This window comes from Methylobacterium sp. P1-11 (assembly GCF_008329595.1).
Taxonomy (GTDB): Bacteria; Pseudomonadota; Alphaproteobacteria; order Rhizobiales; family Beijerinckiaceae; genus Methylobacterium.
This window is the reverse complement of the sequence record NZ_NPKS01000001.1, coordinates 278,259-333,653: the sequence shown is the minus strand read 5'-3', so window position 1 is coordinate 333,653 and position 55,395 is coordinate 278,259. Positions and strand designations below refer to the sequence as shown.

At 69.3% G+C, this 55,395-nt stretch carries 54 protein-coding genes (2 of these 54 running past the window's edge); 22 read left to right on the top strand and 32 right to left on the bottom strand.

The genetic code is table 11. The annotated features are described in order from the left end of the window. Both CIW48_RS01580 and CIW48_RS01575 read right to left on the bottom strand, forming a co-directional pair. Positions 1–1,133, bottom strand: partial view of a 2-isopropylmalate synthase gene (locus tag CIW48_RS01580; protein WP_091779008.1) — the 5' portion only. It extends 433 nt beyond the left edge of the window; the window shows 1,133 of its 1,566 coding nt (coding positions 1–1,133); the start codon lies at positions 1,131–1,133; the stop codon falls past the left edge of the window. 339 nt (positions 1,134–1,472) lie between these two features. Continuing rightward, complete coding sequence (locus CIW48_RS01575; RefSeq protein WP_246695086.1) at positions 1,473–2,198, bottom strand: hypothetical protein; 726 nt, start codon at positions 2,196–2,198, stop codon at positions 1,473–1,475. Positions 2,199–2,553: 355 nt separating this feature from the next. On the opposite strand from CIW48_RS01575, the gene CIW48_RS01570 reads away from it, so the two are divergent. The 4 genes from CIW48_RS01570 (at position 2,554) to ubiB (ending at position 6,975) form a co-directional block, all read left to right on the top strand. Then, on the top strand, positions 2,554–3,270 hold the full coding sequence (locus CIW48_RS01570) for a carbonic anhydrase (RefSeq protein WP_246695085.1): 717 nt from the start codon (positions 2,554–2,556) through the stop codon (positions 3,268–3,270). A 103-nt stretch (positions 3,271–3,373) separates the two neighbouring features. Continuing rightward, positions 3,374–4,483, top strand: coding sequence for a 3-isopropylmalate dehydrogenase (gene leuB, locus CIW48_RS01565; RefSeq protein WP_149308428.1), 1,110 nt, complete (start codon positions 3,374–3,376; stop codon positions 4,481–4,483). A 112-nt stretch (positions 4,484–4,595) separates the two neighbouring features. Then, positions 4,596–5,381 carry a bifunctional demethylmenaquinone methyltransferase/2-methoxy-6-polyprenyl-1,4-benzoquinol methylase UbiE gene (ubiE, locus tag CIW48_RS01560; RefSeq protein ID WP_149308426.1) on the top strand — a complete coding sequence of 262 codons (786 nt, stop codon included), beginning with the start codon at positions 4,596–4,598 and terminating at the stop codon, positions 5,379–5,381. A gap of 31 nt (positions 5,382–5,412) precedes the next feature. Further along, positions 5,413–6,975, top strand: coding sequence for a 2-polyprenylphenol 6-hydroxylase (gene ubiB, locus CIW48_RS01555; protein WP_149308424.1), 1,563 nt, complete (start codon positions 5,413–5,415; stop codon positions 6,973–6,975). A 137-nt stretch (positions 6,976–7,112) separates the two neighbouring features. Here the strand turns inward: ubiB and CIW48_RS01550 are convergent, their stop codons facing one another. Together CIW48_RS01550 and zapE are read right to left on the bottom strand one after the other, a co-directional pair. Beyond that, entirely contained in the window at positions 7,113–10,067 is a 2,955-nt protein-coding gene (locus tag CIW48_RS01550; RefSeq protein WP_173009148.1) for a response regulator, read from the bottom strand. Continuing rightward, complete coding sequence (gene zapE, locus CIW48_RS01545) at positions 10,064–11,296, bottom strand: cell division protein ZapE (RefSeq protein ID WP_149308422.1); 1,233 nt, start codon at positions 11,294–11,296, stop codon at positions 10,064–10,066. The genes CIW48_RS01550 and zapE overlap by 4 nt, the downstream gene beginning before the upstream one ends. Before the next feature lie 295 nt (positions 11,297–11,591). Here zapE and CIW48_RS01540 point away from each other — a divergent pair, with 295 nt between their 5' ends. Then, positions 11,592–12,185: a GNAT family N-acetyltransferase gene (locus CIW48_RS01540; protein ID WP_149308420.1), complete on the top strand. Its 594-nt coding sequence runs from the start codon at positions 11,592–11,594 to the stop codon at positions 12,183–12,185. A gap of 34 nt (positions 12,186–12,219) precedes the next feature. Here the strand turns inward: CIW48_RS01540 and CIW48_RS01535 are convergent, their stop codons facing one another. After that, positions 12,220–12,981, bottom strand: coding sequence for a ComF family protein (locus CIW48_RS01535; RefSeq protein ID WP_149308418.1), 762 nt, complete (start codon positions 12,979–12,981; stop codon positions 12,220–12,222). Positions 12,982–13,012: 31 nt separating this feature from the next. Next, positions 13,013–13,243: a hypothetical protein gene (locus CIW48_RS01530; RefSeq protein WP_149308416.1), complete on the bottom strand. Its 231-nt coding sequence runs from the start codon at positions 13,241–13,243 to the stop codon at positions 13,013–13,015. Positions 13,244–13,393: 150 nt separating this feature from the next. Between CIW48_RS01530 and CIW48_RS01525 the strand changes: the two genes are divergently transcribed. After that, positions 13,394–14,284: a methyltransferase domain-containing protein gene (locus CIW48_RS01525; protein ID WP_149308414.1), complete on the top strand. Its 891-nt coding sequence runs from the start codon at positions 13,394–13,396 to the stop codon at positions 14,282–14,284. After that, positions 14,281–14,643 carry a DUF427 domain-containing protein gene (locus tag CIW48_RS01520; protein WP_149308412.1) on the top strand — a complete coding sequence of 121 codons (363 nt, stop codon included), beginning with the start codon at positions 14,281–14,283 and terminating at the stop codon, positions 14,641–14,643. Before CIW48_RS01525 ends, CIW48_RS01520 begins: the two co-directional genes overlap by 4 nt. 16 nt (positions 14,644–14,659) lie before the next feature. Here the strand turns inward: CIW48_RS01520 and CIW48_RS01515 are convergent, their stop codons facing one another. Continuing rightward, positions 14,660–16,174, bottom strand: a complete 1,515-nt coding sequence (locus CIW48_RS01515; protein ID WP_149308410.1) for a DUF6880 family protein — start codon at positions 16,172–16,174, stop codon at positions 14,660–14,662. A 52-nt stretch (positions 16,175–16,226) separates the two neighbouring features. Further along, on the bottom strand, positions 16,227–16,466 hold the full coding sequence (locus CIW48_RS01510) for a DUF2188 domain-containing protein (RefSeq protein WP_091779030.1): 240 nt from the start codon (positions 16,464–16,466) through the stop codon (positions 16,227–16,229). A 123-nt stretch (positions 16,467–16,589) separates the two neighbouring features. Here CIW48_RS01510 and CIW48_RS01505 point away from each other — a divergent pair, with 123 nt between their 5' ends. After that, entirely contained in the window at positions 16,590–16,856 is a 267-nt protein-coding gene (locus CIW48_RS01505; RefSeq protein WP_246695084.1) for a hypothetical protein, read from the top strand. Positions 16,857–16,862: 6 nt separating this feature from the next. Here CIW48_RS01505 and fabI read toward each other — a convergent pair whose 3' ends face one another. The 3 genes from fabI to fabA form a co-directional block, all read right to left on the bottom strand. Beyond that, entirely contained in the window at positions 16,863–17,693 is an 831-nt protein-coding gene (fabI, locus tag CIW48_RS01500) for an enoyl-ACP reductase FabI (RefSeq protein ID WP_149308408.1), read from the bottom strand. A gap of 366 nt (positions 17,694–18,059) precedes the next feature. Beyond that, positions 18,060–19,286, bottom strand: a complete 1,227-nt coding sequence (gene fabB / locus CIW48_RS01495) for a beta-ketoacyl-ACP synthase I (protein ID WP_149308406.1) — start codon at positions 19,284–19,286, stop codon at positions 18,060–18,062. 139 nt (positions 19,287–19,425) lie between these two features. After that, on the bottom strand, positions 19,426–19,962 hold the full coding sequence (gene fabA / locus CIW48_RS01490) for a 3-hydroxyacyl-[acyl-carrier-protein] dehydratase FabA (RefSeq protein WP_149308404.1): 537 nt from the start codon (positions 19,960–19,962) through the stop codon (positions 19,426–19,428). Positions 19,963–20,177: 215 nt separating this feature from the next. On the opposite strand from fabA, the gene irr reads away from it, so the two are divergent. Continuing rightward, positions 20,178–20,693: a Fur family transcriptional regulator Irr gene (gene irr, locus CIW48_RS01485; protein WP_012319639.1), complete on the top strand. Its 516-nt coding sequence runs from the start codon at positions 20,178–20,180 to the stop codon at positions 20,691–20,693. 216 nt (positions 20,694–20,909) lie between these two features. On the opposite strand, the gene CIW48_RS01480 is transcribed toward irr, so the two are convergent. After that, complete coding sequence (locus tag CIW48_RS01480) at positions 20,910–21,473, bottom strand: SH3 domain-containing protein (RefSeq protein WP_091779041.1); 564 nt, start codon at positions 21,471–21,473, stop codon at positions 20,910–20,912. Positions 21,474–21,727: 254 nt separating this feature from the next. Here CIW48_RS01480 and CIW48_RS01475 point away from each other — a divergent pair, with 254 nt between their 5' ends. Next, positions 21,728–22,726 carry a D-glycerate dehydrogenase gene (locus tag CIW48_RS01475; RefSeq protein ID WP_149308402.1) on the top strand — a complete coding sequence of 333 codons (999 nt, stop codon included), beginning with the start codon at positions 21,728–21,730 and terminating at the stop codon, positions 22,724–22,726. 31 nt (positions 22,727–22,757) lie between these two features. Here the strand turns inward: CIW48_RS01475 and CIW48_RS01470 are convergent, their stop codons facing one another. Together CIW48_RS01470 and CIW48_RS01465 are read right to left on the bottom strand one after the other, a co-directional pair. After that, complete coding sequence (locus CIW48_RS01470) at positions 22,758–23,384, bottom strand: cyclic nucleotide-binding domain-containing protein (RefSeq protein ID WP_149308400.1); 627 nt, start codon at positions 23,382–23,384, stop codon at positions 22,758–22,760. Positions 23,385–23,471: 87 nt separating this feature from the next. Continuing rightward, positions 23,472–24,821 carry an NAD(P)/FAD-dependent oxidoreductase gene (locus tag CIW48_RS01465; protein ID WP_149308398.1) on the bottom strand — a complete coding sequence of 450 codons (1,350 nt, stop codon included), beginning with the start codon at positions 24,819–24,821 and terminating at the stop codon, positions 23,472–23,474. A 140-nt stretch (positions 24,822–24,961) separates the two neighbouring features. Between CIW48_RS01465 and CIW48_RS01460 the strand changes: the two genes are divergently transcribed. From CIW48_RS01460 to CIW48_RS01450, 3 genes are all read left to right on the top strand, one after another. Then, on the top strand, positions 24,962–25,678 hold the full coding sequence (locus CIW48_RS01460) for a sulfate transporter family protein (protein WP_149308396.1): 717 nt from the start codon (positions 24,962–24,964) through the stop codon (positions 25,676–25,678). 130 nt (positions 25,679–25,808) lie between these two features. Next, complete coding sequence (locus CIW48_RS01455; protein WP_149308394.1) at positions 25,809–27,083, top strand: efflux RND transporter periplasmic adaptor subunit; 1,275 nt, start codon at positions 25,809–25,811, stop codon at positions 27,081–27,083. A 459-nt stretch (positions 27,084–27,542) separates the two neighbouring features. Continuing rightward, positions 27,543–30,278, top strand: coding sequence for an EAL domain-containing protein (locus tag CIW48_RS01450; protein WP_246695083.1), 2,736 nt, complete (start codon positions 27,543–27,545; stop codon positions 30,276–30,278). Between the two features lie 67 nt (positions 30,279–30,345). On the opposite strand, the gene CIW48_RS01445 is transcribed toward CIW48_RS01450, so the two are convergent. The 7 genes from CIW48_RS01445 to CIW48_RS01415 all read right to left on the bottom strand — a co-directional run bounded on the left by CIW48_RS01445 (position 30,346) and on the right by CIW48_RS01415 (position 36,790). After that, positions 30,346–31,728: a 3-deoxy-7-phosphoheptulonate synthase class II gene (locus CIW48_RS01445; RefSeq protein ID WP_149308390.1), complete on the bottom strand. Its 1,383-nt coding sequence runs from the start codon at positions 31,726–31,728 to the stop codon at positions 30,346–30,348. A gap of 115 nt (positions 31,729–31,843) precedes the next feature. Further along, entirely contained in the window at positions 31,844–32,161 is a 318-nt protein-coding gene (locus CIW48_RS01440) for an RNA polymerase sigma factor region1.1 domain-containing protein (protein WP_091779057.1), read from the bottom strand. A 55-nt stretch (positions 32,162–32,216) separates the two neighbouring features. Continuing rightward, positions 32,217–33,599 carry a glutathione-disulfide reductase gene (gene gor, locus CIW48_RS01435; protein WP_149308388.1) on the bottom strand — a complete coding sequence of 461 codons (1,383 nt, stop codon included), beginning with the start codon at positions 33,597–33,599 and terminating at the stop codon, positions 32,217–32,219. Then, positions 33,596–34,816 (bottom strand): O-antigen ligase family protein, encoded by a 1,221-nt coding sequence (locus tag CIW48_RS01430; protein ID WP_149308386.1) that lies wholly within the window; start codon positions 34,814–34,816, stop codon positions 33,596–33,598. Before CIW48_RS01430 ends, gor begins: the two co-directional genes overlap by 4 nt. 42 nt (positions 34,817–34,858) lie before the next feature. Then, positions 34,859–35,437 (bottom strand): DUF2059 domain-containing protein, encoded by a 579-nt coding sequence (locus CIW48_RS01425; RefSeq protein ID WP_149308384.1) that lies wholly within the window; start codon positions 35,435–35,437, stop codon positions 34,859–34,861. A gap of 44 nt (positions 35,438–35,481) precedes the next feature. Next, positions 35,482–36,195, bottom strand: coding sequence for a ribose-5-phosphate isomerase RpiA (gene rpiA, locus CIW48_RS01420; RefSeq protein ID WP_149308382.1), 714 nt, complete (start codon positions 36,193–36,195; stop codon positions 35,482–35,484). 130 nt (positions 36,196–36,325) lie between these two features. Further along, complete coding sequence (locus tag CIW48_RS01415) at positions 36,326–36,790, bottom strand: hypothetical protein (protein ID WP_091779067.1); 465 nt, start codon at positions 36,788–36,790, stop codon at positions 36,326–36,328. Between the two features lie 172 nt (positions 36,791–36,962). Here CIW48_RS01415 and CIW48_RS01410 point away from each other — a divergent pair, with 172 nt between their 5' ends. Next, entirely contained in the window at positions 36,963–37,655 is a 693-nt protein-coding gene (locus CIW48_RS01410) for a phosphoglycolate phosphatase (protein ID WP_149308380.1), read from the top strand. Positions 37,656–37,658: 3 nt separating this feature from the next. Here CIW48_RS01410 and CIW48_RS01405 read toward each other — a convergent pair whose 3' ends face one another. Beyond that, entirely contained in the window at positions 37,659–38,813 is a 1,155-nt protein-coding gene (locus tag CIW48_RS01405; RefSeq protein ID WP_149308378.1) for an aminotransferase class I/II-fold pyridoxal phosphate-dependent enzyme, read from the bottom strand. Positions 38,814–39,272: 459 nt separating this feature from the next. On the opposite strand from CIW48_RS01405, the gene CIW48_RS01400 reads away from it, so the two are divergent. From CIW48_RS01400 to aat, 4 genes are all read left to right on the top strand, one after another. Beyond that, complete coding sequence (locus CIW48_RS01400) at positions 39,273–40,055, top strand: DsbA family protein (protein ID WP_091779072.1); 783 nt, start codon at positions 39,273–39,275, stop codon at positions 40,053–40,055. A gap of 157 nt (positions 40,056–40,212) precedes the next feature. Next, a complete protein-coding gene (gene accB, locus CIW48_RS01395) occupies positions 40,213–40,680 on the top strand; it encodes an acetyl-CoA carboxylase biotin carboxyl carrier protein (protein WP_149308376.1) in 468 nt (155 codons plus the stop codon). A 103-nt stretch (positions 40,681–40,783) separates the two neighbouring features. Continuing rightward, on the top strand, positions 40,784–42,136 hold the full coding sequence (accC, locus tag CIW48_RS01390; protein WP_149308374.1) for an acetyl-CoA carboxylase biotin carboxylase subunit: 1,353 nt from the start codon (positions 40,784–40,786) through the stop codon (positions 42,134–42,136). 79 nt (positions 42,137–42,215) lie between these two features. After that, the gene (gene aat / locus CIW48_RS01385; RefSeq protein WP_149308372.1) at positions 42,216–42,899 is read left to right on the top strand and encodes a leucyl/phenylalanyl-tRNA--protein transferase; all 684 of its coding nucleotides are present in this window, start codon (positions 42,216–42,218) and stop codon (positions 42,897–42,899) included. A 44-nt stretch (positions 42,900–42,943) separates the two neighbouring features. On the opposite strand, the gene CIW48_RS01380 is transcribed toward aat, so the two are convergent. Both CIW48_RS01380 and CIW48_RS01375 read right to left on the bottom strand, forming a co-directional pair. Next, on the bottom strand, positions 42,944–43,309 hold the full coding sequence (locus CIW48_RS01380; RefSeq protein WP_091779080.1) for a hypothetical protein: 366 nt from the start codon (positions 43,307–43,309) through the stop codon (positions 42,944–42,946). A 68-nt stretch (positions 43,310–43,377) separates the two neighbouring features. After that, entirely contained in the window at positions 43,378–43,584 is a 207-nt protein-coding gene (locus CIW48_RS01375) for a DUF2842 domain-containing protein (protein WP_091779082.1), read from the bottom strand. 186 nt (positions 43,585–43,770) lie between these two features. On the opposite strand from CIW48_RS01375, the gene CIW48_RS01370 reads away from it, so the two are divergent. The 4 genes from CIW48_RS01370 to CIW48_RS01355 all read left to right on the top strand — a co-directional run bounded on the left by CIW48_RS01370 (position 43,771) and on the right by CIW48_RS01355 (position 48,709). Continuing rightward, positions 43,771–44,874, top strand: a complete 1,104-nt coding sequence (locus CIW48_RS01370; RefSeq protein WP_149308370.1) for a COX15/CtaA family protein — start codon at positions 43,771–43,773, stop codon at positions 44,872–44,874. Positions 44,875–45,024: 150 nt separating this feature from the next. Next, positions 45,025–45,708, top strand: coding sequence for a hemolysin III family protein (locus CIW48_RS01365; RefSeq protein WP_149308368.1), 684 nt, complete (start codon positions 45,025–45,027; stop codon positions 45,706–45,708). A 140-nt stretch (positions 45,709–45,848) separates the two neighbouring features. Beyond that, positions 45,849–47,048, top strand: a complete 1,200-nt coding sequence (locus CIW48_RS01360; RefSeq protein WP_149308366.1) for a glycosyltransferase family 4 protein — start codon at positions 45,849–45,851, stop codon at positions 47,046–47,048. Positions 47,049–47,191: 143 nt separating this feature from the next. Beyond that, the gene (locus CIW48_RS01355; RefSeq protein WP_149308364.1) at positions 47,192–48,709 is read left to right on the top strand and encodes an undecaprenyl-phosphate glucose phosphotransferase; all 1,518 of its coding nucleotides are present in this window, start codon (positions 47,192–47,194) and stop codon (positions 48,707–48,709) included. A gap of 42 nt (positions 48,710–48,751) precedes the next feature. Here CIW48_RS01355 and CIW48_RS01350 read toward each other — a convergent pair whose 3' ends face one another. The 8 genes from CIW48_RS01350 to CIW48_RS01315 all read right to left on the bottom strand — a co-directional run. Then, positions 48,752–49,105 (bottom strand): hypothetical protein, encoded by a 354-nt coding sequence (locus tag CIW48_RS01350; RefSeq protein ID WP_149308362.1) that lies wholly within the window; start codon positions 49,103–49,105, stop codon positions 48,752–48,754. Between the two features lie 212 nt (positions 49,106–49,317). Continuing rightward, the gene (locus tag CIW48_RS01345; protein WP_149308360.1) at positions 49,318–51,888 is read right to left on the bottom strand and encodes a TonB-dependent receptor; all 2,571 of its coding nucleotides are present in this window, start codon (positions 51,886–51,888) and stop codon (positions 49,318–49,320) included. Positions 51,889–52,135: 247 nt separating this feature from the next. After that, on the bottom strand, positions 52,136–52,774 hold the full coding sequence (locus CIW48_RS01340; protein WP_149308358.1) for a hypothetical protein: 639 nt from the start codon (positions 52,772–52,774) through the stop codon (positions 52,136–52,138). A 13-nt stretch (positions 52,775–52,787) separates the two neighbouring features. Continuing rightward, a complete protein-coding gene (locus CIW48_RS01335; RefSeq protein ID WP_246695082.1) occupies positions 52,788–53,681 on the bottom strand; it encodes an ABC transporter permease in 894 nt (297 codons plus the stop codon). Beyond that, a complete protein-coding gene (locus CIW48_RS01330) occupies positions 53,678–54,427 on the bottom strand; it encodes an ABC transporter ATP-binding protein (protein WP_149308356.1) in 750 nt (249 codons plus the stop codon). The genes CIW48_RS01335 and CIW48_RS01330 overlap by 4 nt, the downstream gene beginning before the upstream one ends. Further along, positions 54,424–54,666 carry a hypothetical protein gene (locus tag CIW48_RS01325; RefSeq protein ID WP_149308354.1) on the bottom strand — a complete coding sequence of 81 codons (243 nt, stop codon included), beginning with the start codon at positions 54,664–54,666 and terminating at the stop codon, positions 54,424–54,426. Before CIW48_RS01325 ends, CIW48_RS01330 begins: the two co-directional genes overlap by 4 nt. Further along, positions 54,666–55,100 (bottom strand): hypothetical protein, encoded by a 435-nt coding sequence (locus CIW48_RS01320; RefSeq protein WP_149308352.1) that lies wholly within the window; start codon positions 55,098–55,100, stop codon positions 54,666–54,668. Before CIW48_RS01320 ends, CIW48_RS01325 begins: the two co-directional genes overlap by 1 nt. A gap of 67 nt (positions 55,101–55,167) precedes the next feature. Further along, positions 55,168–55,395, bottom strand: the end of a protein-coding gene (locus CIW48_RS01315; protein WP_149308350.1) for a YVTN family beta-propeller repeat protein. Its footprint extends 756 nt past the window's final position; only the last 228 of its 984 coding nucleotides appear in the window; its start codon lies beyond the right edge, outside the window; the stop codon is at positions 55,168–55,170.

Below are 55,395 nucleotides of genomic sequence, written 5' to 3'. Positions count from 1 at the left end.
ACATGCTTCTTGCGGTCGGCGAGCGCCTTGAACCGCTCGAACGCGTCCTGGAACTGGTTGTCCGACAGGTGCAGGCCGAGATCCTCCAGCTTCGAGCGAAACGCCGCCCGGCCGGAATGCTTGCCCATCACCAGTGAGGTCTTGGTCAAGCCGACCGAGGCCGGGGTCATGATCTCGTAGGTCTCCGAATTCTTCAGCATGCCGTCCTGGTGGATGCCGCTCTCGTGCGCGAAGGCGTTGCGGCCGACGATCGCCTTGTTGAATTGGACCGGGAAATTCGTGGCGTGGCTCACGAGCTTCGAGGCGCGGGTGAGCATGGTCGACTCGACGCCGGTCTCGTAGGGCAACACGTCCGCGCGGGTGCGCAATGCCATCACGATCTCCTCGAGCGCCGCATTGCCGGCCCGCTCGCCGATGCCGTTGATCGTGCACTCGACCTGCCGGGCGCCACCTTCGATACCCGCCAGGGAGTTCGCGATCGCGAGACCCAGGTCGTTGTGGCAATGGACCGAGAACACGGCCTTGTCGGCGTTCGGCACGCGCTCGCGGACGTTCGCGAACATGTCACGGTATTCGGACGGCGTGGCGTAGCCGACCGTGTCGGGGAGATTGATCGTCGTGGCACCGGCCTTGATCGCCGCTTCGACGCAGCGGCACAGATAGTCGAGGGGCGTGCGGGTCGCGTCCATCGCAGACCATTCCACGTCCTCGACGAGGTCGCGGGCTTGGGCCACGGTCTTCAGGATGATCTCGACCACTTCATCCTGACTCTTGCGCATCTGGTGCGCGAGGTGGATCGGTGAGGTCGATACGAAGGTGTGGATCCGCGCGCGCTTGGCATGGCGCACGGCCTCGCCCGCCCGGGCGATGTCGGCCGGGATGGCGCGGGCGAGGCCCGCGATGGTCGCGCGCTTGGTCCGGCGGGCGATCTCCGAGACCGCCTCGAAATCGCCGTTCGAGGCGATGGGGAATCCAGCCTCGATGATGTCGACGCCCATCGTGTCGAGCAACTCGGCCACCGCGAGCTTCTCGTCGAAGGTCATGGTGGCGCCGGGGCATTGCTCGCCGTCGCGCAGCGTCGTGTCGAAGATGAGGATCCGGTCGCGGGCGGAGGGGGTGTTGGTCGTGGTCATGGCATTACCCTGTCGCGGGCCGCCCGGCTCGAGATGGCGCGGCGCGGCGTGGTGCCCTCACGGGCGGATTCGCGAATGCAAGAACTCCCCTGAAGGCCCAGGCGCGCGCCCGGACGGCCCTCAGGGGCGGGTAAGCAGAAGCGGAAGAGCAAGCCCGACGCGGCGCGCGCGCGACCGCAGCGCCGTCTGGGCGGCGCGGGCGATCTCGGGCGCTGAGCCGGCTCTGGCCAAGGCTCGTCTCTCCTGTCGGCGACCGGCGCGGGCTGGTCTCACGGCGCGGTGCCGTCCGTAGGTATCCCCGCCGCGGCCGGAACACAAGCGAGACCCGCGCCCGGCACGTCAGGAGGCACAGGCGTATCTCGGAGTGGCCGGGTCGGGCTTCGGCTCCGCGAGGATTGCCGCTGCGAGATCGTCGTAGAACAGCATCTGCCCCGCGGCCCAATCCTCGAACTCCGTCAGAAGCGTCGGATCGAGTGCGGTCAGGCGGCTGTCGGCGATCCGGATCCATCCTGCCGCCTCCGCTTCCCCCAGCAAGTTGCCGATATGGGCGCGGGACACGTTCAACCGCTCAGCGAGGCCGCGCAGCTTCAGCGGCAATGCCGCGGGCGCGCCGGGGACGGTCGCGGCGTAGTGGGCTCCGATGAGCGCGGTGAGCAGCGGGTACCCGCAGTCGCGGCTGGCGAAATGAAGAACCCGCGTGAACGGCGCGATGAGCGTGCCGTACCGCAGGACATGCGCTGCCGCTCCGTGGACGAGTTCCCCGAGCCTGTCGGGATCATCGAGCCGGGCCGCGCGGCCCGGATCGCGCCGGGCGACGGCATCCATGGCGGCGACGAACAGGCGCCCGGACCGCCCGATCTCGATCACCAGCGCCGGCGAAGCCTGCAGGCATTTTACACGCCCATCGTCCCGATCCGCCACCGCGGTCACGAAACGCCCCGCCTTGAGCGCCGACACGAAGCCGGCCGTTTGCCGGCGGCTCGATCCGACCATCGCCTGGAGGGCCGTCAGGGTCGGGCGGGGGCCGCCATGGTGACGCCAGGCGTAATCGTTGTGGATCAGCATGAACGAAACCACGTAGCGCCCAATCTGATTGAGCAGCTTTCGGGTTGGCCAAACAATCTGCGACGGCTCGATCATGCCCCGGCAATAACCGGCGACAGCCGGACGGAACTCGCGTTCGGATCGAAGCAGAGCGATCCGGGCCCGAAAATGATCGTCCAACATTCGCGCCCCGCGCAAGCCGGACCCATGCCTCGCAATGCCCTGCGCAGGGGCTTCGGTCCAGTAATTCCTGCAAAGTTTGGACTCGGCGGTGAAGAACCGGTGAAGATACAGATTGGTCTGCTCGAATCCGCCCCGCCGGGACGAGCGGTGCGCCGGGCCTTGCCGGCTTCAAATGCGAAGGGGACCGTCACGCGTGTGCGATCTGCATCGACCCTCCCTGTCACGGCGCAGCCTTCTGACGGCCGTCGCCGTCGGCACCCTGGCCGGCGCCTCTGCCCGGCCGCTGCGCGCTGAGGCGGCCGCTGAGGAAGCGCGGCCGAACGCCATCAAGCCCGAGGAAGCCCTGGCGCGGCTGCTCGACGGCAATGGCCGCTACGCGGCCAATACCCCCGTCAACAGGGATTTCTCGGCCGGTCGCGCCGCGCGGGCCGCCGCGCAGTATCCGATCGCCTGCATCGTCGGCTGTGCCGACGCCCGGGTCGCCCCCGATTTCATCTTCGATCAGGGACCGGGCGATCTGTTCGTCGTCCGCGTCGCCGGCAACTTCGTCAACACAGACGGCCTTGCCAGCCTCGAATACGGCGTCTCGGTTCTGGGCGCGCCGCTGATCCTCGTCCTCGGCCATTCCGAATGCGGGGCCGTGAAGGCGACGATCGACGTCATGAAGACCAAGGCCGTGCTGCCCGGCCACCTACCGGCGCTCATCGATGCGATTCGCCCTGCGGTCGATCTGGCCGAGAAGGCGCGGGCGCAGGATCCCCTCGCCGAGGCCATTGCCCAGAATGTCCGGCACACCGTGCGACGGTTGGAGCAGGCCGGGCCGATCATCGCGGAGGCCGTCGCCGACAAGCGGGTGAAGGTCGCGGGCGGCTTCTACGACATCGCTACCGGCAAGGTCGCGCTTATCTGACAGGATCGCGCCGCGCCCCGACGTTCGAGCGAGCGCCTTGCCAATGACGGTCCCGCCTCGATAAAGCCCGCCGGCACGTCGAGACCAAACCCGCGAGACCGTCATGGCCAGCTACAAGCTCCTGCTCCTCCCCGGCGACGGGATCGGTCCGGAAGTCGCGGGCGGCATGCAGGTCGTGCTGGACGCGCTCAAGGAGACCGGTCTCGCCACCTTCGAGACCGAGACGGATCTCGTCGGCGGCTGCGCCCTCGATGCCCATGGCCGCCCGCTCGCGGACGCGACCCTGGAGCGCGCCAAGGTCGCGGATGCGATCCTGCTCGGCGCGGTCGGGGGGCCGAAATGGGCCGGTGTCGCTTATGAGAACCGCCCGGAGGCCGGTCTTCTGCGACTGCGCAAGGAACTCGACCTCTTCGCCAACCTGCGCCCGGCGATCTGCTACCCGGCGCTGGCCGAGGCCTCCGCGCTCAAGCGCGAGCTGGTCGAGGGTCTCGACATCATGATCGTCCGGGAGCTGACCGGCGGCGTCTATTTCGGTGAGCCGAAGGAGATCACCACGCTGGAGGACGGCTCCAAGCGGGCGGTTGACACCCAGGTCTACACGACGGCCGAGATCGAGCGGATCGCTCATGTGGCCTTCGACCTCTCGGGCAAGCGCTCGGGTCGGGTCGCCTCCGCCGAGAAGCACAACGTGATGAAGTCGGGCGTCCTCTGGAAGGAGGTCGTCACCCAGGTACATGCCGAGCACTATGCCGACCTGCAGCTTGAGCACATCCTGGCCGACAATTGCGCCATGCAGCTGGTGCGCCGGCCCAAGCAGTTCGACGTGCTGGTGACCGACAACCTGTTCGGCGACGTGCTCTCCGACATCGCCGCCATGCTCACCGGCTCCCTCGGCATGCTGCCCTCGGCCTCGCTCGGCGCGGTCGACGAAAGCGGCCTGCGCCGCGCGCTCTACGAGCCGGTCCACGGTTCGGCTCCCGACATCGCTGGCCAGGACAAGGCCAACCCGATCGCCATGATCGGATCGCTCGCCATGTGCCTGCGCTATTCCTTCGGCCTCGGCGATGCCGCCGATGCGCTGGACGGCGCCATCACGGACGCGCTCGCGGGCGGCGCGCGCACGGCCGACATCGCCGGCGAGGGCACGAACCCCATGGGCACCCGGGCCATGGCCGCCGCGGTGGCAGACGCGCTCCGGGCGCGGGTCGGCTGAAACACGACTTTGCGCGTCGCAGCACCGGCGTCGATCCCCAGCCGCGTGTTTCGACGCATGGCGGCCGGGCCCGACCTTCGCTATGACGCGCCCATCGAGGATTGGGAGTGTCATGAAGGCCGGAGACGGGGCGTCTGAGCGCGCGAGCGCGGATTTCGGCTTCGAGCGCGTGGCGCTCGACGAGAAGCAGGGGCGCGTCGACAGCGTCTTCCACTCGGTCGCCCGCCGCTACGACATCATGAACGACCTGATGTCGGCGGGCCTCCATCGGGCCTGGAAGGCGCAGCTCGTCTCGATGCTGCGCCCGCCGCAGACCCGCGCCTTCGCGCATCTCGACGTCGCCGGCGGCACCGGCGACGTGGCCTTTCGGGTTCTGGCTGCGGGCGGACCGCGCACTCGGGTCACGGTTCTCGACATCAACGAGTCGATGCTGCGGGTCGGCGCAGAGCGGGCCCGGGAGCGCAAGGTCGACGAGGATGGCGATCGGATCGCGTTCGTGACCGGAAACGCCGAGACGCTGCCGCTGCCGGACGCTACCTTCGACGCCTACACGATCGCCTTCGGCATCCGGAACGTGCCGCGGATCGAGACGGCCCTCGCCGAGGCGCGGCGGGTGTTGAAGCCCGGCGGGCGCTTCCTGTGCCTGGAATTCTCCGCGGTGGACATTCCGCTGCTCGACCGGATCTACGACGCCTACTCGTTCAACGTGATCCCGCGCATCGGCGCCCGGGTGGCCGGCGATGCCGAGTCCTACCGCTACCTCGTCGAGTCGATCCGGAAGTTCCCGACCCGCGGCGCCTTCGCGGGCATGATCGAGCGCGCGGGCTTCCGGCACGTCACCGACCGGCCGCTCACCGGCGGGATCGTGGCGATCCATTCGGGCTGGAAGGTCTCTTGACCGCCGCCGCGCGCGACGGGGGCCAGCACCGGTGATCAGCGCCGCCATCAACCTGTTCCGCGGCGCGCGGGTCGGCTTCGTGCTGGCGCGCGAGGGGGCCCTCGCCTTCGCCGATCCCGCTGAGCTGCCGCCGCATCTGCGCCTCGCCCTACGGATGGGACGCTCCCTCGAGCGGCCGGGTCTCGACGACGGCGCCGCCCGGCTCTCCGCGGCAATGACCCGCCTCGGCCCGTCCTACGTCAAGTTCGGCCAGTTCCTGGCGACGCGGCCGGACATCGTGGGCGTGCGGGCCGCGTTCGACCTGGAGAAGCTGCAGGACCGGGTGCCGCCCTTCCCGCAGGAGATCGCGCTCCGCACCGTCGAGACGGCACTGGGCAAGCCGGTCGACCAGCTGTTCGTCTCGTTCAGCGAGCCGATCGCCGCCGCCTCGATCGCGCAGGTCCACAAGGCGATCGTCCGGGATGCAGACGGCACGGAGCGCGCCCTCGCCGTGAAGGTGATGCGGCCGGGCGTCCGCGAGCGCTTCATGCGCGACCTCGAGGTCATGCGCTTCATGGCCCGGGTGGTGCACGCCCTGTCACCGCAGGCGGAGCGGCTTCGTCCCCGCGAGGTGGTGGAGATCCTCGCCCGCTCGGTGCTGATGGAGATGGATTTCCGCCTGGAGGCGGCCGCCGCCTCGGAACTCGCTGAGAACACCAAGGACGACCTCGATTTCCGCGTACCAAAGCCCGAATGGGAGCTGACCGCCCGCGAGGTGCTGTCGGCCGAGTGGATCGACGGGACACGCCTGCACAGCGCGGCGGAACTGGCCGCGCAGGGGCACGATCCGCAGACCATCGGGCGGACGGTCATCCAGAGCTTCCTGCGGCACGCGATCCGCGACGGTTTCTTCCATGCCGACATGCACCAGGGGAACCTGCTGGTCGATGCCGAGGGCCGGCTGGTGGCGGTCGATTTCGGCATCATGGGCCGCCTCGGCCCCAATGAGCGCCGGTTCCTCGCCGAGATTCTGCTTGGCTTCATCCTGCGCGACTATCGCCGGGTGGCGAAGGTCCATTTCGAGGCGGGCTACGTGCCAGCCCACCACTCCGTGGAGGATTTCGCGCAGGCGATCCGGGCGATCGGCGAGCCGATCCACCAGCGCCGGGCCGACGAGATCTCGATGGCCAAGGTGCTGACCCTGCTGTTCGACATCACGGCCCTGTTCGACATGAGCACCCGCACCGAGCTGGTGATGCTCCAGAAGACCATGGTGGTGGTGGAGGGCGTGGCCCGCTCCCTCGACCCGCGCCTGGACATGTGGACCACCGCCGAGCCGGTCGTGCGTGCCTGGATCGCCCGCAACATGGGCCCGGTCGGCCGGGCGCAGAGTGGGCTTGAGGCCCTGCGGGTGGTCTCCGACGTGGTCGGCGACATTCCGGACCTCGCCATGCGGTTGAAGCGCGTGCTCGTGCGCCTCGACGAGGCCGGCACGGGCGATGCCCGCCGCCTGGAGCGCTTCGCCCGCAATGAGCGGTACCGGGCGATCTGGTCGACGCTGGCCCTGTGGGGTATCGCCATCGGGGCGCTGATGCTGGCGTTCCAGGGACGCTGAGCACGCATTTGGCGCTCGATCGGTGACCATGAGCGCGCAGCGTCGGTGCGCGCGCAGCGAAGCGCCCCGGGTAGACGGGCGCTTCGCAGATCCCGCATAGGTGGATCGCTGCGCTCCGGCTCCAAACCGGGTGCCGGTCAGTCCGCATCTTCCGTTGCCGGGATCAGCGCACGCAGCTCGCGGGCGAGTTCGTTGAGCCCAGTCGAACCCTTGGCGAGTACTCGGTCGGCTTGGCCCGCCAGCCGCCGGCGATCCTCGGCCGTGATGTCCTTGGCGGTGAGCACCACCACCGGCACGTCCCGGCTGTCCCGGCGGGCTCGGAGCGCCCGCAGGAAGGCAAAGCCGTCCATCTCCGGCATCATCAGGTCCAGGAGGATGAGACAGGGCCGCTCCGCCTCAAGGACCGCTAGGGCGCGCAGCCCGTTCTCGGCCTCGCGGACCGGAAACCCTTCGCGTGCGAGATAAGCGCAGACATGCCCACGCAGGTCGGCCTCGTCCTCCACGACGAGGATCGGACCATCGCCGCCTGCGGGGCGGAAGCGGTCGACGATCTGGCGCAGGTTTCCCCAGTCGATCGGCTTCTGCAGGTAGTCGGTGGCACCGAGCGAGAAGGCGAGGTTCTGCTCGTCCAAAACCGTCACCATCACGATCGGCGTCGCGCCGATCTCGGGATCCGCCCGGATAGCCCGCAGCACCGCCCATCCGTCCATCTGCGGCATGGTCACGTCGAGGAGCACGGCCCGCGGATGCAGGCTACGGGCGAGATCGAGCCCCCTCCGCCCATCCTCGGCGACCGTTACCGAGAAGCCCTCGCGCTCAAGGAAGCGCGCGAGCAGATCCCGGGTCGCGGCGTCGTCGTCGACCACCAGAATGGTCCCACGGTCGCCGGGACCCGGCCCAACCGCGTCGGCTCCCTCGACCGTGCCGGATTCGAAGCGGGCCGGCAGCGTCAGCGTGAAGGTGGTGCCCTGCCCTTCCCGGCTCGCCACGCTAATGGCGCCGCCCAGCATCTCGGCGAAGGCCCGGGTGATCGCGAGGCCGAGCCCGGTGCCGCCGAAGCGGCGCGTGGTGGAGGCGTCGGCCTGGGTGAAGCGCTCGAACAGCTTGCCCACTTGCTCCTGTGTCATGCCGATGCCGGTATCTGTCACGGAGAAGCGCAGCGTGCCGTCGGCACGGTCGACCGCCAGGGTGATCCGGCCGTTCTCGGTGAACTTCGCGGCGTTGCTCAGCAGGTTGATCAGGCACTGGCGCAGCTTGGTGACGTCCGTGTGGGCGCTGCCCACACCCGCCTCCAGCTCCAGCGCCAGGGCGTTGCCCTTTTTGGCGACGAGACCCTCGACGGTGACGGCCACCTCCTGCACGACGGCGGCGACGTCGAAATCCTCCGCGTAGATCTCGACCCGGTCGGCCTCGATCTTCGAGATGTCGAGCACGTCGTTGATCAGCCCGAGGAGGTGTCGGGCATTGGTCTCGATCTTCTTCATGTCGGCGACCAAGTCCACCTCGCCGATATCCTCCAGTTCCTCCTGCACCATCTCGGAATAGCCGATCACCGCCGAGAGCGGGGTCCGGAGCTCGTGACTCATATTGGCCAGGAACTGGCTCTTGGCCGCGTTCGCGGCCTCGGCGGCTGCCCGCGCCGCCTCGATCGCAGCCTCCGCTTCCTTGCGCTCGGTGATGTCCGTATGGGTCCCGACCCATTCGCGCAGGGTGCCGTCGGCTTCGAGGATCGGAACGGCGCGCACGCTCATGTGCCGGTAAGCCCCGGTGGCGGCGCGGATCCGGTGCTCCGTGGCATAGGGCTCCTGGCTGCTCACCGCGCGAGACCAGGCCGCCCGGGTGTGTGGGCGATCCTCCGGGTGGACCACGTCCAGAAATCCGAGCCCCGAATAGGCGGCCTCGTCCTGGCCGGTGAAGCGGCTCCAGGCCGTTTGACGGCGCTGCAGGCTCCCCTCCGGATTGGCGGTCCAGACGATGGCTGCGCTAGCCTCGATCAGTGAGCGGAAGCGCTCCTCGCTGCGGCGCAGCCGGTTCTCCGCGAGGTGACGGATGGTCTCGTCGACGACCACGAGGCCGACGCCCTCGACGCTTTGGCCGGCTGCCGCATAATCCTCGCCCCGCAGCGGATAAAAGCTCATCGAGAAGTGCCGCACGCCCCCCGGGGCCGAAGGGGCGGGCACCGCCACCGGGATGTTGGGCGAGACCAGTCCCTCGTTCAGGGCCGCGGCGAGCTTCGGGGCGAGTTCTTCCCGGAGGGTCGGAAGCATAGCCCAGATCGGTGCTCCGAGGTCGGCACCGAAACCACGCTCGCTCATGGTGGCGAGTGCCCGGTTCATGTGCCGGATCTTCAGGTTGCGATCGAGGAAGCCGAGGCCCACCGGCGCGTTGGCGAGCACGCCGTCGAGGAGGCGCGACATGCGCAGGGATTCCTGGCGCCGCACCAGGGCGAGGCGGGCGAGCAACACGATCGCCCCCAGCGCCGCTGCCCCGGAGAGCAGGAACAGCAGGAGCCCGCGCCAGCCTTCGCGCGTCTGCAGGGTCGCGAGCTGTTCCAGAGTCGCGGCTTGACGGGCGGCCGCCTCGGCACGGATCGCATCCATCAGACGCTTGCCTTCGCCCGTGCGGACGAGGTCGATGGCCGCGTCGAAGCCCTGATTCCGTCGCGCCCCCACCACCCTTGCAGCGTAGTCGCGCTTCTGTGCGATCAATCCGGCGAGGGACGGGCCGCCGGCGCGGACCGAAGCCTGCGCGGCCGCGCCGAGACCGGTGAGTTCCGTGTCGATCTTGGTGAGGGCTGTCGTGTAGGGAGTGAGATAATCCTCGCTGCCGACCAGGACGAAGCCGCGCTCTCCCGTCTCCAGGTCCTTGACCTCGGAGATCAGGCGCTCGATCCCGGCGATGGTGGCGTTCGCCCGGGCGGTCGCGGCCCGGTCGGTCTCGCCGATCACGTAATTGGCCGTGCCGCTGCCCAGGGCCACGATCAGCAGGATGAAGGCTGCCGGGGAGCCCAGGAGCCAGCGCAGCGGGCCGGCGCCGCGCCAGTTCCGGCGGCGGAGGCCGAAGATCGATCCGGTGCGCGAAGGGGCGGTCACGTTTCCACCAATCCGGTGCTGGCACCCGACGCTTCGGAGTCTGGCCGGCCATGCGGCTGGGCGAGATATTCCCGCGATCGCATCTCGATGAGGCGCGAGACGGTCCGGTCGAACTCGAAGGCCTCCCGGCCGGTTTCGGCGGTGTAGAGGTCCTGCGCCTCGGCGGCCGCGGAGGCCACGAGCTTCACGTGCCGGTCGTACAGCGTGTCGACCAGCGTGATGAACCGCTTGGCCTCGTTCCTCTCCGCCTCACCCATCACCGGGACGCCGTCCAGGATCACCGTGTGGTAGGCCCGGGCGAGCGCCATGTAGTCCGAGGCGCCGAGCGGCTTGCGGCAGAGGTCGTCGAAGCCGAACCGGGCCACGCCGGTCGCCTGCTCCGGGACCTCCACGACTCGGCCATGCACCGTGACCGTGGCGGGAAGGCCCCGGGCCTTTCCGGTCAGTGCCTTGAAGGCTGCATCCAGGGCCGCGCGCGCTGCTGCGTCGGCGGGGACGTGATAGACGGCCGCGCCGCCAAGCTTCTCCAGCCGAAAGTCGGTCCGGGAATCGAGCCGGACGACGTCGACGCGATCCTCCAGGGTCGCGATGAAGGGCAGGAACAGTGCCCGGTTGAGCCCGCCCTCGTAGAGGCGATCCGGCTCGACATTGGAAGTCGCCACAACGATGACGCCCCGCCGGAACAGATGGTTGAACAGGCGTCCCAAAATCATCGCGTCGGCGATGTCGGTGACGGTGAACTCGTCGAAGCACAGCAGGGTCGCTTCGTCAGCGAGCTGGTCGGCCACCGGACCGATCGGATCGTCGCCTTTCACGGTGCCCGCCTTCAGCGCCTGCCGATAGGCGTGGATGCGCTCGTGCGCGTCGGCCAGGAAGCCGTGGAAATGGACGCGTCGCTTCGGTTCCGGGGCCGCCTCGTGGAACAGGTCCATGAGCATGGTCTTCCCGCGCCCGACCGACCCCCAGATGTACAGGCCCTTGATCGCGTCCGCTTCATCCTTGCGCCGGAACAGCCAGCCCAGGGCGCTCGTCTTGCTGGCGCGCTTGCGGCGCTGCAGATCCAGAACCAGGCGGTCGAGGGCGCGCACCAAATGTCCCTGGGCCGGATCGCGCTCGATGGCGCCGCTGGCGACGAGCGCCTCGTAGCGCTCGTGCACCGGCCCGGGCGAGACCGCGCTGGCCCGCGCCGCCGGCGACGGCGCGATGTGCTTGCCGGATCTGTCGTTCACGCCGCCGGTCCCTCGCTGCTGGTCGCGGCACCGGTTCGGCACCCCCCTGCGCCCGCGTGGCGGTCAACGACCCGGGGCCCGTTCCAGTGCCGCGCAAGCTCAGCCTGAATCAAGCCCGAGGCCGAACAGCCGCAGGCAAGCGTCCCATCGCTCGCGCGCATGGCAGGCACGCGGGAAGCCGACTGGGCGCTCTGCTGCATTGCACAATGGATATAGGGATGCGAGACCCGCGCTGTCTTTGGGAGGAGCGTCCGGATCACCCCGCGCGGCAGCGCGCACGAACCGGAGCTTCATCATGGCGGTACAAGCCCTCGATGGGCCGGCCCACACCATCCGGCGTCTTTGGCCGGCGGACCGCGCGGCGGTCCTCGACTACTTCCTGCGGCTGGATCCCGAGACCCGGGCGAGCCGCTTCATGGGCAATGTCAGCGAGGCCGGGGTCCGGGCCTATGCCGCACAGGCGCTGACCGCGGAAGGCGTGATGTACGGCGCCTTCGTGGGCGGCGTGCTGCGCGGGCTCGGCGAGTTGCGTCCGATGGGCCCGGGCGCCTCCCGCTACGCCCTGGGTCCGCACGCGGAGGCGGCCTTCGCGGTCGAGCAGACCTTCCGCCGGAAGGGCATCGGGGCTGCCCTGTTCGCCCGGATCGCCCGATCCGCGCGGCATCGCGGTGTCAAGGATCTTTACGTCCGCTGCCTGTCGGGCAACGGCCCGATGTTGCGGCTCGCGGCCAAGCACGGGGCGGCGCTCCAGCACGAGGGCCGCGAGATCGAGGGGGCCTTGCACCTTGCGCGTCCGACGCCGTTCTCGCTCTGGTACGAGGGAATTGCCGAGGCCTTCGACTTCACCCTGGCGGCGAGCTTTCCCGAGCGGCTTCAGGCCCGGCGCTGAAGCCGCAACCCTTCTCGGAACGGTGCGCCGCCGGTCAGCCGGCGGCGTCGCCGACGAGGGCGAAGGTCAGAAGATCGACCGACGCCGCCCCGCCGCGCAGCAGCGCGCGGGCGGCCGCGTTGCCGGTGGCGCCGGTGGTCATGACGTCGTCCACGAGGAGGATCCGACGCCCGCGGATCCGATGCTGTTCGGCGGTCGCCACCCGGAAGGCGCCGCTCAGATTCTCGGCCCGGGCCGCGCGGCTCAGACCCACCTGGGACCGCGTCGCCCGCACGCGCACCAGGGCCGAGGCGACGAACGGCAGCCCCGCAGGACCCGCGATCGCCCGGGCCAGCAGCGCGGATTGGTTGAAGCGCCGGCGCCACAGGCGACCCCAGTGGAGCGGCACCGGGACCAGGCATTCGGCGTCGGCGATCAGGGTTCGGCCGCTCGCGGCCATCATCCGCGCCATGATACCGGCGAGATCGAGCCGATCCTCATATTTCAGCCGGTGAACGAGACGGCGCGCCACGGCGTCGTAGAGGGCGACGGCTCGGGCACGTTCGAACACCGGCGGTTCCGCAATCGCCCGGGGCGAGAGGAGTGGGCCGATTCCGAGATCGACCGCGAACGGCGTGCCGTAGCGCTGACAGACCGGTTCCTCGATCAGGCGCAGGCTCGACCAGCAGGCCGGGCAGAGCGCACCGGGATCGGCGGTCGCGCTTCCGCAACCTGCGCAGGTAGGCGGATAGATGAGAGAGATGACCCCGCGCGGCAGGCAGCGCAGGGCCGTGGCAATGGCCTGGATGGCCGTCATGCGCAGAGCGCGCCGGCTTGGAACCCGTTTCCTACTGGGCCGAGACGGGGCGCGCCTGCGGCGCCATCTGGCGGTCGCGGGCGTTCGCACGGTGGCGGCCGATGGCACAGCCGGCTGCTGCGCCGACGAGGCCATGATGACCGGCGTAATGACCCGCGATACCACCGACGACGGCGCCCTTGATGCAGCCCTTCGCCTCAGCGCCGCCCGCGGCAGCCAGGGTGGTGAGGGCCACAGCAGCCCCGACGAGCATGCGCTTCATGATTGGTGCTCCATGACAGAATCTCGGCCGTAGGGCCGGTTGCAGCAGGAACAGCGACGCTGCCGAGTCGTTCCGTCATCCTAGCGCAGCTCACGGGACCGTGCACGCGGACGGTGGCGCGACGCCACGGCAGATGCCATCTGCCCTGCGATGGATGCTCCCGCCGCCCTGTTCGACACGCCCCTCGCCCGCCGCCGGCTCGCCCGAGCCGGGCGCCTCGGCTATCCGGGCTTTCTCCTCAACCGGCTTGCCGAGGATCTGGACGACCGGCTCGGCACGGTCCTGCGCGAATTCGTGTCGGTGCTCGACCTCGCGACGCCGCTTCCGGTGGCAACCCGGATGCTCGCAGCCCGGTATCCGGCATCGCGGCATTTCCGCCTCGCGGCCCTGTCCGAACCGGGCAGCGGCGTGATCGTCGGCGATCTCGAGGTGCTTCCGCTGGCGCCGGGAAGCGTGGACCTCGCGGTCTCGCTGCTGGCGCTTCACGCCGTGAACGACTTGCCGGGCACGTTGATCCAGCTGCGCCGTGCCCTCCGGCCGGACGGACTCTTCCTCGGCTGCCTGCTCGGCGGTGCGACCCTCACCGAGCTGCGCCAGAGCTTCGCGCAGGCCGAGAGCGAGGTCGAGGGCGGTATCAGCCCCCGCGTTGCGCCCTTCGTGGCGGTGCGCGAGGCTGGCGGCTTGCTCCAGCGGGCCGGCTTCGCTCTGCCGGTGGCTGACACCGACACGCTGACGGTGCGCTACGCCGACCCGTTCGGGCTGATGCGCGATCTGCGCGCCATGGGGATGACCAACGTGCTCACCGAGCGGCGGCGAACGCCGCTGCGGCGCGCGACGCTCCTGCGCACGGCCGAGATCTACGCCGAACGGTTCTCGGATCCGGACGGTCGCGTGCGCGCGACCTTTGAAGTGCTGTGGCTATCGGGCTGGGTGCCACACGAGACCCAGCAGAAGCCGCTGCGGCCCGGCACCGCCAAGGTGCGACTCGCCGACGCGCTCGGGACCGTTGAGCTGAAGCCCGAGAAGGGGAGCATGCCATGAAAGTGCCTGGACCGGACCACCCGATCACCATCGCGCCCGAGCCCCGACGCGTCCGCGTCGTCGTGGCGGGCGTGGCGGTCGCCGAGACGCGGAACGCCCTGCGGCTTCAAGAGGCGCAGTATCCGCCGGTCTTCTACGTACCGCGGAGCGATATCCGCGCCGATTGCTTCGTCGCCTCGGCGCGGACGAGCCACTGCCCGTACAAGGGCGACGCCCATTATTTCGACCTCCTCGTCGACGGAACCCGGCGCCCCGACACGGTCTGGAGCTACGGGGACCCGTATCCGGCCGTCGCGGCGATCCGGGAGCACGTGGCGTTCTATCCGGACCGGGTCGACGCGATCACCGTGGAGGACTGAACCGGTCGGAGGCTGGTCAATCCCGGACCAGGCTCCAAAAGGCGTGCTTGCGGCCGTGCGCGGCCCGCAGCGCCTTCTGGTAGGTTTCCGGATCCGGGGTGACATCGCCCGGCACGAGGCGCCCGGCCAGGGCCTCCAGCTCCGTAAGGTAGCGTGCGCCGTGGGAATAGGCGGCGCTGCGACCGTTCTCAAGGATGGTGTCGAGCAGGCAGCGATACAGGATCGTGGCTGCTCGGGGGTGGTCCTGGGCCAGCGCTTCGGCCACCGGCGCCAGCGTCGCGAACTGGTCGCCCTGCCAGATCCCGGGCCGTGCGACGACCAGCCCAGCGGCGCGACGCGGGTCCGGCCAGGCTGCGAGAAACGCGAGGGCTCGATGTGGCTGCGGGAAGGCCTCGACATGGTCGAGGGCGCGCTGCAACGCCTCTTCGTCCTCGAAATCCGGAAGCTTCGCGAGGTAGGTCCGCAGCATCGGCACGTCGAGTTCGCGCTCGAACCGAGCCCAGCGCATGGCCTGTGCCTCGTCGCTCCGGCCCAGCGCATCGAGGATTTCGATCTCCAGCGCCTGCCGCTCGCGCTCCGGTCCGCGCAGATCGAAACCGGCGATCAGGTCGGCGCGGGTGGCGATGCGCAGGCCGGGGTCCTGCATGCGCCGGATCCAGTCCAGAGCCTCGCCGGCCCGATCGGCACGAAGCAGCCTTCGAGCGATCCCCACGCGATCCTCCCGGCCAGGGAGCATCGCCTGCTCCAGGGCGATGAAGGCGTCCGGATCACCGTGACGGTCGGCAATGGCTTGCCGAAGGCGCAGAATCTGGACGCGGGCGGCCTGCCGGTGATGGGTCGCCTCGCGGCGGAGATCAACGCCTTTCGGCATCGCGGCCTCGGCTGCGGCGAGCCGTTCGTCGATCTCGGCGAGGGCTGGTTCGGGCAGCGACGGGATCATGTCCCCGAGGACCACGCCGAGTGGACCGAACGGATCCGCGGTGAAGGGCTCGACGAGGCGCATGGCCAACCCGGCTGCGTCCTCCGGCGGCAGGGCGCCGGCGATTTCCACAAAGGCTGCGGCGGCACGGTCGAATACGCCCTGCACCGCACCCGTGCTGTCGTCCACGCGGTTCAGAACCGCGTCCGCACCGTCGAGAAAGCGCCGGAGCCTGTCGAGGGCGGCGCCCGGATCGAGGGGGCGCAACTCGTTGAGGATCACGGTCACGGTGGTGTTGAGATCGGCCGCGAAGGTCCGGCGCTTCTGCCAGTCGATGTAGCCCTGCGCACCCTCGAGAGCCGTCAGTCGCCGATCGATGATCGCCGCGACGGCCTCCGGACCCTGAAGGGAGGCAAGCGCGGCGGTCACCAGCTTCTTGAAGGCCGGATTGCGCCCGGTCTCGCCAAGGATGAGCCCGATCAGGCGGTCCGGGCCGAGTGCCGCAAGCGTTTCGGGTGACGGCGTGGTGCGGCGCGCGCCCTTCGGCAGGGCGGACGCCTTCCGGTTGGCGGAGGGCCCCGCCGTCGGTGTCACGCGTCGCGCACGCGCCACGATCGTCCCCGCCGATGCCTCGGATCCCGCATGGCCGTCCGATCCGCGGCGGTTATTCCACGACGCGGGCGCGGGGCCGGTCGCTGCCCTGCGCGGTCTCGTCGTGCCAGCCCCCGGCCTGATCCTGGTAGCGGATACCCTCGGTCGAGCCGGGAACCTGCTGCTCGGCGGCAGCGGCCTGCGCCGCCTGCAGCGCCTCCTCGCGGCTCGGGAAGGTCTCGGAGAATACGTCGCCGACCTTGTAGGCGTAACCGCCGTCGTGCTCAACGATGTGATAGGTAACTTCGGACATCACGCCTCCTGTACGCGCCGTTATCGTTGAGCGCGAACCCGCCGGACGCGCCTGGGTTCCAGACGCCGGAGTTTCCGGCCTCCGATCCGCCGGAAAGTGGACCTAGAGCGCCCAAATCCCGGCATGCAGACGACGACGATGCAGCTTCGCCCGTTCCTCGCCCTCGCCCTTCTCCTGGTCGCCCGTCCCGCGAGCGCGGAGGAGGGCTTCCTCGACAAGCTGTTCGGCGGCTCCGGGCGCGGAGCGCCTCCCAACCCCTTCGCGTCGAACTACCCCTCTGCGCCGCCCTCGGCCGAGGAGGCACGCGCCGCGCGTGAGCGACGGCCGGTCCGCGGGGACCGCGGTGCTCCGGCCGGTCCCCTCCCTCCGGGGCGCATCCCGGAGGAGTGAGGTGGCTCAGGCGTCGCCGACGACGCCGGCCGCGTCCTGCGCCTGCAGCACGTCCGGGCGCGGCATCGAGATGATGTTGTAGCCAGCATCGACGAAATGGACTTCGCCGGTGACGCCGCCCGAGAGCGGCGACAGCAAGTAGAGGGCTGAACCGCCGACATCCTCCAGGCTGACCGTGCGCCGCAGCGGCGCGTGGGCCCGCTGGTGGTTGAACATCAGCCGAGCATCGGCGATGCCGGCGCCCGCCAGCGTCCGCATCGGGCCGGCAGAGAGCGCGTTGACCCGGATCCCGTCCGGACCCAGGTCGCTGGCGAGGTAGCGCACCGAGGCCTCCAGGGCCGCCTTGGCGACGCCCATGACGTTGTAATTCGGCATGACCCGGGTCGCGCCGCCATAGGTCAGGGTCAGCAGCGAGCCGCCCTGGTTCATCCGCTTGGCTGCGCGTTGCGCGATCTCGGTGAACGAGAAGCACGAGATCGTCATCGTGCGCACGAAGTTCTCGCGCGTCGTCACGTCGACGTAGCGACCCTTGAGCTGCGCCTTGTCGGAGAAGCCGATGGCGTGGACCACGAAGTCCAGGCCGCCGTCGAAACGCGCATCGAGCGCCTCGAAGGTCGCGTCGACAGAGGTGAGATCCTCGACATCGCAGGGCAGGACGATATCCGAATCGAGCTTGGCGGCGAGCGGTGCCACGCGGCGACCCAGGGCCTCTCCCTGATATGTGAAGGCCAGTCGCGCCCCCTGGTCGTGTAGCGCCTTGGCGATACCCCAAGCGATCGAGTGATCGTTCGCGACGCCCATGATCAGGCCGCGCTTGCCTGCCATCAAACCCGTCATGCCGACTCACATCCTGACCGAGCACGCCGTGCCCGCGAAGCGGGGACGGGCCACGATCGCGAAGAGCGAACCGCGGCAGGTTGCCTTAACGCGGCTCGCTCCTCGTTCCAAACGGGCCAACAGCCGGCGTCGGCCAAAAAAAAGCCCCGCCAGTTGGCGGGGCGTCGGTGGAGATGTGGCTGGGTTCAGAAATGCCCGTCCGTACGAGACTGCGCTTCCTGAAGCAGGGCCTGCTTGGCGTAGATCGCTGCGCAACCGGCGATCACCAAGCCGCTCAGCGTTCCGAAGATGAAAGTCCCCATCGCCACCACCAGATCTCAACAACGGGTAAACGCCGGCGTTGCGCCGGCGGTTCCCTCCCGGCGATCAGGCGTCGACGTGCTTCAAAACCAGGGTCGCGTTGGTGCCGCCGAAGCCGAAGGAGTTCGTGAGCACGTGGCTGAGCTCGGCTTTGTCCCGGCGCTTCCGCAGGATCGGCATGTCGGCGAAGGCCGGATCGAGTTCGTCGATATGCGCGCTCTCGCAGATGAAGCCGTTGTTCATCATGAGCAGGCTGTAGATCGCCTCCTGGACGCCTGTGGCGCCCAGCGAGTGGCCGGTCAGCGATTTCGTGGCCGAGATCGGTGGGCAGTTTTCGCCGCGGCCGAACACCTCCCGGATCGCCTCGATTTCCTTGTCGTCGCCGACCGGGGTCGAGGTGGCGTGCGGATTGATGTAGTCGATCCGGGCGCCCTTCAGCCCGTCCATCGCCTGGCGCATGCAGCGGACTGCACCCTCGCCTGAGGGCGCAACCATGTCGTGCCCGTCCGACGTGGCGCCGTAGCCCGCGACCTCGCCGTAGATCCGGGCACCGCGTGCCCGCGCGTGCTCCAGCTCCTCAAGGACCAGAACACCCGCGCCCCCCGCGATGACGAAGCCGTCGCGGTTGGCGTCATAGGCGCGCGAGGCCCGGGACGGCGTGTCGTTGTACTTGGACGACATGGCACCCATGGCGTCGAACAGCACCGACAGGGTCCAGTCCAGATCCTCGCAGCCGCCCGCGAAGATGATGTCCTGCCGGCCGCCCTGGATGATCTCAGTGGCGTTGCCGATGCAGTGATTCGACGTCGCGCAGGCGGAGGAGATCGAATAGTTCACGCCGCGGATCTTGAACCATGTCGCCAGCGTCGCCGAGGCGGTCGACGACATCGCCTTCGGCACGGCGAACGGGCCGATCCGCTTGGGTCCCTTGTCCCGGGCAATGGCGGCGGATTCGACGATCACCCGGGTCGACGGACCGCCGGAGCCCATGATGATGCCGGTGCGCTCGTTCGAGATATCGCCCTGTTCCAATCCGGCATCCTGGATCGCCTGATCCATGGCGACGTGATTCCAGGCGGTGCCGCCGCCGTGAAAGCGCATCGCGCGCCGGTCCACCACGCCCTCCGGATCAAGGCTGGGGGCGCCGGACACTTGGCTGCGGAAGCCATGCTCGGCGTAGCTGGCGTCGCGCGCGATTCCCGAGCGGGCCTCGCGCAGGGAGGCGAGCACCTCCTGCGTGTTGTTTCCGATGGACGAGACGATGCCCATCCCGGTGATGACGACACGGCGCATGATGGTGACACTACCTCCGTCGTGGCCCCGGTTGCCCGGACCACGTCCCGGTCAGCTAAGATGACGCGGACACAATCTCAACCGCCGAGTCCGTCCAGCGTTGCGGCCAAGCCGCAAACCGCACGTCCGGCGACGCGGCTCAGCTCTGGAACAGGCCGACCCGCATGTCCTGGACCTGATAGACGCGCTCGCCATCCGCCTCGAGCCAGCCGTCCCCGATGCCGAGCACGAGTTTGCCCTGGCGGACCCGCTTCACGTCGACGTTGTAGACGACCTTCCTCATCGACGGCAGCACTTGCCCCGCGAGCTTGACCTCGCCGACGCCCAGGGCCCGGCCGCGACCGGGCGCGCCGAGCCAGCCGAGATGGAAGCCCAGCATCTGCCAGAGGGCGTCGAGGCCGAGGCAGCCCGGCATCACCGGGTCGCCCTGGAAATGGCAGGGGAAAAACCAGAGGTCCGGGCGGATGTCGAGTTCGGCCGTCACGTGACCCTTGCCGTGGGCGCCGCCCTCGGTCGCGATGGACGTGATCCGGTCGAACATCAGCATCGGCGGCAGCGGCAATTGCGCATTGCCGGATCCGAAGAGTTCGCCGCGCCCGCAGGCCAGAAGATCCTCGTAGGAATAGTGCGACCGGCGGTTCGCACCCTGCGCTTGTGTCTCGGCGTCTGGCGGCATTGCGGTGGCTGTTTCCTCGGATGTGCGCGATCTTCAGCGTCGCGGGCGACTATACTCGGCCCGTCGGCTGGCGCGCGGGTTAGCACGGGGCGCGACGCCTTCAAAGCCTGCCGCCGCGGGAGTGCGGCAACGCTCGGGTTGCGACTGTCCGACCACTTCAATATACTGAGGAGACATCCGTTCCTTCAGGCCCCTCGTCGAGCTTCAGTCCAGCGATGTCCGAACCGGTGCCATTCCAGGCCGTCTTCAACGGCCGGGTCCCCGCTCCCCAGTTGGAGGCCAACGGGACTCCGCGCCGCGGCTGCCCGCTGTCCGACCTGCGCGACCGCCTGCGGCGGGCCGGCTTGCGGCCGACGCGGCAGCGCCTGTCCCTGGGCTGGCTGCTGTTCGGCCGCGGCGACCGCCATCTCACGGCTGAGATGCTCTACGACGAGGCCATGCGCGCCAAGGTGCCGGTCTCACTGGCGACGGTCTACAACACCCTGCACCAGTTCACCGAGGCCGGCCTGCTGCGCCAGCTCGCGCTGGACGGGTCGAAGGCCTATTTCGACACGAACCCGACCGAGCACCACCATTTCTACCTGGAGGACGAGAGCCAGGTGATCGACATGCCGGATTGCGGCATCACGGTCGATTCGCTGCCCGAAGCGCCCGAGGGCATGGAGATTGCCGGGGTCGAGGTGATCGTCCGGCTGCGCCGCAGCCGTCCCGCGGGACGCCGTCAGGGCTGAGGCGTCGGCGCGAGGACATCGCAAGCGTCGCGAGGCCCGGCATCGTCCGGGCCTTTGTTTTTTCAACGCCGGCGTCATTCCGGGGCGCCGAAGGCAGCCCGGAATCAAGAAGCTCAGTCAGAACAAGATCGTGGCACCTCGGCGGAGCGGCATCCCGGGCTCTGCTGAGCAGCCTCGGGATGCTCGCGCGCGTGCCGTCGGAGATTGCCCCGGCCGCTAATCCACGACCTCGTTGGGATAGACGCCCCAGAGGCGATTCTGGCGGATGTAGCCGTCGACATCCCGCTTGTTCGGGAGAGCCACGATCAGGCGGCACCACGTCCCGGTGCAGCTCTTGACGCTGCCGATCACGCCGGTCTGAAGCTTGGCCTCGTCCTCCGCACCGTCATCGGCCTTGGCGCGCAGCGACACGACCGCCTTCTCGGCGCCCTTGTCAGGACCGGCATTCACGATGGCCGTTCGGCGTCCGGACAGCAGCGAATGCAGGACCCAGCCTTCGGTCCCCTCCGAATCACGGATCCGGCGCCAGGTCTCGAACTCCCCAACGATCTCGACCGGAAGGCCAGCCCGCTGGAACACCCATAGGGTGCGGTGATCCTTGGACGGCCCTTCGCGGAGGTTGACACGATCGGTCTTGAGGCTGGCGTAGCGCGGCAGCGGCAGCTTGGTGACCGGTCCGACGCCGGCCTCAGGGCCTGCGGGCGGCGCCGCCCGGGCGCCGGTCGCGAGGCCGCCGGCCAGCAGCGCCGCGACGGCGAAGCTGAGGCGTGACACGCGCATGGTCGTCTCCCTATCCGGACGTGGCGTAGGTTGTGTAGGGCCTGTTCGGCAGCGGGCCGGGCCGGCTTCCGATTGTGTTCCAGCCCACCTCTGGTAGAGAGGCCGATGGGTCGGAACAGGCTCCGGATCCGGCGCCTCGTGACCGATCCTGTCTGGCCGAGTTCGGTTAACGGACGCTTGCGGGAAGCGGTCCGGGCGAGAGCCACCGGGCGCGAGCCGTAATCAGGGCCGCGGGGCTGACGGGGGAGAGAGACGTGTCGAAGCGCAAGCCGCTGGTGGTCGTGACGCGGCGCCTTCCGGATGCCGTCGAGACGCGGATGCGCGAGTTGTTCGACGTCCGGCTCAATTCCGACGACGCGCCCCTGGCAGCGGATGCCTTGGCGGCGGCGTTGCGCGAGGCCGACGTGCTCGTGCCGACCGTCACCGATGAGATCGATTCCGGGCTGATCGCCCAGGCCGGACCCAACCTTCGGCTGATCGCCAATTTCGGCAACGGCGTCGATCACATCGACGTGGCGGCAGCGCTGGAGCGCGGGATCACGGTCACCAACACGCCCGGCGTGCTGACCGAGGACACCGCCGACATGACGATGGCGCTGATCCTCGCGGTGGCCCGTCGGGTCACCGAGGGCGCGCGCATCATTCCGGACGACGAGTGGACCACCGGCTGGTCGCCGACCTGGATGCTCGGCCGGCGGATCACCGGCAAGCGGCTCGGCATCGTCGGCATGGGCCGGATCGGTCAGGCGCTGGCCAAGCGCGCCCGCGCCTTCGGCCTCCAGGTCCACTACCACAACCGCCGGCGGGTACCCGCCGCCATCGAGAGCGCCCTCGACGCCACCTATTGGGAATCCCTCGACCAGATGCTGGCGCGCGTCGATATCGTGTCGGTGAACTGCCCGCACACGCCCGCGACCTACCACCTGCTCTCGGCGCGGCGCCTCAAGCTGCTCAAGCCCGAGGCCGTCGTGGTGAACACCGCCCGCGGCGAGGTGATCGACGAGAACGCCCTCGCGCGGCTGATCGAGGGCGGCGAGATTTCGGCAGCCGGCCTCGACGTGTTCGAGCAGGAGCCCGCCGTCAGCCCGCGGCTCGTCAAGCTCGCCCGCCAGGGCAAGGTCGTGCTGCTGCCGCACATGGGCTCGGCGACCTATGAGAGCCGCATCGATATGGGCGAGAAGGTCATCATCAACATCAAGACCTTCATGGATGGCCACCGGCCGCCGGATCGCATCCTGCCGAGCATGCTCTGAGCGGCGGGCGGGCAATCCGTCGGCTGCCGCCTCACAGCGCGTCGCCGGCGACCGCCTGAGGCTTGGCCATGCCCTGCACGCCCTGGAACAGGCGCTCGCTGGTCAGCTTGAGGAAATAGAACCCGAATTCCGGGTTCTGGTAATAGAGCTGCTTCACATCCGAATAGGACACGCACAGCGCGTGTCCCGCCTCGACGCAGACCAGCGAAGCCGTGCGGGTATTGCCAGGCGACAGGAGTCCCAGCTCGCCGACGATCGCGCCTTTGCGCACCTCGAGGCCGACCTCGGGAATCCGGAATACGCCACTCTCGATGTAGTACATCTCGTCGGCGAGATCCTCCTTCCGGAATACGACTTCGCCGACGCCGAACGGGCGCCGCGAACCGAACGGCCGGAGCCATTCGAGGGACAGGTCGCCGTCGGCGGCCGTCTCCACGTCGCGGACGAGGCGCATCATCTGCCAGAGCCGATAGGCGTTGAACGGCATTTGGATCAGCTCGGTGAGCACTACCGGCATGCTGCCGATGAGGATGCCGTAGGTGATCACCGCGCAACTCGCGCAGAGCGAGATGATCCGCAGCGGAATCATCGTGCTCATGGCCGTCGCCGAAATGGTCAGCGCCGTCCCGAGATAGCCGATGCCCTCGACCCAATCCATCGCCGTCCCCTGAAGCGTAACGGCCGGGGGATGCCCGTCTTGCCCTCCTGCGGCAAGCGTCCCGGCTGCTCCCGCGGCGTACGCGTCTCAGCCTGTGCCCGCTCGGCTACGCTTTGCGGCGCCCGCGCCGACGATGGCGGACACCGCCTCGGCGGCGCGAACGCCTTCCGCGTAGGCGCCGCCCACCGTGCCCCATTGCTCCCGAGAGAGCGCTTCGCCGGCGAACCAGACGGTGTCGGCGACCGACATGCGGAGGGCCTGCCGCGCCGGCGCATGACCCGGCGGGACCACGGCCCACGAGCCGCGTGACCACCGGTCGTGGCGCCACGCGCTCACCACCGGAATTGTCAGGTCGCGCAACCGCGCCCGGCCGAAATGCTCGGCCAGGACCGCGCGGACGTGGCGGCGCACACCGTCCGCGCCGGAGCCGGCGGCATCGATCGCCGTGGCCTCGTGCAGGTCGAGTTCGTAATAGTGGAACGGCGTGCCGTCGATGCGGCTGAGCAGCCCCGGCGGCGCGCGCCGGCCGCCGTAGATCGCCGCCAGCCGGTCGCGCCCGCGGAACGGGCTCGACGGCCAGTGCAGCACCGCATGCTCGTAGATGCCGGTGGTGAAGCCGTCGATGGCGGCGCGGACCGCATTCGGCAGCGGCGGCGTGAAAGCCGGCCCGTCCCGGAGCACCATCATCGGCACCGTCACGATCACGGCCCGGGCGGCGTATTCGATCCCGGCCGCACTGGTCGCGCGGACGCGACCGTCCGACCAGTCGATTCGCGTCACCGGCGTGGCCAGCGCCACCGGCAGCCCGTCCGTCAAGCGGGCGAGATAGCTGCCGTAGCCGTCGGCAAGGAAGAAATTGTCGCCGTATTCCAGGCTCGGGAAGTCCTGAAGTGAGACCTCGCTCAGTGGCCGACCCGAGACCAGGCCATGGACCTGGGCGACGCGTGCGCCCCAGGCCCCAAGCCCGGGCGGCAGAGCGCGGGCGGCCGGCCGGTCCGGCCCGGGTTGCGCGGCGCCGCGGGTCATGGCGCGGTCCGCGCGATCGAAGGCGCGCCCGTTCGCGCGAATCTCGTCGACCCGGCCGGGTCGGTTCCCCACCCAGACATGGCTCTCCTGCGGCGCGCGGCGGAGCCGCTCGCCGCGCGTTCGGCCGAGCGCCACCAGGGGATTGATCGGCCCGGCATGCAGCCAGTGGGCCCCGAGGTCGAGGGCGTGGCCGCGGAGGGCTACCGTCAGGGCGCGGCCGCCGACACGGTCCCGGGCCTCCAGCACCGCAACCTTCATGCCCCGCGCCGCGAGCGTCCGGGCTGCGCCGATCCCGGCCGCGCCTGCGCCGATCACCAGCACCTCCGGCGCCTCGGGCAGCGGCGCGAGGCGCGGCCTGTAGGCTGGGCGAAACGCCGGGTCGATCCATTGGGAACCGGCTGACTGCGGCATCGAGACCTGTCCTGTCGCGTTCTGCACAGGTGCGCCCCGCACCGTCTCGCCCCTGCGACGGAGCCCGAGCTTGCACCGGTTGCCGCACCGCTTCACAACGCGCCAGCGCCGCTTTCGGCGCGAACCGGAACCCTCGCCCGATGCTCGTCGAGTCCGCCGCGGCGGCGCTGCGCCAGACCTTCTCGCCGCCGCTGCGCGCGATCCTTTGGAAGTCCCTCGGCCTGACGGTCGGACTCCTGCTCCTGGTCTGGCTCGGCCTGACCCGGCTGATCCAGGCCTTCCAGGCAAGCCATCACATCTCCGCCCAGTACCCGATCCTCGACAACCTCGCCTACTACTTCGCGGGGTTCGGTCTGGTCGTGGTCCTGGCCTACCTGATGCCGGCCGTCTCGATCCTGGTGGCGGGCTTCTTTCTCGACGATGCCGCCGAGATCGTCGAGCGCACCGATTTCCCGGACGAGCCGCCCGGACGCGCCATGCCGTTCGGCACTGCTATGGTGTACGCCCTACGCTTCGCTGGTGTGACGCTGCTGGTGAACCTCGCCGCGCTGGTGATCTTCTTCGTCCCGGTGATCGGGATCGCGGCGTTCTTCGCCGCCAATGCCTATCTGCTCTCCCGCGAGTATTTCGAGATGGCGGCTGCCCGGTTCCGCCCCCTCCCCGAGGCGGCCGAGATGCGCCGCATCTTCTCGGTGCGGACGCTCGGCGCCGGCTGCCTGCTGGCGGCACTGATGATCATTCCGATCCTCAACCTTCTGACGCCGCTCTTCGGGATCGCCCTGATGGTCCACCTGCACAAGCGTCTGAGCCGCCTGCGCCTCGCCGGCCCGCGGCGCCAGGATCACGCTCTGCGCTGATCGGGTCGCTGCTCGGCCCGCGGGAAAGGAAGCGGGAGCCGATGCGGCCATTGCCCACTCTGGCCGCGCCGGCCGTCGACCGCTACCTTGACGGTGACCCGACTGGACGTTCGGGGCGGAGAGCCGATCGATGAAGGCGCACGACGCGGGCGCGGACGTCCCTCCGCCACCCGGCACGATTCCGTTCCTCCTGGTCGGCCTCGCCGGCCTCGGGCTGCTCGCCTGGGGTGCCTATGGCCACTGGCAGCGCGACGTGGAGGCGACCGCGACGCTGGAACGGATCAAGACCGTCGTGCCGCAGGTGCGCACGGTGCTGGCTGCGCAGGCGGAGGGACCCCTCGATCTCGTGCTGCCCGGCGAGATGCAGGCCTTCACGACGGCGGCGATCGCCGCCCGCGCCACCGGCTACATCGCCGAGCGCCGGGTCGATATCGGATCGCGCGTGAAGGCAGGCGATCTGCTCCTGCGTATCGCCGCACCGGATCTCGATCAGCAACTCGCCCAGGCCGAGGCGCAGGTCGGCCAGCTGAAGGCGCAGCTGCTCCAGGCGCAGGCGCAGGTCGAGCAGGCCCGGGCCAACGTGAACCTCGCCAATCTCACCAACAACCGCACCAGCACGCTGGCGGTGCAGGGCTGGGCTTCGCGGCAGAACGCCGACAACACCCAGGCGGGCGTGCTCAGTCAGGCCGCGGCGCTCGCGGCCGCCGAGGCCGGCGTTAAGGTCGCCACCGCCAACATCAAGGCGCAGGAGGCCGCGGTCGACCGCCTGAAAGCGCTCACGGCGTTCGAGCGGGTCGTGGCGCCCTTCGACGGGGTCGTGACCGTGCGCAACGTCGACGTCGGCGATCTCGTTCGGGCCGACAATGGCGGCACGCCGCTCCTGAGCATGGATCAGGACAGCATCCTGCGCATAACCGTGAATGTGCCGCAGAACGATGCAGTTGGCGTCAAGCCGGGCGTTCAGGCATCGATCACCGTCCCGCAGATGCCGGGGCGCAGCTTCGACGGCTTCGTGGAGCGCAGCTCCGTCGCCTTGAACGCGGCATCGCGCACGCTGACCACGCAGGTGGACGTCCCGAATGCCGACCAGGTGTTGCGCGCCGGCCTCTACGCCTACGTCACCCTGAAGATCCCCCGGACCGAGCCGGGCGTGACGATCCCTGCCGAGGCGACGGTGTTCAACAGGAACGGCCTGCAGGTCGCCGCCTTGAGCGACGACGATCGGGTGACGTGGCGGACGATCCGCGTGCGGCGCGATCTCGGGCGCACCTTGGAACTGGAATCCGGTCTTTCCGCCGACAGCCGCATCATCGACAGCCCGGCTCCGGATCTGCGCGACGGTCAGTCGGTCGAACCCCTGAAACCGCCGCAGCCGCCTGGGCCGCTCCGCTCGGCCCAGCGGTGACACGCAGGATTCGGCTCGCAATTCCGTGATCAGGACGGCGATATCGGCCTCGCGCTGAGCCGAAGCGGGAAGATCTCGGTCGTTATTGGTTGCCGCTCAGGAAAAATTTGCTCGGAGAGTGCGTAATACTCAGACGCAGACAGATGAGGGATGCCTTTCGGCTATCTGGTCGGCACGGTGTCGTCTCGGAATCTGTCAATTGTCGCAGGATCGCGGTGCCGATGGGAATCGAATTCTCGCGGTGTCCGGCTAATTGCCTCTTAACATGTATCATTTAACGCTGGCCGGACGTGTGACGCAGCGACCGGTGCAATGCGAGACCCCGAAACGCCGACGGACTGCGGAGACGAAGCGGAACAATCTCGCGCGGCGTTGCCGCTCTCGGGCAGAGCCGCCACGCTCCGCGGTCCGATCGTCGTCGCGTTTCTCGGGGCAACCTTGCTTCTGGGCGCCCTCGGAATGTCGGCGGCCGTGGCGATCGCGCATGTCGGTGCGCTCGTCTCGCGCACGTATGACGAATCGCTGATGTCGACGAGCTTCGCTCGGGCGACGGCGGCCGACTTCGCCAGGATGCGCACGGCTTTCGTCCGACGTCTTCGATCCCGCGACGGCATTGAGGCGGCGAAGCGGGATTCCGAGATCGCCGCTCTCGCAACGACCCTGGCCGAGGATCTCACCGTCGTGGCCGAGCGCTCCCGGTCCGACCGCGCGATGAAGACGGTCGAGGCGGTCCAGGCGGCGGTGGCTTCTTGGGACGGCCTGCGCCGCGCCCTGGATCCCGCCACGGCATCGCCGGATCAAGCGGCCGCCCTCGATCGGAAGGCCGACGCCGTCGAGAGCCAGATCGACCGTCTCACGAATATCACGGCGGGCGACGCCTTCACGGCACGGCAGGCGGCGCGGCAGAGCGTCTCTCACGAGATGCGGGTGCAGGCCGTCGCGACGAGCCTCGCGATCGTTGCCTGCGGTCTGATCGGCTGGCTGCTCGCCCGCCGCATCGCCGGATCGTTGGATGCCGCGGCCCAGGCGGTCGAACAAATCGCGGGCGGTCAACTCGGCCATCGAATCCCGGCGGGCGGCCGGGATGGATTGCGCAGGATTCTGGACGCCGCGGCGGCGATGCGGTCCACCATTCAGGCGCGGGCGCAGGGCGAGGCCGACCAGCACCACGTTGCCGAAGCGCTGATGACGGACGCGCTGCAGACGTCGCGCGACGGCGTCGTGGTCGTCGCTGCCGACGGTCGCATCGCGCTCGCCAATGCGCAGGCGCTCCTTTTCTTCGACGGGCTTGATGCCGCGCTCGCGGCCGGATCGTCCCTGGCGGGGACGGCGGACGGAGTGCGGGACCGGCGCGAGGCCATCCCGGCGGATTGGTTCAGGGCCCTGGCTCAGGACGGTGACGTCCGGCTGGCCGACGGTCGTTGGCTGCGCGTGCGCCGCAGCGTGACACGGCAGGGTGGGTTCCTCGCACTCTGCAGCGACGTCAGTCTGCTGAAGGAGCAGGAGAACCGACTGACACTGACCAACCGACGCCTCGGTGCCGCCCTCGACAACATGTCCCAGGGGCTCTGCCTCTACGACGCGCGGAACCGGCTGATGGTGGTCAACCGCCGTTACAGCGAGATCTACGGGCTTGCGGCGGGCGCGGTGACGCCGGGCATGACTGCGCAGGAGGTTATGAGCGCCTGTATCGCGGCTGGGAATCATCCGGGCTGCGATCTCGATGCACTGTTGCGCCAACAGCGCGAGACCCTCCGGAACGGGGAGTGGCAGACGCTCTTCCAGGAGCTGAGCGACGGCCGGATCGTCGCCATCGACCGGCGCGAGGCTGCCGATGGCGGGTTCGTGGCCACCTATGAGGATGTCACCGAGCGCCGCCGCGCCGAAGCCCGTATCGCCTTCCTGGCCCACCACGACATGCTGACCGGCTTGCCCAACCGCGTGGCCGTGGGGCAGCAGATCGACATGGCGGTGGCGCAGGCGGGACGCGACCAGGGCTTTGCCGTCTTCGCCATCGATCTCGACGATTTCCGGCCGGTCAATGAGACCCTCGGCCACGGGATCGGCGACGAGCTGCTCGTCGCGGTGGCGAACCGGCTGACGGCCTGCGTGCGCGAAATCGACTGCGTCGCCCGGTTGGGCGCCGACGAGTTCATCGTCGTCCAGCGCGGTGTCGACCGGCCTGAGGATGCCGCCGTCCTCGCCCGCCGCCTCATCGAGGTCGTTGGCGCGCCCTACAGCCTCACCAATCACAACATCAGAGTGGGGCTCACCATCGGTATCACCCTCGCCCCAGGCGACGGCACAAGCTGCGAAAAGCTCCTGAAGAACGCCGAAGTCGCCCTTGATCGCGGAAAGGCCGAGGCGCGCGGCGCGTTCCGCTTCTTCGAACCCGCGATGGACGCCCGCCTCCAGGCGCGGCGGATCCTGGAGCGTGACCTGCGCGACGCCCTCGCCCGGGAGGCGTTCGAGGTGTATTACCAGCCGATCTACAGCCTGGAGACCGATCGGATCTGCGGCTTCGAAGCGCTGCTGCGCTGGAATCACCCGGTCCGCGGCTTCATCTCGCCCGCCGAGTTCATCCCGATCGCGGAGGAACTCGGGCTGATCGTGCCGCTCGGCGAATGGGTGTTGCGTCGGGCCTGCGAAGAGGCCGCCCGCTGGCCGGATGAGCTGAAGGTCGCGGTCAATGTCTCGGCGGTGCAGTTCACCTCGGCAAGCCTCGTCACCGCGGTCCGCGAGGCGCTGCGGCGGACCGGACTGCCCGGACGGCGGCTGGAGCTGGAGATCACCGAAACCGTGCTGGTCGCCAATCCCGGCGTGACGACGGCGATCCTGCACAGTCTCCGGGCTTTGGGTGTGCGCGTCGCGATGGACGATTTCGGCACCGGCTACTCGTCCTTGAGCTACCTGCGCTCGTTCCCGTTCGACAAGATCAAGATCGACCAGTCCTTCGTCCGCGACCTGTGCGTGAAGGACGGGACCGACTTCATCGTGCGGGCCGTGATCGGCCTGGGCGCCAGCCTCGGCATGACGACCACCGCCGAAGGCGTCGAGACGGAAGCGCAGCTCGCGCATCTGCGCGCGGAGGGCTGCGACGAGGTTCAGGGATACCTGTTCAGCCGACCCGTGCCGGTACCGGAGGTCGCCACGATCATCCGCCGCTGGAACGGGGATCTGAAGGCGATCGCCTGAAGCACGCTGCCCGCGATGAGGCAGCGTGCGTCATCAGCCCATCGGCGAACGGACCCCGCGACCCGTCCTACTCGGCGGCGTCCAGCCGCGGGCGCTCCACGTGGCTGCGCTCGGCTTTGACCAGCTCGGCCGTGCGGAACGCCACCTCCAGCGCCTGCTCCGCGTTGAGACGCGGGTCGCAGTAGGTGTGGTATCGGTCCTGCAGATCGTCGGCCGTCAGCGCCCGGGCGCCGCCCGTGCATTCGGTGACGTCCTTGCCGGTCATCTCCAGGTGGATGCCGCCCGCGAAGGTGCCCTCGGCGCGGTGAACGCCGAAGAAGCCCTCGATCTCTTGCATCACCCGCTCAAACGGCCGGGTCTTGTAGCGGCCGGCCGGAATCGTGTTGCCGTGCATCGGGTCGCAGATCCACACGACCGAGCGCCCTTCCCGCTCGACCGCCCGGATCAGCGCCGGCAGGTGGTCGCCGACCTTGTCGGCGCCGAAGCGGCAGATCAGGCTGAGCCGGCCCGGCTCGTTCTCCGGGTTCAGCAGGTCGATCAGCCGGATCAGCCCCTCGGCCTTCATGGACGGGCCGCACTTGAGGCCGATCGGGTTCTTGATGCCGCGGGCGTATTCCACGTGGGCGTGGTCCGGCTGCCGGGTCCGGTCGCCGATCCACAGCATGTGGCCGGAGGTCGCGTACCAGTCGCCGGTGGTCGAATCGACGCGGGTCAGCGCCTCCTCGTAGCCGAGCAGCAGGGCCTCGTGGCTGGTGTAGAAGTCGGTGGTCCGCACCTCCGGATGCGTCTCCGGATTGATGCCGATCGCCCGCATGAAGTCGAGGGCGTCGGTCATGCGGCCGGCGACATCCTGGTAGCGCGAGGATTGCGGCGAATCCTTCACGAATCCGAGCATCCAACGATGCGCGTTCTCGAGGTTCGCGTAGCCGCCGGTAGCGAAGGCACGCAACAGGTTCAGCGTCGCGGCCGACTGCCGGTACGCCTCGACCTGTCGGCGCGGATCGGGAACCCGCGACTCCTCGGTGAAGCCGATGCCGTTGATGATGTCGCCGCGGTAGCTCGGCAGGCTCACGCCCTCGAGGGTCTCGGTCGGCGACGAGCGCGGCTTGGCGAACTGCCCGGCGATGCGACCGACCTTCACCACGGGCGAGCCGCCCGCGAAGGTCAGCACCATCGCCATCTGCAGGAACACCCGGAAGAAGTCTCGGATGTTGTCGGCGGAGTGTTCGTCGAAGCTTTCGGCGCAGTCGCCGCCCTGCAGCAGGAAGGCCTGGCCCGCGGCGACGCGCCCGAGCGCGGCCTTCAGCTTGCGGGCCTCACCGGCAAAAACCAGCGGCGGAAAGCTCGCGATCTGCGACTCGACGGCACCCAGGGCGGCAGCGTCCGGATAGGTGGGGACCTGCTCGATCGGCAGATGCCTCCAGCTCTTCGGTGTCCAACGCTCGCCCATGACCTCTCTCCGCGCACCCCTTCGTGCGATCGCGCCTCGTGCGCGAAGCGCGGCTTATAGAGAGGTTCCTCCACACTTGCGAGTGCCGGAAACCGGGGGCAGGCGCGCCCCGGCGTCAGGCCTCGCCGTCCTCAACCTCGATCCCGTGCTCGGCCAGGATCCAGAAGATCGCCTCCAGATCCTCCGCGGAGACGTCCCGCGGCGGCAGCGCCTCTTCCAGGTCGTCGTAGGTCAGGTTGCGGCTGCGCTGCGCTTCCGCCTTGGCGAGGAGGCGGTCGATGGCGTGGCGGATATCGGGCGGCAGGGCATCGTGGCTCGGCGGTCGATGGACGGCGGGCCGCAGCGCATCCGCCAGCAGGCCATCGATGACCGCCTGCCGCCGCGCATGCGCGTCGTTCTCGCGTCGTCCCTTGCCGCTGCCCTGCTTGCCCATCGCCCTGATATGGCTCGGTCGCGCACCGCGTCGAGGCCCCGGGTGCGCGGAGCTGTCAGCCGACGCCCACCGGGTGCTTCGTGACTTCCGGAACCCGCATGGTCACGAGTTCCTCGGCGGCTGTCGGATGGACCGCGATGGTCCGGTCGAAATCGGCCTTCGTGGCGCCCATGGTGACCGCGATCCCGACCGCCTGAATCACCTCCCCGGCATCGTGACCGAAGATGTGGACGCCCACGACCCGGTCGCTGGCGCAATCGACCAGCACCTTCATGAGGATTCGCTCATCGCGCCCGGACAGGGTCGCCTTCATCGGGCGGAAGCGCGCCTTGTAGACGTCGATCTTGCCGTAGATCGCGCGGGCGGCCGCCTCGTTGTGGCCTACGACGCCGATCTCGGGGGTCGAGAACACGGCAGTCGGGATCAAGCGGTGATCGACGCAGGACGGCTTGCCGCCATACACCGTGTCGGCGAAGGCGTGGCCCTCGCGGATCGCCACCGGCGTCAAGTTGGCGCGGTTGGTCACGTCGCCCACCGCGTAGATCGACGGGATCGTGGTCTGCGAGTAGGCATCCACCGGGATCGCCCCTGCCGCGTCGGTGTCGATGCCGACGCGGTCGAGGCCGAGGCCGTCGACGTTGGGCCGTCGGCCGGTGGCGACGAGCACCTGATCCACCCGGATGTAGGTGCCGTCGTCGAGCTGTGCGCAGAGCCCGCCGTCCTGCCGCTCGATGCGCCGCAGCGTGCGCCCGAGCCGCAGATCCATCCGTTGGCCATAGGCCTCGGCCAAGGCGTCGCGGATCTCGTCGTCGAATCCGCGCAGCAGCTTGTCGCCCCGGTGCAGCAGCGTGGTTCGGCTGCCGAGCGCCGCGAAGACGCTGGCGAATTCCACCGCGATGTAGCCGCCGCCGATCACCAGGATCCGCTCGGGCAGGCTCTCCAGCTCGAACACCTCGTTCGAGGTGATCGCCAGATCGATCCCGGGCACGGCCGGCTCCTTCACGGGATGCGCTCCGACCGCCACCAGGATCCGCTCGGCGCGGATCATCCGGCCGGACTTCAAGAGACGGACCGTGTTTCGGTCCTCGATCACCGCCCGCTCGGGCATGATCTCGACGCCGGCGCGAAGCAGGTTGGCGTCGTAGATGCCTTCGAGCCGGGTCACCTCCGCATCGCGTCGGCGCTTGAGGGTGGACCAGTCGAAGCGGGGCTTCTCCACCGTCCAGCCGAAGCCCGCGGCGTCCTCGAATTCGTCGGCGAAGCGGCCGGCATAGACCATCAGTTTCTTCGGGACGCAGCCGCGGATCACGCAGGTGCCGCCGACCCGGTATTCCTCGGCCAGCATCACGCGCGCACCGTATCCGGCTGCGATCCGCGCCGCGCGGACGCCACCGGACCCGCCGCCGATGACGAAGAGGTCGACGTCGAACGCGCTCATGCCGGACCGTCCATCTCAGGTCTCGCGATCTCGCCGGCCGGGGAGGCCGCGCGCATCCAGGTGATGGCAGCGCCGAGCCCCGCCGTCCACCATGCGGCCCAGCCGTTATGCTCGACGAAGGCGATCGCCGCCGCGCAAGCGACGAGGCCGAGGGCCGCGGCGCTGTCCGGCTGCGGCAAGCGCGCGATTCGGGCGAGGACCAGCATCAGCGTGAGGGCAGCCAGGATCGCGCCGGGCAGGCCGAGTTCGGCCCAGACTTGCAGGAAGCTGTTGTGCGGGTGGCCAACCCCGAGGAGGACTCGCATCTCGGGCGGCACCGTCTGCGCCACGGGCGTCTCGGCGAAGCGCGCGCTGGTCCCAAAGCCCGCACCGCGCCAGGGATCGGCCGCCACCGCGGCCCCGAAGCTGCGCGCGATCGCTACCCGCGCCCGGGAGGAGGATTGGACGAGACGCTCGTGGGCCGCCTCCGGCATGGCGCGGGCGAGAAGATCGCCCTCAACCGGAGCGAGCGCCACGGCCAGACCGAGACCGAGGCCGGCGAGACCGAGGCCGACCCGCAAGGGCATCAGCCGGGCCAGGGCGGCCATCGCGGCGCCCGCCAGCAATCCAAGCTGGGCGGCGCCGCTGATCGAGCGAAGCACACCGAGGCCTGCGAAGGCGAGGGTCGCCGCCGCGAAGGCACGGGCGCGGCTGTGCCACAGGACCAACGCCAGCGGCCCGGCCACGAGATCGAGGGTCAGGGCCGGCCGGTTGTGCACGAAGGCAGCGACCCGGCGCCCGAGCGCCCGCTCCAGGGCGAGGTCGGATGCGAGATCCACGGCGATCAGGAGTCCCGCCAGCCCGATCGCGATTGTCCCGAGGCGCGGCGCGAAGGCGGGGATGCGGCCGGGCGCCAGGCAGGCCAGCAGATAGGCAGCGAGCAGCGTCGGCAGGAACTCGCCGAGCACGCGCAGGGAGGCGGTCGGGAACGGGCTCCAGGCCAGGGAGATCAGCGCCCAGGTCAGGAAGGCGAGCGCCGCGCCGGCAAGGGGTGTCCGGAGCGGACCTACCAGGCTGCGGCGCAGCGCGGCCGGATCCTCCGCCCGGCGACCGGCCAGGAAGGCGAGCGCCGCCAGCCCGACGACCAGGGGGCTCGACCGGTTGGCGAGCACCATGGCGAGCGGCATGACGGCGAGGAGCGCGCCGCCCGCCGCGTAGAGGCGGCCGGCCGCACTCATCCACCACCTCTCACGGCGATCGTCTCGCGGGGGCGGCCGCCCTCACTGCATCTGATGCCCGCGCTTGCCCATCTCGGCGCGGACGCGGACCATGACGTATTCGGAGACGTCCTGCGTCCAGTCCTGCATCTCCTGCACCATCTCGTCGAGAAGCTGCGGTTGCGCCTCCACGTAGTGCTTGCCGGCGGGCGAGCGGAAGAAGGTGGCGATCTCCTTCAGCTCGGCTTCGGAAAATTTCGACGCATAGGTGCGCGCCGCGATGTCGATCATGCGCTGCTTCTGCAGCTCCATCTCCGGCTGCAGCGAGGTCAGGACCTCCTCGAGATCCTTGGACAGCTCGGGACGGGTGACCGTCTGCTTGCGGATCTGGTCGGCGAAGGCGGGCAGCACTGAGTCGAACGACCGGGCGATGCCGGAGCTGAGCATCACCTCGCGGGCCAGCGCGAGATGACCCGGTGAATAGCCGGACGCGGCCGGCGTATTGGCGGCCGGGGTGCTGGCGGCCGGGACGTTCGGCTGCGCCGCCGGCTTGGCCGGAGCCGGCTTGTGAGCCTGGGCGGCGGCCGGATGCGGAAGCGCCAGAAGCGCGAGGCCGAGCGCGGCGGTGAGGCGTCGGGACATGCTGGACTTTCTTGCAAGTATGGCCGGCGATGGAGGACGGCGCCTCAGGCGAGGCTGCCGAGAACGGTGACCTCGGCCTGACCGTCCCGCGCCGTCGCCAGGATCGCGGCGTCGGCGATGCCGAGAAACAGACCGTGCTCGACGACGCCCGGCACGGCCCAGAGGGCAGCGCCGAGGGCGTCCGGATCGGGAATTGCGCCGAGATGCGCGTCGAGGATGTAATGGCCGCCGTCGGTGACCAGGGGCTTGCCATCGGGCCCGCCGCGTAGCCGAACGGCCCCGGAGCAGCCGGCCCCCGCGACCGCCGCTTCGACGGCCCGGCGCGTAGCGTTGAGGCCGAAGGGATTGACCTCGATCGGGAGCGGGAAGGCGCCGAGCCGCGCCACGTGCTTGGCCGCGTCGGCGATCACCACCATGCGGCGGCTCGCGCAGGCGACGATCTTCTCCCGCAGCAGCGCCGCGCCGCCACCTTTGATCAGGCGGAGCTGGTCGTCGACCTCGTCGGCCCCATCGATGGTCAGGTCGAGCTCGGGCTGCTCGTCCAGCGTCGCGAGGCGGATGCCGAGGCTCTGGGCCTGCGCGCGCGTGGCCTCGGAAGTCGGGACGCCGACGATGTCGAGTCCGGCGCGGACCCGCTCGCCGAGGAGCGCCACGAAGGCCGCCGCCGTGGAGCCCGTGCCGAGGCCGAGCCGCATGCCCGGTGCGACGAGGTCGAGGGCGCGGGCGGCGGCGGCCCGCCGCAGGTCCGGCCCGCTCACCGGGACACCGCCCAGTCGGCGAGGTGGAGCGAGGGAGCGCGCGTCATGGTCAGCCGGTCTTTCCGAGTGGTTCGGGCGGCCCGTAGCACGGGACCGGCCCGATCGGAACGCCCGCGCCGACACGCTGGCTTCACGGCCGGCCGCCCTGTGTCGGCGTGGCGCTGGCGCCGGCCCGGCCGGGCGCCGGACCGGTCAGCGGCGCGTCGGACGCGCCCTCGGCGCCGGGCTTGCCCTGCTGGGTGCAGACGACCTGTTCCTTCTTCACCAGCACGAAGCAGATGCTCATCTCGCCGGTCCGGTAATTCACCCGGAAAACGCCGGCCTCGCGCGTGTGCCGGCTCGCCACCAGCCCGTATTCCGACGGGGTCTGCGGCCCGGCGCCCTCGCCCGGCCCGAAGCAGACCGTCTGGCCGATCCCGCCGGCCGTTTCCTGCAGCCCGTACTGGCAGGAAGTCACCTCGCCGGTAACCTTGTCGACCCGATACATGCGGTTGAGATCGGTCTGCGGAGCAGGCACGAACTCGAAAGAGGTCGCGGCGGCCGGCAGGGCTTGGAGCACGGCGCAGGCGGCCAGGAGGGGCAGAGAGGGTTTCATCGCGGGTCCCGGGGCTGGTACGCGCTGCGTTTCGCTGCGCTTTCGGGCGAGTCTGGGGCGCCCGGTGAGACGATCCGCGCATCCGTGGTGCCGCCTCGGCCGGCTTGCTCCCGGTTCCAGGCCCCGATAGCGACGCCGTTCGCGATCCCGCCGAGCACGGAGCCCCTTACACATGTCCACCGAACCGACGAGCAAGCCCCCGATCGCCGTGTTCGACCTGGACGGGACGCTGGCGGAGACCGCAGGGGACCTGATCGGCACCCTCAACGTGCTGATGAAGCGCGAGGGGTTGGCCGAATTGCCACTCTCACAGGCGCGCGGGCTGATCGGCGCCGGCGCCCGGGCGCTGATCCGGCGGGGCTTCGAGGCCGAGGGACGGCCGCTCTCGCCGGAGGACCACGACCGCCTGTTCGACGCCTTCATCGTTCATTACGGCGCGCATCTCGCCGATACATCCCACCTCTTCCCGGGCGTCATAGAGGCCCTGGATTCCCTGGAAACAGCGGGCTTCCGGCTCGCGGTCTGCACCAACAAATACGAGGGACAGTCGGTCGAGCTGCTGCGCCTTCTCGGGATCGGACACCGCTTTGCGGCGATCTGCGGCCGGGACACGTTCCCGCAATCCAAGCCCGATCCGCGCCACCTGACCGGCACGATCGCCCGCGCCGGCGGTGATCCGACCCGCGCCGTCATGGTGGGCGATTCCCGGACCGACATCGACACCGCCAAGGCCGCCGGCATCCCGGTGGTGGCGGTCACCTTCGGCTACACCGACCGGCCGGTCGCCGAGCTCGGACCCGATCGGGTGATCGAGCACTTCTCGGATCTGGTCGAGGCGGTGGGTGCGCTCGTGCCGGTCGCCTGAACGTCAGCGCAGCCAGACCTTCAGCCGCGCCACCGCCTCGCGGCAATCGGCCTCGGAGCCCGCGAACGAGAAGCGGACGTGGTGGTTGCCGACGTCCGGATCGAAGTCGAGGCCGGGCGTCGCCGCAACGTGGGCCTCGTCGAGCATCCTCCGGCAGAAATCCGAGGCGTCGTTGGTGAGGTTCGACACGTCCGCGTAGAGGTAGAAGGCGCCGTCGGCCGGATGCACGCGACCGAGCCCGACGCCCGGCAGCGCGTCCAGCAGGATCGTGCGGTTGCGCGCGTAGCCGTCGCGGACGGCGTCGAGCTCATCCGTGGCGTCGAGGGCCGCCAGCGCGCCGACCTGCGAAAGGAAGGGCGCCGAGATGTACAGGTTCTGCGCGAGGCGCTCGATCGGGCGCACCAGCGCCTCCGGCACGACCATCCAGCCGACCCGCCAGCCGGTCATGCAGTGGTACTTCGAGAACGAGTTGATCACGATGGCATCGGGGTCGAAGCGCAGGGCCGTGACGGTGGGCACGCCGTAGCTGAGACCGTGATAGATCTCGTCCGAGATCAGCGGCAGGCCGAGGCCGCGCGCCGCCGCGCAGAGATCCTGCAGGGCGGCTTCCGTGATCACCGTGCCGGAGGGGTTGGCCGGGCTCATCACCAGCACCCCGGCGATCGCCGCGCGGGCATGGGTCTCGCGCAGGAGGGCGGCGGTGGGCGCGAAGCGGTCCTCGGCACGGAGCACCATTGGCGCTGGAATGAGGTCGAGGGCTGCCAGGATGCTGCGATAGGCCGGGTATCCCGGCTGCGGCACAGCGACTCGGGCGCCGGAATCGAAAAGGCTCATGAAGGCGAGGACGAACCCGGCCGAGGATCCGGTGGTGATCACCACCCGCTCCGGGCTCACGGAGACGCCGTGCCGCTCCGCATAGTCCCGGGCGATGCGGGCGCGCAGCGAAGGCAGGCCCAGAGCCTCGGTGTAGGGAACGCGGCCGGTGGCGAGCGCCGCCTGTGCGGCCGCGATCACCGCGCGCGGTGCCGGAGCCGAGGGCTGGCCGACCTCCATCCGCACCACGTCGGCGCCGGCGCGCGCCTTGGCGGCGGCAGCGGCCATGACATCCATCGCGAGGAATGGCTGGACGGCGGCGGCCCGCCGGGAGATCGGGGTCATGGGGTCCTGCCCTGCGCCGGGCAAAGCCGGCGCCCCGGGGGTTAGACCCTCGCGATCCCGGCCTCAAGCCGAAGCCCAAGCCGAAGCCCAAGCCGAAGCCCAAGCCGAAGCCCAAGCCGTGCGCCATGGGCGCGCGGCTCGATGTTCCAGATCCCGGTGCTGTCATTCCGCGGCGCCGCAGGCGAAACCGGTATCTAGGACCGTCGTCGGTTGAAGGCTCCCGTACATCGGCGGGTCTGGGTCCCGGGCTCCACTGCCCGGTCCCGGGCGTGTGGCTTTGTCGATCGGCCAAGGCCGCCCGGTTCGGCTCGCCCGGATTCGGGGGCTGTCGGATCGGTGAGCCAGCCGGACCATTTGACGGTGTCGCCGCTGGATTTGACCAGGCGCCGCGAAAACGCCTAACCCAGCCCCTACCGCTCGCGCCCGGCGCGGGCCGGCCTGCCGCGCAAGCGAGGATCCATGCCTTTCATCCGCCCCCTGCCCGCGCTGGTCCTGGCGCTCGGCCTCGTCGCCGTTCCCGCGCTTGCCCAGAACGCGACGCCCCCCGCGGCGCCGTTTACGGATGCGCAGCGCGCCGGCATCGAGGCGATCGTCAAGGATTACCTGATCAAGCATCCCGAGGTGCTTCAGGAAGCCCTCGCCGAGGCCGAGAAGCAGCAGGCCGAGACGCAGCGTCTCGCCCAATCCGCAGCCCTCAAGGAGTCGCGCGAGGCGCTCCTCAACGGCCAACACGACGTCGTCGCCGGCAATCCCTCCGGTGACGTCACGCTGGTCGAGTTCTTCGATTACAATTGTGGCTACTGCCGCAAGGCCCTCGGCGACGTCCAGGCGCTGATCAAGTCCGACCCGAAGCTGCGGGTGGTGATCAAGGACTTCCCGGTACTCGGCCCTGAATCGCTGGAGGCCAGTCAGGTCGCCGTGGCGGTGCGCCAGCAGCTGAAGGGCGACAAGCTGTTCGAATTCCACCAGAAGCTCCTGGAGACCAAGGGCCGGGTGAACGGCGCCCGGGCGATCCAGGTCGCCAAGGATATGGGGGTCGACACCGCCAAGCTGCAGAAGGACATGGCCTCCCCCGAGGTAAAGGCGGCGCTCAGCGAGAATCGCGGTCTCGGCGACCGTCTGGGGCTCTCGGGCACGCCGGCCTTCATCATCGGCGACGAGGTGATTCCCGGCGCCGTCGGCGTCGAGCCGATGCGCAAGACCATCGCCGACGTGCGCCAGTGCGGCCACGCTTCGTGTTGAGCTGACGGATCGAGCCGACGAACCTTCGAAGGCGGGCCGCGCAGCCTTGTGGCACCGGGGCGCCTTCGTCTAAGAGCCGCCAGCCGCAGGGCCGCGGTGGAGGTCCAGGGTCGAGCCCGATGGACGTACCGACGCGCCGCGAGACGAAGTAGGCCGGATGCCAAAGAACGACGCCATCGATCCCGAGCTCGTGCGCGAACTCGCCAACCTCGTCACCGAGACCGGCTTGTCCGAGATCGAGGTCGAGAAGGGCGATCTGCGCATCCGCGTCGTGCGGCGGCTCGAACCCGTGAGCGTTCAGGTCGCGGCGCCCGCGCCGATCGCGGCCGTCGCGCCGCCTCCCGCGTCGGCGCCCTCGGCACTCGCACCGGTGGAGCCGGCGCGCGTGCAACCCGGCACCGTACCCTCGCCGATGGTCGGGACCGCCTATCTCCGGCCCTCGCCCGACGCCAAGGCCTTCGTGGATGTCGGCTCGAAGGTCGAGGTCGGCGACAAGCTGCTGCTGATCGAGGCGATGAAGACCTTCAACGAGATCGTGGCGCCCCGCGCCGGTACGATCAGCGCGATCTTCGTCGAGGATGGTCAGCCGGTCGAGTTCGGCGAGGCCCTTCTCGTCATCACCTAGGACGTCCGCCGGGCGCTCGCCGCTCGATCCTGGACGACGCCGCAACACGAGAGGATAGTGCATCCTGCGCGGTCCGGGATCGCCAGGATGCCTAACGGGTCCGATGTTCGACAAGATCCTGATCGCGAATCGCGGCGAGATCGCCCTGCGCATCCTGCGGGCGGCGAAGGAACTCGGGATCGCCACCGTGGCGGTCCACTCCACCGCCGACGCGGATGCCATGCATGTGCGGCTGGCCGACGAGAGCGTCTGCATCGGGCCGCCGGCCGCCCGCGACAGCTACCTCAACATCCCGTCGATCATCGCGGCCTGTGAGATCACCGGGGCGGATGCTGTGCATCCCGGCTACGGCTTCCTTTCGGAGAACGCCCGCTTCGCCGAGGTGCTCGCCCATCACCAGATCGGCTTCATCGGTCCCAAGGCGCAGCACATCCGCACCATGGGCGACAAGATCGAGGCCAAGCGCACGGCGCTGAAGCTCGGCATCCCCTGCGTGCCGGGCTCCGAGGGCGGCGTCGAGGATCCCCACGAGGCCAAGCGCGTCGCCGCCGAGATCGGCTATCCGGTTCTGGTCAAGGCGGCCGCCGGCGGCGGCGGCCGCGGCATGAAAGTCGCGCGCACGGAGGCCGATCTGGAGCAGGCGATCGGCATGGCCCGGTCCGAGGCCAAGGCCGCTTTCGGCGACGACGCGGTCTATCTCGAGAAATACCTGGAGAAGCCCCGGCACATCGAGGTGCAGGTGCTCGGCGACGGGCGAGGCGGCGCCGTACACCTCGCCGAGCGCGACTGCTCGCTCCAGCGCCGCCACCAGAAGGTCTGGGAGGAAGGCGGCTCGCCGGCACTCAACGAATCGATGCGCGCCGAGATCGGCGGCGTCTGCGCCAACGCCATGAAGGAACTCGGCTACCTCGGTGCCGGCACCGTCGAGTTCCTCTACGAGGACGGCCGGTTCTACTTCATCGAGATGAACACCCGGATCCAGGTCGAGCATCCGGTGACCGAGATGATCACCGGGATCGATCTGGTCATCGAGCAGATCCAGGTCGCCTCGGGCGGCGGCCTCTCGGTGAGCCAGGCGGACATCAAGGTCGAGGGCCACGCCATCGAGTGCCGGATCAACGCCGAGCACCCGGAGACCTTCCGGCCGTCACCGGGCGAGATCACCCACTATCATACGCCGGGCGGTCTCGGCGTCCGCGTCGATTCGGCCGCGTTCCAGGGCTACCGGATCCCGCCGCACTACGATTCGCTGATCGGCAAGCTGATCGTGCACGGCCGCACCCGCAATGAGTGCCTCATGCGCCTGCGCCGGGCGCTGGACGAGTTTGTCATCGACGGTATCGACACGACGCTCCCGCTGTTCCGGACGCTGGTCCGCAACCCGGACGTGCAGAACGGCCTTTACGACATTCACTGGCTGGAGCATTTCCTGGACGACGGCGGCATGAAGGCCTGACCGGGACCGGGCGCGACTGCGGCGACTGCATCACGTGCGGGCTCTGGCCTTTGGACCGGCTGCGCGCGACATTCACGGCATGCACGATTCCGCCCGCGTGGACATCACCCCCGAGATCCTGCTGAAGGCCTACGCGGCGGGCATCTTCCCGATGGCCGAGGATGCCGACGATCCGACCCTCTACTGGGTCGAGCCCAAGGCCCGCGGCGTGCTGCCCCTTGACGCGTTCCGCGTGCCCCGGCGCCTTGCGCGGACGGTGCGGTCCGACCAGTTCGTGGTCCGCTGCGATACCGATTTCGACGGCGTCATCGACGGCTGCGCCGCGCCGCGCCGGGATAGCGAGCGCACCTGGATCAACGGACGTATCCGCGAACTCTACGGCGCCCTGTTCGACCTCGGCCATGTCCACACCGTCGAGGTCTACGCGGGCGCGGAGGGGCGGCTCGTCGGCGGGCTGTACGGCGTCTCGCTGGGGGCGGCCTTCTTCGGCGAGAGCATGTTCCACGAGGTGCGCGACGCCTCGAAAATCGCCCTCGTCCATCTGATGGGCCGCCTGCGCGCCGGGCGTTACCGGCTCGCCGACACCCAGTTCGTCACCGAGCATCTGACGCAGTTCGGCGCCGAGGAAGTGCCGCGGCACGTCTACAAGCGGCGGCTCGCCGAGGCCATCGATCAGGTTGCGGACTGGAACGTCTGGCCAGGGGACGGTTCGGTTCCGGGCGCGCGGGTCCTCGCGGCGTTAGGCGCCCCGGATCTCGATTAGAGCCGGGCGCCGCCGCAACCCGGCGCGCTGACCGCGGGCTGGCGTCAGCGCCGGCGCCGGTGCCGGTAGCCGGTCGAGAACGAGGCGTATTGGCGGCCGCGCGCGGACCGGTAGCGGCGCCGGCGGCTGGTGCTGACCTCGGCCGTCTCCTCGACCTGCGGGATCGGCTCGGCCATGGCGGCCGCGGGCGTTGCCGCAGCGGGCATCGACGTATCGGCCGAGGCGTAGCCGCCGGCCACGTTCTTGGCCGCGGGGCCGAACATCGCGAGACACTGGTTGTAGGCGAGATCGTTCTTCAGGCGTTCGCATTCACCGATGGAGCGCGGTGCCCCCTGAGCCAGGGCCGGCAGGGGCGCCAGCAGCACGACGAGGGCAGCCAGAGGCTTTAGGCGCAGGGACGGGCGATGCACGGAGCGGGATCTCAAGCGGCGACGGGCAGGCTTGTGATCCCCGAGTGCGGCAAAATCGAGGGTCGGACTCAGCGATCGGGCCGTTCCATCCATCGGATCAGCGGCATCAGCGGGAAGATCCAGGCGATGCCGAGGATCGAGTAGATCACCGCCTGTACCGGTGCCGGAGTCTCCGCGATGCGGCTGTCGGCGAGGGTCATCGCCAGTGGGCCGTAGAGGCAGACGAAGGCCAGGATGGCGAGGGTGCCGATCAGGGTCCGGGTGCGGCGGCGCATAGCTGTTTCCCTGGCCTCGCGGCCGGCGCTGCGGGCGCCGACGGGCGACGGCTACCGTCCCCGGATCCGGTTGGCAACGCGCCCACCGACGCGGGCTGCGGCGCCGGCGCCGTTGCTGGGCGATCGGACATCCCCTAACCCGGACGCGGCGGCCGGGGCATCCCGGCATCCGCGGAAGGTGCGTGCATGGACATGAGTGGCACGGGCGACCGACGGTCGGGGGCGGTGCGGACCTGGCTCTACGTGGTCGCGGCTCTGGTGATCGCCATGGTGGCGGTCGGCGGCGCGACGCGGCTGACCGGGTCCGGCCTGTCGATCACGGAGTGGCGCCCCGTCACCGGGGCAATCCCGCCGCTCTCCGAGGCCGACTGGGCAACCGAGTTCGCCAAATACAAGGACACGCCGCAATACAACATCCTCAACCAGGGGATGGGGCTGTCCGCCTTCAAGGTGCTGTATGGCTGGGAATGGGGCCATCGCTTCCTCGGCCGGCTGATCGGCCTCGTCTTCTTCCTGCCGTTGATCGTGTTCTGGTGGCAGGGTCGGATCAGTCGGCGGCTCGGCCTCGGTCTGCTCGGCCTCGGCGTGCTCGGCGGCTTCCAGGGCGCGATCGGCTGGATCATGGTCGCCTCAGGCCTCCAGCCCGGCATGACCGCGGTGGCACCGCTCAAGCTCGCCCTGCATCTCACCACAGCGAGCCTGATCCTGGCCGGGCTGGTCTGGCTGGCGGCGGGCGAGCGCCGCGGCGTCCTGACGCCGGCCCCGGCGCGCCTGCGCATGACGGCCCTGGCGCTGCCGATCCTGATACTGGTGCAGATCTTCCTCGGCGGCCTCGTCGCCGGCTCGCATGCCGGCCTCGTCTACAACACCTGGCCCTCCATGGATGGCCACTTGGTGCCGCCCCTGGACAGCCTGTTCGCGATCCGCCCCTGGATCGAGAACTTCATCGACAACCACGCCCTGGTCCAGTTCGATCATCGGGTAACGGCCTACCTCGTGTTCGTCGTGGCGGTCCTGCACGCGATCGACGCCAGGCTCGCCGGCCCGGCGAGCACGTCCGGGCGGGCCATGGGCGTCGTGATCCTCGTTCTCGCCCAGATGGGACTGGGGATCGCGACGCTGCTCCTCGCCGTTCCGCTCTGGGCGGCGCTCGCGCATCAGGTGCTCGCGATGGCGGTGCTGACGATGGCGACGGTCCATGCCCGGCTGAGCCGGGGATCCGGCTTGGTCGAGCCCGCCGCCGCCGATCCGCCGGTGGGGTTCGAGGGGCTGGCCGGCGGCCGCATCTAATCTCTCGTGCGGTGCGGCCGTCTCGCGGCACCGCACGAGACTTTTACCGCTTTCAGTGGAACCTTGGGATAACTCCCCATCCGCAATCTGCACATGGAACGACTAAGACTTCTCAAGCTTTAAGCTGCACGCGTGGCAGGAGGCTTCAAGATGTCTCTCGCGGAGGATGGTCGACCGCTCTCCCTGACATGGCACTACACGCCGCGGGAGATCATGGCAGATGGCGTGATCCACGGGCTCGGCGTGCTGCTCGGCTTCGCCGGTGCTGTCGCCCTGGTGGCAACGGCGATAACGACGCATCTCGGGCTCGGCGAACGGGCTGCCGTCGTGGTCTACGCCACGGCCCTGGTTCTGATGCTGGGCGTCTCCGCCCTCTACAACCTCTACCCCGTCAGCCCGCGCAAGTGGCTGCTGCGCCGCGCCGACCACGCCCTGATCTATCTGATGATCGCCGGCACCTACACGCCGCTGGTCGCCCTCGTCGGGTCGGGGCTGCGGGCCTACGCACTCTTGGCGGTGATCTGGGTGGTGGCACTGATCGGGATCGCGGTGAAGCTGTTCCTTCCGGGGCGGTTCGACCGTCTGTCGATCGGCCTCTACCTGATGCTTGGTTGGAGCGGGCTTCTCGCCTACGAATCGGTCATCGCCGCGCTTCAGCCGACGGCGCTGTGGCTGCTGGCCATCGGGGGCGCGCTCTATTCCGTCGGGGTGGTGTTCCATATCTGGCGGACGTTGCCCTTCCAGAACGCGATCTGGCACGGCTTCGTCCTTGCCGCCACAGCGTGCCACTACGGGACCATCTGGGCGAGCCTGAACGGCTCGCCGATGACGTAGGATGGAAGCGATTGTGGTCTCGCGGGTAAAACTCCGCTTACCGTCCTCGCGGAAAGGTTGAGGTCGGCGCTCCCGATTTAAGTATCTCGCGACTGCCAGTGCACCACAACCCGGGGATTGATATTCCCGGGAGCTGGGCCGTGGTCTCCGAGACGAACGACTCTGGTATTGCTCAGCGATACCGGATCCTTCACGTGTTCCGGGCGCCCGTGGGCGGGCTGTTCCGGCACGTGATGGATCTCGCCCGCCTCCAAGCGGCCGCGGGGCACCCTGTCGGGATCGTCTGCGACGCGAATACCGGTGGCGAGCGGGCCGCGCGGGCCCTGGCCGATCTGTTGCCCAGCCTGGACCTTGGGATCGTCCGGATTCCCATGCGCCGCAATCCGCATCTGTCGGACTGGTCCTGCCTCAGGGCCGTGGCACGGCGGGCCGCGGAGGTCGGCGCGCAGGTCCTTCACGGCCACGGTGCCAAGGGCGGTGCCTATGCCCGGCTCGCCGCGTCCGGATCTGCGATCCGCGCCTATACCCCCCATGGCGGCAGCTACAATTATCGGCCCGGCAGTCCGCTTCACCGCCTGTACATGGGGGCCGAGGCGGTGCTCGCCCGCAGGACCGATGCGTTCCTGTTCGAGAGCGAGTACGTCGCCGGCCGCCACCGGAGCTTCGTCGGCGGCCCCGTGCGGGTCACTCGGATCGTGCATAACGGCATCGCGGATGCCGAGTTCGCCCCCCTGGAGCGCGTCGCCGAGCCCTTCGACCTGCTCTATGTCGGCGAGCTTCGGGAGGCCAAGGGCCTACCCTATCTGCTCGAGGCCCTGGCCCGGCTTCGCGCCGAGGGCCGCGCCCTACGCCTGCTCATGGTCGGATCCGGTCCGGATGCCGAGATCCTGCGGGATACCGTGAAGCGCCTCGGCTTGGCCGATGCGGTCGCGTTCGAGCCGCCGCAGGCGATCCGTTCTGTGCTTGCTCGCGGCCGAATCCTCGTGGTCCCGTCGCTGGCGGAATCGCTGCCCTATGTCGTGCTGGAGGCCGCGGCGGCGGCGCAGCCGCTGGTTGCTACCCGGGTCGGCGGCATACCGGAGATCTTCGGTCCGGCCGCACACGACCTCGTCCCGTCCCGGGATCCGGCAGCCCTCGCTGAAGGCATTCGGCGCGTCCTCGACGCCGCACCCGAAGCGCTGGCGGCGCGGACACACAACCTCAGCGCCTCGATCCGGCAGCGCTTCTCCCTGGAGCGCATGGGCAGCGAGGTGATCTCCGGCTACACCGCGGCCTTCGAGGCCCGCGTCCGTCGCCGCAGCCCGGCCCCACGCGAAATTGCCGGCGCTCGAACGGCCTGACCGGATCGCGGCCACGTGACGGTCGTGAGCCTGTGCATCACGGTGGAAACGGCTTCCGCATCTGCACCCTTAAGTCTTCCAACAACGCCCCCTGCCAAGCTCCGGTGGAGGCGTCGGCCACAAGGCTCTGGGGGAACCGATCGATGAGCGCGTTCGATATCCGCGATCTGCTCGAGGCCGCGGGACCCATGGAGGGGCCATCGCGCCCGGCCAGCGGCAGGGTGCCCCTTGCCGAGACCGCGGCGCCCGGACCGACGGCGATCTCGCCGGTCGTGGTCGCCGGGCTGGTGCGTGGGCTGGAATGCGCACTGATCTTCGGCCTGGGCACGCTTCTGCACGTGCTGATGCTGCGCGGCCGCGTCCCGTTCGGGCTGACCTATGCGGGTGCGATCGGCATGATCGCGGTGATCACCGTGACGCTGATCCAGGCCTCGGGCGGCTATCGGATCGCTGCTTTCCGGAGCTTCTTCAAGGCGGCTGTCCGGCTGATCGCAGCCTGGTCGATGACCTTCCTGATGGTCGCCGCCGGCCTCGTGCTCGCCAAGGTGGCGGACCATTATTCGCGCCTCTGGCTCGCGGCCTTCTTCGCCACAGGCCTCGCGATGCTGCTGGTCGGGCGATGTGTCCTGTTCCGGATCATCGACGCGCAGACCCGCGCTGGCCGGTTCGACCGACGCACCGCGATCGTGGGGGGTGGGCAGCCCGCCGAGGACCTGATCGCCGCCCTGGAGACGCAGAGCGAGAGCGGTATCCGCATCGTCGGCGTGTTCGACGACCGCAACGCGGATCGCTCGTCCGACGTGGTGGCGGGGCACCCGAAGCTCGGCAATGTCGACGACCTCGTGGCCTACGCGCGACATGCCCGTCTCGACCTGATCGTCTTCACGATCCCGATCACCGCAGAGGCCCGGATCCTCCAGATGCTCGCCAAGCTCTGGGTCCTGCCGATCGACATCCGGCTCTCGGCGCACGCCGCCAAGCTGCGCCTGCGCCCGCGCAGTTATTCGTATCTCGGATCGGTCCCGGTGCTGGACGTGTTCGACCGGCCGATCGCCGACTGGGACGTGGTGGTGAAGGCGCTGTTCGACCGCTGCGTCGGCCTGCTGCTGCTGCTGGCGTTGTCGCCGCTCATGCTGGCGATCGCCGTTGCCGTGCGCGTGACATCCCATGGGCCGGTCCTCTTCCGGCAGAAGCGCCATGGTTTCAACAACGAGCTGATCGAGGTCTACAAGTTCCGCTCGATGTACGTGGATCAGTGCGATGCCGGCGCCGCCAAGATGGTGACGCGGGGCGATCCGCGCGTGACGCCGGTCGGTCGCTTCATCCGCAAGACCTCGCTGGACGAGCTGCCGCAGCTGTTCAATGTGCTGAAGGGCGACTTGTCGCTCGTCGGACCGCGTCCGCACGCACTTCAGGCGAAGGCCGCCAACACGCTGTACGATCAGGTGGTCGACGGCTATTTCGCGCGCCACAAGGTCAAACCCGGCATCACCGGATGGGCCCAGGTCAACGGCTGGCGCGGCGAGACGGATACCTCCGAGAAGCTGCAGCGGCGCGTCGAGCACGATCTCTACTATATTGAGAACTGGTCGGTGCTGCTCGACCTGCAGATCCTCCTCACCACCCCGTTCGCGCTGTTCAAGACCGAGAACGCCTACTGAGCGGGAGGAGCCGGCACCGCGCGGTGCCGGCCGGATTCTTCGCTACGGCAGGGCGCCGGCCTTCTCCTTGGCCTTCATGATCGTGTCGCGGCAGCCCTGGGCGTCGCCGGACTTGTCCTGCTGGCGTGCCTGGGCGACCAGCTTCTTGGCCTCCTCCACGCCCGAGGCGGTCGGCTTCACGGCGTCATCCGACTTGGTGAGGGCCGGCGGCGTGTCGAGCGCCTTCGGCGAGTTGGACGACGTGGCGCCGCCGGGCGGCGTCGAGCCGGTCACCGCGGCGGCGCCGGCGCTGTCGAGCCGCCGCTGCAGCGTGTCGACCTCGTCGGAGCACGGGGTCGCCAGGGCCGGCGTCGCGGCCGCCAGGGCCAGGGCTGCAACAGCGAAACGGATGATCATCGGGACGAGACTCCACGGTGTCGGGATGCGACCGGCGCGGACACCCCGCTCGTGAGCGGGCGGTGGCGCGACGGTGCGGCTACCGGGGAGACTCCGGGCAGACGGGCCCGTTCCCGAGACAGGAGGCCGCATGTGGCAGCCCCGAAACGCGACGGGCGCCCCGCGCGGCCCGTAGGCCGCGGGAGGCGCCCGCCCCTCGACACCGGGACGGATCAGTACTTCCGGATGATCGGCTCCGGCGACATCGGCACGGGATCGGCGCCGAAGGCGTAGCGGATGCCGGCATAGACCGAGAAGGGCTGCGCCAGGGTCGTGGTCCGCGGATCGCTGATCCGCAGGTTGCCGGCCACCGCGCCGGGCTCGGCGAAGGTGCCGAACGTGGCGTAGCGGTTGTTGGTCAGGTTGGTGATGAGACCGAAGACCTCGAGGTTCTTCGTCACCTGATACTTCGTCTGGAAGTTCATCACGTAGTAGGACGGCAGCTTGCGGTTCAGGTTCGACTCGTCGCCGCGGAAGTAGGACGAGGAGAAGGCCTGGAGGTAGAGGCCGACCTGCCAGTCGGGCGTCACGAAGTAGTCGAACCCGGCCTTGATCTGGTGGGCCGGCACCAGCGGCACGACGTTGCCCTTGCGGACCTGGATCGCCCCGTCATCCGCGAGCGGATTGTTGGGCGATGACAGGGTGCCGTTGAACTGGAAGGTCGCGTCGACCAGCGCATAGTTGGCGTAGACCCGCAGGTAATCGGCGGTGTACTCGCTGCCGATCTCGATGCCCTGCCGCTGCGTCGACGGCACGTTGACGAAGTAGGCGCGGGCGGTATTGCCGGGAGTGGCCAACGACAGGATATCGTTGGCGAGGTCGGTGCGGAAGGCGCCGATCTTGTAGGTGATGATGCCGCCGTCATAGGTGTTCGGCAGCTGGCCGCGGAAGCCGACCTCGTAGGTCCGCCCGGTCACCTGCTTGAGCGGCGGATCGGCCACCAGCGAGTTCGGCAGTAGGCACGGACGGTCCGGGTTGGCGCAGGCCAGTTCCAGTGGCGTCGGCGCGCGATTCGACTCCGAGTAGCTGCCGTAGAGGTTCAGCGCGTCGAAGAAGCGGTAGGTCAGGCCCGCCACCGGGTTGATCTTGTTGTAATAGTGCGTGCCGGTCACGTCGGGCGAGAAGCCGGTGAGATCCTCGCTCTGGATCCGCGCGAAGTTGAGCCGGGCACCCGCGGTCAGCGACAACCGGTCCGTCACGTCGAGCGTGTCGAGGGTGTAGAGGCCCATATAGAGGTTCGAGCCGTTGACCGAACTCGGCGCGATACCCAGCGCGCCGGCGGTCCGCAGCTGCGGCGTGCCGAGCCCCGGGATGTTGCCGTAGAACGGGTTGCTCGGATCGGTGGTGATCGACAGGTTCGGGTTGATCACGCCGAGGGTGCTGGACGACTTGAACGAGTAGTTGGCCGCATCGATGCTGCCGCCGACCACGAAACTGTTGGGCAGGCCGAAGACGCGGTCGCGGTTGGACGCCTGGAGCGAGCCGCCGAAGCCGGTCGCCTGGGTCTGGGTCGTATCGAGCGTGCCGTAGGGGATGCCGGACCGGAACGGGATGCGCTGGTTCTGCTGGCCGAGGATCAGGAACTGATTGCGGAAGGCGAGCTGCGACTGGCCGGCGGACGGGCTGAAGCCGTCATCCTCGAAGCAGAGGTTGCCGCGGAAGCTGCTGCGACTGCTGCAATTCTCGAAATTGCCGTCGTTACCGTCGATGTAGGTCTGGCTGAAACGGCGGAAATAGGCGTTGCCGGCGAGGTCCCAGGTCGGCGAGAGGTCGACCCGGCCGGTCAGCTGGAGCGTGCCCACCTCGGTGGTCGTCGTCTGCGGATAGGTGAAGATCGCCCGCGGATCGCGGTGCGTGAAGTCGACCGGCGTGGCCGCGGCCGCACCGTAGAAGCTGCGCGCGGCGAGCCCGATCAGGTGGAACTCCGAATCCTGCGAGCGGTAGCCGATATCGCCGTAGAGCCGGCCGATCGTGCTCGGGCTCTCATAGCGCCAGCCGCGGTCGTTCAGGCCGTCGCCGGTGAAATACACGCTCCAGGGGCCGGAGACCTTGCCGTATTGCAGATAGCCGGCGGTGCGCGCATCCGAGCCGCCCCAGGCAGCGATCTCGGTGCCCTGCCAGGTGAAGCCGTTCTTCATCTGGATGTTGACCGCGCCGCCGAGCGCGTTGAGGCCGAAGACCGGGTTGCCGGTGACGACGTCGATGCGCTGGATCGCCTGCGGCGGGATCAGGTCGAAATTGACGACGTCGCCGAAGGCCTCGTTGATGCGCACGCCGTTCTGGTAGACGGCCAGCCCCTGCGGCACGCCCTGGACCGGCGAGGCCGTGAAGCCGCGGTACGTGACGTCGACGCGGTTGTTGTTGCCCTGCGAGTCCGAGATGTTGATCCCGGGCGTGCGTCGGGCGAGCGTCGTCACGAGGTTGTTGTTGGCCTGATCGATCGCGAGGTCGCTCGCCGTGACCGATTCCACCGTGCTGGGGATCTTGTAGAGGGGCTGCTCGGACCCGCGCAGGCGCGTTGCGGCGCTCGGTCCCTCCGAGCCGCCCGGGGGGACGGGGCCGGGGCCGTTGAAAACCTGCGCCGAGCTGGAATTTCCGCCGCCCGCGCCCACAGGCGTGGTCGAGACTACGCTGATCTCGCCCAGCGTCACCGATTGCTGAGCCTGCACCAAGCCGGGGAGAACGGTCCCCGCGAGAACCGATGCAGACGCAACCAGGCTGCTCCGAAGCGCCCGAAGTGACATCCCCTACTCCCTACTGAAGGACTCACGCTCGTTACAGCCGAGCTTGGATCTCTCTTGGCGGGTGCCGGGACGGGGCACAATCGGTTCAAGAACACGTGAGGCGGGTTTCGGCTGTATTTCCAGCCGAATGCTGGAGAAGCAGGCGCCGCGTGGTTAATCAGCAACAGTTTCGATAACGATCTCAGTCACTTAGGGATATATTGGCAAGTGGCTCGGGAAGTTTCGGCAATGTCGGGTCGTGCGCATCTTAGAGCCGTGCCTGGATCAGACGGGCGAGCTCCCCGAGCCGCTGTTCCAGCAGCTGCGGGACCTCGCAGACGTAGGTCAGCGACTGGCTCCGCTCCTGGAAGATCCGGCGATCCCAGGCGAACTTCGTCTCCAGCTCGGACTGATCCTTGGGAAGCTCGGTGGCATCGGAGGCGCTCGGGGCGTCCTTGACCTGGCTGATCTTGTCGGCCTCGTCACGGATGCGCTCGGCCATCCGGCGCTGCCCCTGGGCGTAGCGGGCGATGCCGCCGACGACCTTGTTGCGCTCGCCGTTCAGCACCTCGAACACGCCCGCGTAGACGCGCGTCAGGGCCTTGTCCTTGGCATCCTTGTCGGATCCGAACTTCTCGGCGAACGTGTCGAGGAGCGGGCCGGCCTGCGACAGGTCCGTGCGTCGGGAGGCGATCTTCTGCGCCAGGACGGCGGCGTCGTTGTCGCTGCCCCAATCGCCGGCCGCCTCGATATCCGGCTCGGTCCAGAACTGGCCGGGGCTCAGGGTCGCGACCTTGCGCTGGACGCAGGGCCAATCCGGATCCGTTTTCGGTTGGGCCAATGCGGGGCCGGCGAGGACGGCGAGTCCCAGTGCCGGGCCGAGGAAGCGGGTCAGGACGAGGTTCATCGGGCGGGCTCCATCAGGTGTTGTCGCCGGCCGGGCCGCCGCGCCGGGCCATGATGCCGCGACCGGGATCGTAGGCGACCACCGCCATGCCGAAGAAGGCGAGCCCCACGCCCACCACCACGGCACAGGCGACCGGCTCGAACTGGACGTAGAGGGCGAAGCGGACGAGCTGGACCGCGTGGCTGAACGGGTTCAGCTCGCAGATCCAGTACAGGGTCTCCGACGATTCCCGGATCCGCCACAGCGGATAGAGGGCCGAAGAGGCGAAGAACATCGGGAAGATCACGAAGTTCATCACGCTGGCAAAGTTCTCGAGCTGGCGCACCAGCGAGGACAGGAACAGGCCGATCGCGCCGAGCATCAGCCCGGTGGCCAGGAAGGCCGGAAGCGCCGTCAGATAGCCAAGCACCGGGATGTCGCTCTCCCAGAAATACGCCACGGCCAGGAACGCGTAGGCCTGCACGATCGAGACGGCGACGCCGGCGATCAGCTTGGCGAGCAGGAGCAGCCAGCGCGGATAGGGCGAGGTGAGCAGCACCTTCATCGAGCCGACTTCGCGGTCGTAGACCATCGACAGCGACGATTGCATGCCGTTGAAGAGCTGGATCATCACGGCCAGCCCCGGCACCACGTAGACCTCGTAGAGCACGTAGGTCTGGTAGGGCGGCTCGATGGACACGCCGAGCGTGTTGCGGAAGCCGGCCGCGAAGATGAACAGCCAGACCAGCGGCCGGACAAGCGCCGAGAAGAATCGCTCCTTCTGATTGAAGAAGCGCAGCAGCTCGCGGCGGACGATGCCGCCGAGGCAGATCAGGTAGCCGACCGCGTCGAGGCGGCCGATCCGCCCCGCCTGGTCGCGCGGAGGGGCGGCGCCGATCCGGTTGGCGAGGGGTGTCGGGTTCGTCATGCCGCCGCCCTCCCCGGCTCGGCGACCAGGCGGCGGAACGCGTCGGCCAGGGCCTCGCCGGGGCTGCCGATCCCGCCGGCCCGGCCCCGGGCGACGATCCGGCCCCGGTGCAGCACCACGGCGTCGTCGTCGTCCGAGATCTCCTCGAAGATGTGGGTCGCCCAGAGCACCGACAATCCCTCCTCCCGCACCAGGGCGCGGACGATCGCCACGATGTCGGCCCGGGATTCGAGGTCGAGTCCGACGGTGGGCTCGTCGAGGAGCAGCAGGTCCGGACGGTGGATCAGCGAGCGCGCGATCTCGATGCGGCGCGACTGGCCGCCCGAGAGCGTGCGCACCTTGTCGTGACGCCGGTCCGCCAGTCCGACGCGGTCGAGCAGAACGCCGACCCGCACCTTGGCTGCGGCACGAGCGATGCCGTGGAGGCTCGCATGGTAGAGCAGATTCTGCTCGACGGTGAGATCGGTGTCGAGGGTCCGGGCCTGAAACACGACGCCGAGCCGCGCCAGTGCCCGGGACGGCTCGCGATCAAGGGCGTGGCCGAAGATCGAGACCCGACCCGTCTGGTTGTTGTAGAGCCGAGTGATGACCGAGAACAGCGTCGTCTTGCCGGCGCCGTTCGGCCCCAGCAAAGCGGCGAAGCGCCCGCGCTCCACCGTGATCGAGACGTCGTCCAGCGCGGCGCGGGCGCCGAACCGGTGGCCGACATGCTCGATCTGGAGTGCCGCCGACTCGGATGCGCTCATCGGCCCAGGACCTTTCGGGCGTCGGCGACGGCGTCGAGGCACTCGTCGAACTCGCCCTCCTTCTGCTCCCGCTCGGCCACCCGCAGGGCCTTCTTGAGCTTCGGAACCGATGTTTCGGGCGGGTTCAGGGCGAGCGCCTCGCGGATCATGGTGATGCCCTCGGCGCAGGAAGAGGCATCGTCGGCGGCGAGAGCCGGACCGGCGGCGAGGAGGCAGGCTGAGAGCAGGAGGATGCGCATCACTTCACCGTCAGCGTGCCGGTCATGCCCTTGGATTCCAGGCCGTGCGCCGCCCAGGTGTAGGTGCCGGGCTTGATCGCGACGAACTCGATGGCGATCTCGCCGGGATCGTCGAATTCAAGGTGATCGGGCGGGCCGCCGCCGTGGATCTCCTTGTGCTCGATCACGATCTGATTGAACCAGATGTAGCGGAAGAACTCCGGCGCGTAGAATTTGTATTCCTGGCGCCCCTTGGCGACGATCCGCAGCCGGTAGGCCTTGCCGGATTCCAGCGTGATGTCCTTGTTCTCGACCACGAAATCGTTGCCCTGATCGTCGCCCAGAACGAGGTCGGGCAGGTTCTCCCGCTTCTTGGTCAGGTCGAGGGCACTCGCCGGAGCCGCGGCGAGCAGCCCCGCCAGGCCGAGGGCCGCCGTTCGAAACATGCGCGTCATGTCGTGTTCCACCCTAAAGCCGCTTCGCATGCGGCCGTCCTCGCTTGGCGCCGGAAGGTCGCGCGGATCAGTTCGGCGAAATCGCCACGCCCCAGGGCAGGAGCCCGACCGGGATGCTCTTCACCACCTTCTCGGCGGCCACGTCGATCACCGAGACGTCGTTGGAAGTACCGTTCGTGGTGAACAGCATCTTCTGGTCCGGCGTGAAGGCCAGCTGCCAGACGCGCTGGCCGACCGGCAGATACTTCTCGACCTCGTAGGTCTTGGCATCGATCACCGCCACCCGGTTCGCCGG

Bases quoted from the DNA above. Each gene is read 5' to 3' on its own strand.
- CIW48_RS01575 (WP_246695086.1), bottom strand. From the start codon at position 2,198: ATGCTGATCCACAACGATTACGCCTGGCGTCACCATGGCGGCCCCCGC.
- leuB (WP_149308428.1), top strand. From the start codon at position 3,374: ATGGCCAGCTACAAGCTCCTGCTCCTCCCCGGCGACGGGATCGGTCCG.
- ubiE (WP_149308426.1), top strand. From the start codon at position 4,596: ATGAAGGCCGGAGACGGGGCGTCTGAGCGCGCGAGCGCGGATTTCGGC.
- CIW48_RS01540 (WP_149308420.1), top strand. From the start codon at position 11,592: ATGGCGGTACAAGCCCTCGATGGGCCGGCCCACACCATCCGGCGTCTT.
- CIW48_RS01535 (WP_149308418.1), bottom strand. From the start codon at position 12,981: ATGACGGCCATCCAGGCCATTGCCACGGCCCTGCGCTGCCTGCCGCGC.
- CIW48_RS01530 (WP_149308416.1), bottom strand. From the start codon at position 13,243: ATGAAGCGCATGCTCGTCGGGGCTGCTGTGGCCCTCACCACCCTGGCT.
- CIW48_RS01525 (WP_149308414.1), top strand. From the start codon at position 13,394: ATGGATGCTCCCGCCGCCCTGTTCGACACGCCCCTCGCCCGCCGCCGG.
- CIW48_RS01520 (WP_149308412.1), top strand. From the start codon at position 14,281: ATGAAAGTGCCTGGACCGGACCACCCGATCACCATCGCGCCCGAGCCC.
- CIW48_RS01510 (WP_091779030.1), bottom strand. From the start codon at position 16,466: ATGTCCGAAGTTACCTATCACATCGTTGAGCACGACGGCGGTTACGCC.
- CIW48_RS01505 (WP_246695084.1), top strand. From the start codon at position 16,590: ATGCAGACGACGACGATGCAGCTTCGCCCGTTCCTCGCCCTCGCCCTT.
- fabI (WP_149308408.1), bottom strand. From the start codon at position 17,693: ATGACGGGTTTGATGGCAGGCAAGCGCGGCCTGATCATGGGCGTCGCG.
- fabB (WP_149308406.1), bottom strand. From the start codon at position 19,286: ATGCGCCGTGTCGTCATCACCGGGATGGGCATCGTCTCGTCCATCGGA.
- fabA (WP_149308404.1), bottom strand. From the start codon at position 19,962: ATGCCGCCAGACGCCGAGACACAAGCGCAGGGTGCGAACCGCCGGTCG.
- irr (WP_012319639.1), top strand. From the start codon at position 20,178: ATGTCCGAACCGGTGCCATTCCAGGCCGTCTTCAACGGCCGGGTCCCC.
- CIW48_RS01480 (WP_091779041.1), bottom strand. From the start codon at position 21,473: ATGCGCGTGTCACGCCTCAGCTTCGCCGTCGCGGCGCTGCTGGCCGGC.
- CIW48_RS01470 (WP_149308400.1), bottom strand. From the start codon at position 23,384: ATGGATTGGGTCGAGGGCATCGGCTATCTCGGGACGGCGCTGACCATT.
- CIW48_RS01465 (WP_149308398.1), bottom strand. From the start codon at position 24,821: ATGCCGCAGTCAGCCGGTTCCCAATGGATCGACCCGGCGTTTCGCCCA.
- CIW48_RS01460 (WP_149308396.1), top strand. From the start codon at position 24,962: ATGCTCGTCGAGTCCGCCGCGGCGGCGCTGCGCCAGACCTTCTCGCCG.
- CIW48_RS01455 (WP_149308394.1), top strand. From the start codon at position 25,809: ATGAAGGCGCACGACGCGGGCGCGGACGTCCCTCCGCCACCCGGCACG.
- CIW48_RS01450 (WP_246695083.1), top strand. From the start codon at position 27,543: ATGTCGGCGGCCGTGGCGATCGCGCATGTCGGTGCGCTCGTCTCGCGC.
- CIW48_RS01445 (WP_149308390.1), bottom strand. From the start codon at position 31,728: ATGGGCGAGCGTTGGACACCGAAGAGCTGGAGGCATCTGCCGATCGAG.
- CIW48_RS01440 (WP_091779057.1), bottom strand. From the start codon at position 32,161: ATGGGCAAGCAGGGCAGCGGCAAGGGACGACGCGAGAACGACGCGCAT.
- gor (WP_149308388.1), bottom strand. From the start codon at position 33,599: ATGAGCGCGTTCGACGTCGACCTCTTCGTCATCGGCGGCGGGTCCGGT.
- CIW48_RS01430 (WP_149308386.1), bottom strand. From the start codon at position 34,816: ATGAGTGCGGCCGGCCGCCTCTACGCGGCGGGCGGCGCGCTCCTCGCC.
- CIW48_RS01425 (WP_149308384.1), bottom strand. From the start codon at position 35,437: ATGTCCCGACGCCTCACCGCCGCGCTCGGCCTCGCGCTTCTGGCGCTT.
- CIW48_RS01415 (WP_091779067.1), bottom strand. From the start codon at position 36,790: ATGAAACCCTCTCTGCCCCTCCTGGCCGCCTGCGCCGTGCTCCAAGCC.
- CIW48_RS01410 (WP_149308380.1), top strand. From the start codon at position 36,963: ATGTCCACCGAACCGACGAGCAAGCCCCCGATCGCCGTGTTCGACCTG.
- CIW48_RS01405 (WP_149308378.1), bottom strand. From the start codon at position 38,813: ATGACCCCGATCTCCCGGCGGGCCGCCGCCGTCCAGCCATTCCTCGCG.
- CIW48_RS01400 (WP_091779072.1), top strand. From the start codon at position 39,273: ATGCCTTTCATCCGCCCCCTGCCCGCGCTGGTCCTGGCGCTCGGCCTC.
- accB (WP_149308376.1), top strand. From the start codon at position 40,213: ATGCCAAAGAACGACGCCATCGATCCCGAGCTCGTGCGCGAACTCGCC.
- accC (WP_149308374.1), top strand. From the start codon at position 40,784: ATGTTCGACAAGATCCTGATCGCGAATCGCGGCGAGATCGCCCTGCGC.
- aat (WP_149308372.1), top strand. From the start codon at position 42,216: ATGCACGATTCCGCCCGCGTGGACATCACCCCCGAGATCCTGCTGAAG.
- CIW48_RS01375 (WP_091779082.1), bottom strand. From the start codon at position 43,584: ATGCGCCGCCGCACCCGGACCCTGATCGGCACCCTCGCCATCCTGGCC.
- CIW48_RS01370 (WP_149308370.1), top strand. From the start codon at position 43,771: ATGGACATGAGTGGCACGGGCGACCGACGGTCGGGGGCGGTGCGGACC.
- CIW48_RS01365 (WP_149308368.1), top strand. From the start codon at position 45,025: ATGTCTCTCGCGGAGGATGGTCGACCGCTCTCCCTGACATGGCACTAC.
- CIW48_RS01355 (WP_149308364.1), top strand. From the start codon at position 47,192: ATGAGCGCGTTCGATATCCGCGATCTGCTCGAGGCCGCGGGACCCATG.
- CIW48_RS01350 (WP_149308362.1), bottom strand. From the start codon at position 49,105: ATGATCATCCGTTTCGCTGTTGCAGCCCTGGCCCTGGCGGCCGCGACG.
- CIW48_RS01345 (WP_149308360.1), bottom strand. From the start codon at position 51,888: ATGTCACTTCGGGCGCTTCGGAGCAGCCTGGTTGCGTCTGCATCGGTT.
- CIW48_RS01340 (WP_149308358.1), bottom strand. From the start codon at position 52,774: ATGAACCTCGTCCTGACCCGCTTCCTCGGCCCGGCACTGGGACTCGCC.
- CIW48_RS01335 (WP_246695082.1), bottom strand. From the start codon at position 53,681: ATGACGAACCCGACACCCCTCGCCAACCGGATCGGCGCCGCCCCTCCG.
- CIW48_RS01330 (WP_149308356.1), bottom strand. From the start codon at position 54,427: ATGAGCGCATCCGAGTCGGCGGCACTCCAGATCGAGCATGTCGGCCAC.
- CIW48_RS01325 (WP_149308354.1), bottom strand. From the start codon at position 54,666: ATGCGCATCCTCCTGCTCTCAGCCTGCCTCCTCGCCGCCGGTCCGGCT.
- CIW48_RS01320 (WP_149308352.1), bottom strand. From the start codon at position 55,100: ATGACGCGCATGTTTCGAACGGCGGCCCTCGGCCTGGCGGGGCTGCTC.